Raw genomic sequence first — 45460 nt, 5'->3', positions numbered from 1 at the left:
GCCTGGGACATGGCGCCGTAGCGCTCCATCCCAGTAGCTGGAGCATGATGGGTTTGGCCGAGTTCTGATGGGCTGGACGGGATAAAGTCCGCGGGCTTGTCTGCATCCTTACTGGGTGCCTTGGCAGGAGGAGGAGCGACCTCATCGCCAAAGGCCAGTTTGGTGCGACGTGCAACCTCAGCAAAGCGTGCCTCGAGGGACTTATCGCTCCATGCCGGGTCAACCCGCAGCTTGTCATCGATAGCCAGGGCGAAATCAAAGCGGTCCTGGTCTTGATCACGCCACTCGGCCAGCTCGGGTACCGCCTGCAGCGCGGCCTGAACGGGGTTTGCCGTGGGTTGATCGTGTTGCGGTGCTGCCTGTGACTCCAGCTTGTGGAGCTTGCGAGCAACTGCCGTCAGGGCTTTACCGATCTCCGGGTAGTCCTGCGCCAGCAGATCCAGCTCGTCCGGGCTGATGTCATCAGGATCAACATCGGGATTGATCCCGTGTTTATCCAGCAACGCCTGCAACTTATCCCTTTCAGCCTGAACCTGCTGCGCACTGGCCAACTGCTCCCGCAGTTCCTTGGCCTCATGGCGTGCATGTTCAAGCACCTCGTAAGGGATGGTGTGTTGACCACCTTTCGCCAAGATCACCTTCTCAGGCTCCTTGGCTGCATCATCGCCCTCCTGTGCCGTACTCGTTACCGTGCTCTGGTCGGTGCCGGCTGCCCCCTCACCCGCCGACGGCGCGGGTTCTACGTCCGTTTGCTCGGTAGCAGTGCCATTGTTCAGCTCGACATCGGGCGCTTGCTCGATTTCGGCCAACATGGCTTCCAGTTCATCCAGGCTCTCAGTACCGGTCAGGTTTTCGATGCTCGTTTTCATGGTCGTCCTCGTAGGTTTTCGTGGGTGGTATCGCTGCCCAAGCGGGGGAACGCTCTCGCAAAAGCGCTCCCCGGCGAGGGCCGGATACAAAAAAGCCCGCACAAGGCGGGCAATAGAGCATGACACTACAGGCGGTAATTGGACTCACCTGAAATTATTCTGCGTTTGATATTTAGTAACAACTGTCACATGTGACAAACAAAAAAGCCCAATCTTGATAGACTGGGCCATGTTGGGGAAATGCTAACGCTGGGTGTTTATAAAAGCAACTATCAGAGCGCTATCGCATCAATCTGCTGCTGAATGGTTTCCAGTAGCTGAGCCTGCAGCACCGCCTGCTCGCTCTGAAGCGTATCCCGCTCGGCTGCCAGTCTTTCCATCTCCTGCAGGGTCTTCCCGGTCTGCGCCTGCTTGAGCGCATCCTCGAACCGGATGGAGTCGGTCAGCTTGGCAATGCGCTGAGCTTCCGCCTGCCACTTTGCGGCCTTGCCTTCCAGTTCTGCCAGCTTGGCCTGCATCTCGCGCATGGTCATTTCCTGCTGAATCTGGGCAACTTGGGCCTGCTGCTCTGCGGCGGCGCGCTCCTCGTCGCTCATCTCTTCTGGGTCTTTCTGGATGTTCAGGGCGTTGCGGATCCGCTCTACAAACTCCGCTTTACGCGGCACGTCCATCAGCTCCACGAGCAAGTCAAAGCATGCTGCAGCCGCTTCTGGCGGCAGCTGGGCCATCGCCTGAGTCATCCGTTCGGCCAGTTGCTGCTTGTAGGCCGCAGTCTGCTGGATTGGCGCCAGTGCGATATGCGCCCGCAACCGAGTCACATCGTTGGTCAGTTGGCCATCTTCCGCCTCGACGTTGAGCACTACCGCCTTACGCCGGCGTGGGTCATCCCGGTTGATAGTCACCTTGTAGTTTCGCTTGTTGGCCATGTCTTCCAGTAGATACGACAGGGCCAGCTGGCCTACGAGCTGGCAGCCCATGCGGTAGTTGTCGTTTATCTCAGATAGCGTGGTGGCCCCCTGCTCCACCAGGTTGCTTATCGCCACTCCGGATTGGCCTGTTGTGCCCTGCCCCAGGAATGCTGCATAGACGCCCATGGTGTCCTGGATGAGCTTGACCGAATCCTGCATCACCTCGAACTGCTGGGCTGCCACGTTGAAGTCCTGCTCAACCTTGAAGGCATCACTCACGCTGGTTTTGTTCTGGCGCTCCGGGTTGAGCTCGATGTAGCCATCAGGACGCTCAACCTCCTCCAGCACCTGGGCTCGGCTCATGTTGGTGGCGTCCTTATCCATGATGACGCGCTTGGCCTGCAACAAGAAGGTCAGCTTGATACGGCGCAGGTTCACTTCGTCCTGTGCCGGCATGGCCCGGGCAATCAAACCATAGGGCTCTCCGGTGCGATCCTTTCGGTATCCCCAGAACGGGACCAGGGGATACATGTTGTGCGGCGCTGAACAGGGACGGTCTACCAGGTGATGAGGGCCGACAAACCAGGACTCTCGGATTACGGCCACTGGGCGACGTTCAACCCTGGCTCTGCCCATAGCAACAGCGGCACGGTGCAGCTGGTTGCCCTTGTTGAACTCCAGTGCTCGACCCGAATCGAGCAACAGTACCTGGCGCGTGGTGTAAGTGCGGTAGTAAACCACCTGCAGCAGCACACGGTCCCGCTCTCTACTGCACCACTCTACCTCTTTGCTGCTGAACTGGCTCCACTCCTCATACGCACTGACTAGGTTGGGATCCATCCCTTCTATGGAGGTCAGGTTCACAATATCCGCCCAGTCATTGATGCTGCGCTCCAAGATGTCCGCTTTGCTCGGGAGCATGGTCTTGGCTTCATCGACATCAAACCAGCGCCGGCGCATCAGCCATCGGCAATCGCTCAAGTCAGGCTCGCGGCTATGCCAGTCCCAGAACACCTCATCCCGGTGGACGTTGCTGAACTTGTAGCGCGGACCAAACGGGTCATCACGGCGACAGACCTCAATCCACTCCAATCCCGCTTTGATTTGGCCAGCGTAGGCCCCTCCCCGGGCTCGGTCTAAGCCGCCAAGGCGGCACATATCGGCGTATTCCGCGTTCACAGCTTCGGCCAACAGCTCGATCTCTTCGTCGTGGTCATCGGCGATCACCATCAGCTCAGTCCGGCTCTTGGCCTCCATGCCCAGCACCCCATCAATGGTTGGGGCGATCAGGTTGTGCATGGTGATGGGTTGGCCACGCTCTTTGAGCACCTTGCTCACCTCGGGAGGCAGCTGATCACCGTCGTAGTAGGCACATGCGCGGTTCGCCATCGAGCGCCAGTCTGGCTGGCCGTTGATGTCGCTCATCAATTTGAGCAGGCGTGCGGTATCGAGGCCGCCTTTTTCAGGGGCCTTGGGCTGGGCATTGATCATCAGTTGGCCATCCAGTGCTTAGGTTTACGGGCGGATTCAGGTTTGACGATGCGAGCAGGCATTCTGGCGCGCATTTCTTGGGCAATCATGTAGCTCATCAGCTGGTCGTCGTAACAGCCTTCCTGAGCGTTCATGCTGCCGTTCTTGTCGTAGACAAAGGTGGTTGCTTCGGAAATGGTACCGATCCAGCGGATCCCCGATTGGCCGGCACGCAGCAGGGTCTTGAGGCCATCAACTAGGAGTGGCTTGGATTGCCTGGTAGTGAGCCAGCCCAAGCGTGGGGTCTCATCATCTCGGTCACGGTCGATGTGCTCTTGGGTGTAGATACGGCGGATGGGGTAAAGCTCTCGCAGCTTGAGTACCACAGCATGGCCATGGTTGTTGCGCTCTGGGCCGATGTAAGCTGGTCCATGCTCTGCACTGCCGTAGAACTTGCCAACGTGGGCCAGCAGTTGCGCAAAGAGCCCGGGATCCAGGTGCCCATACCAGTGCGCTACCTGGCGACCATCGCTTCTGGCCACCACATCTAATGATGACCGGTCACCGTGTTCAAGCCCCTCTGCCACGTCACCGCCGATGGCGTAATCCTCATCGGGATCGGGCAGCTCCCACACCAGCAGCATGTTCTCGAGCGACCGCTGGCCCTGCTCGTCCAGTCGCTCTGGCTTGCGTGCCTTATGGCGCGTGCCGGTAACGGGGTCGATGTCATAGACGATGAGTGGTGCAATGCAGTCACCTTCCGCCTCCATCGTCACTATCGGGTCAAACACCCGGCGACCAGAGGTCAGAAACGCCTCTAGCGGCGTGCTGGGAAACTCCTGCTTCATCTCAGTGCCCAGGGTCGCCTCTTTGAGCACATACCATTGGCGTTGTTCATCACTAATGGTGCAGCCCATCGCCTTCTCTACCGCAGCGAAGTATTCCAGCTGAGCTTTGCTGGCCACCACACCGGATGCCGGCACTTCGTCGCGATACTTGGGGTCTTGCCACCAGGCGAAGAAGTGAAACTTCCAGTCGAGCTGGCTGAGCTCGCCACCGGTTCTGCTGAGCTCCAGCGACTTCATGCTCATGGCGTGGAAATCACCGCCCACACCTTCAGCCGTTGATTCGATGAATGCCACGGCGCCCGGGTGGATAGCCTGCAGGGTACCGGTGCGAACCTCTTTGGCTTTCTCGGGGTACTTGGCGCAGATCTTCCCATGCTCAGAGACATGCAGGCGTTGAACAGTGCCCGATCGGAAGGACGTGGCCACCTGGATGCTTGAGCCATGCCGGAACAGGATGTGACCGCCGTTTGCCCCGCCACGCCGTGCGACCACTGGGAACTGCGCCTTGAGCCAGCCGGGCAGGTTATCGAAAGGGACTTCAATCTTGGTACGGTATATCTCGCCTGCTGCAGCCAAGTCCTGGGCGATGATCCCGCACTTGATGTTCTTGTTGAACAGCGCCTCATCGAGCAGATAGATATCGATGGCTGTAGAGAACCCTATTTGGCGTGCCTTCAATACAATGTTCAGCCACCACATGGTCTTGAACAGCAGCTCTTGCGCCGGGCGCAGCCGGAAGCGCACCAGCTGGCCCTGCTCGTTCTCGATCATGTAGAGGTTGTTCATCCGCCACCACTTATCACCGAGCTTCGAGCGGATGTAGGCCATCTGCTCCTGCTCAGTCATGGCGGAGATGTCGGGTTCGGTCATTGGCGGGTCTCAGGCAATAAAAAACCCGCCGAAGCGGGTTAGTGTACTGATATGAAGCTACTAGCGTTCTTGAGGTTCTACTGTCCAGGAGTCTACAACTGCCTGCGCCTCTAATCTAACTGCAGCGAGTTCTTGAATGTTATCCGCGAGCATCCTCAAGTGAAGGGGATCGGCAATTATTGCCCCCATCTCAACCAATATCTTGTTACGGTAAAGGCGATATGGCTCAAGGAGGATGCGCTCGCTCATTACAGAGCTGGGCTGTTTTGCACAGCGATTGCCAAGAGGCACTACGGGCTGCAGTTCTAGGTGAAAGCTATGTCCAGAATCTAACTCGGCATAGGCTGCTTTCGGGAGCGGGCAATCAGCAATATAAACAGCCTCACCTGCCTCATTTTTACCGTAAATTCTCATTACATCCCTCACCCAAAATACCGGCCAATATTATCACGACATCAGTCCACCGGTACCCATACCCTGTAGTTCAGATACCATCTCACTGACAGGAGTTGACTCACTGCCACCATCCTTCTCCAACCTATCAGCCTCTGCTGTCAGCTTGCGGGTAGCCGCCTCAATGCGCTTGGTGTCGGCCTCAATCTTTGGCCCAGTTACCTCATCAATCCGCATCGTGCTCAGGGTGCGTTCGATGGACTCAATGCGCTGGATGTTCCGGTCGAGGGCCTGCTCGGCTTTCAGGAGCTTTTCATAGAGGGCGAGCCTGTCGGCCATCTCGGTTGCCGCAGCGAGATCCTGCTGCAACGCCTTCAAGGTCTTGGTGACAGAGATAACGCGCGCCCGGGTAAATATCAGCTCATCCCTTAGCCTCAGTTCCTCGGCCTGGTCGAACAGTTCGGGCGCATCGAGGAACTGCGCGTAACCGCCGTGGGTCTTGGCAATCTGCATGCCTGGCTTGATGTTCGCCTGCGGATTCGGGTTGCCCTCATACTCGCCACGAACGAAGCGGCCAGCATCGTCACGCCCTTTGTTTTTCGTTTTTTGGCCTGAATCGGCCGAGGCGTGTGGAGGTGAAGATGACTTTCTCTCTCCTCCCTCTCCCCCTCTGGCCTTAGCCTCATTCCCCTTGGGTTGCGCATTCTTCTCAGAGTGCGCAATTGTGCGCACTTTGGACTGCGCACTTTGCGCATTGCGCACATCTGAATGCGCAGTTTGCGCAGTTCGAAACTTGATATGGCGCCGCGCAGATTGGTAGTTGAGGCCCTGTTTCTCGCACCACTCTTTCACACTGATGCCAGAGGCTGCGTGCTCAGCAGTGAACTCCTCTTGCATCGCAAGCCAGTCGATTCGGGCCATTTATACAGACAACTCACCTTCAACAACGGTGTCCCCGGGTACTGGCAGATGAGTCGCAGATACCTCCACAGCGACGCCAGTGTTCAAGAGCACCAGTGCTGTATCGCCATCGTGGGACAGGATACCGTGTACAACACCGGTCATTTTCCCAACATGCTCCAGATCTTCATTCCAGTTCATCCATTCCCCCACAAACAGAAATCTTGCCTATCGGCGGGGCTTTGTGGCAGACAGAGCATCGTAGGCCCGCTCACACGCTAGTCCTGCAGCTCGAGCTCGGTCATATGCTGCAGCCAACTCTCCCGCTCGAGCATCAGCCCGGCTGAGCAGGTCGGCGAGCACCAGGGCAGACTGGCCTGCTGCCGAGCCTCCTTGGGCAGTACCGGGATTACCGGCGCACTGACCTGCTCGGCTTGCCAAGCGACGGGCTTGTTCGCGCAAGCTACCAGCGACAGCATTAGCGGCAGCAGCATCAGCTTCGGCCCGGGCGATATCCTGTTCTGCATCTTGTCTCACCTTCTCAATTTCATTCTGGCGGCGCTGCTCTTCTTCACGCACCAATTCCAAGTTTCTGGCCTTGGCGTCAGCGAGTTCCGCTGCCTGTCGGCTCCATTTCGCTTGCCACACAAGCCGCTCAGCCTGTTCCCCGGCGCGATAGCCTTCGCTGTAGCGGTACTGATACAAGGCCAGGCCTGAGCCCAGTAAGATTGCAACGACCAGACCACCCGCGACGTAGGGGGCTGCCTTGGCATAGCTGCTTGGAGTCATGTTCCACCCTTGCACTGTGCATGCAGGCGCAGCCGGTCTGCCCAGAGGCCACCACACACTCGGTTACCAGGCACAGAGCAGTCCTGGCTGCCGGCACGACGAAACAGCAGGATCGCCTCGCAAGCACCGTCGTAGTCACCAGCATTGAGGCGCTTCACTATCGTAGAGCGACAGAACGCCCCTTGGCCGATGTTGTGCGACAGCTGGACGTAGGCGTCGTACTCATACTGGTAGAGCGGTACCTTGATGCAGCCTTTGAGGGCGCTCTCGAACACGCGAACCTCACGAAAGCTCCTGTTGATGGCCTGGAGCGGAGTGATCTTGTCTCCTCGCTTCACCCCCTCGGTACTACCGGCCCCAATGGTGGGCACCTGCCAGCCGTGAACCGGATCCGGGTATGCTTCCAGCTTGATGTTCTCTCGATTCAAGATCCCCACAAAGCCCGCGGCGGAGAGCGTGAGTGCGGCAACGGCGACGCGTACTTTGCTCATTCTCTCCCTCCCCGGTTAAGCCGAGGCCGGATGATGTTGCTCCAAATAAACCACCCCATCTGGACCACAATCCAGACCAGCGTGGCCGCAAGCACCCAGTCATTGAGCGAATAGCCCGCCAGAGTCATCGTTGAGACAATGACCGGCGGGCCGGATTTTACGGCAACCCCTGAGACCACTGCGGCCGTTGCCACCCCTTCCTCTTTGCTCATCCCTCCCCCCAGAAACGACAAAGCCCGCACGAGGCGGGCTAGAAACAAAAAGGCCAGGGTCGGTAAGACTCTGGCTATCATAGGGAGATGCTAACGCTGAGTTGATGAGTATTCAACCAGCAGATTCTGTAACCAACGTCGGTTGGTGGTTAACAATGAACTCTCGCCACTCAGGTTCTAGAGCTAAGGCCGATTGTTCGTCATGGCTCGACGAGCCCACTAGCAATTCATCCCCTTGGATGAAATGGAGACAGGATCATGCTCCACCACTTTTTGTGCTTGGTGCTTATGTTCAACTCACCATTATATTCGTCATCAAAAACAACGAAGCTATCAACATCGGAAGTAAACTCTTCCCCCGGGAATCGATATGGAACATCTCGCCATTCCCCATAGCATACAAAGGGGGATGATTGGCCTACATAAGCGCCCTTGGCATCATACAATTCAAAAAATATTGGCGACTCGGTAGTGAGCTGACAATATATGCCAATTGGATTTACTGGATATACTGCTTTTAAGAACACTGTGTACTTGCCATCTTTTGACACCACACTGACAGATGGAGTCTTGTCAAAGATGTCCCATGATACATGGGCTAGCAGCAACCAATATGCCACGAACATCACCGCCAAAAGCATAGCCAACTTCTTCATAAACAATCTGCTCATTGATGAAGCAACAGTGTAACCAAAGTTCATCCGGCAAAAACATCTCTAATATCAGCTCAATTACCCCGAAAAAAAGCCAAGGATCACTCCTTGGCTTTTCAACTTCCGAGCTGCTTAGATCAGGAAGCTCGCAAGCGCTGCGCCACCCTCTACCGCATGGGCAATCGCCTTGGGCATACGGCCCTGACCAGTCCAGGTTTTCTCTACACCATCTTCGGTGTATTTGTACTTGGCAGGACGAGGAGCCCGGACGCGCTTAGCAGCGGTATCCTTGGTGCCTTTACCTTCACCTGCACCCAGCAGTTCGCTAGGGTCAATACCGGCTTGCTCCAGCATTGCTTGGAATTCGGCCAATTTGGCCTGGCGCTCTTCCTGCTCTTGCATGACTTTGAGCTCAGCTTCCTCGCGCTCCTTGAAAAGCATATCCAGCTTTTCCTTTGCTTCGGTCAATTGCTCAAAGCTCAGTTCACGCAAAGCAGCACGCAGACTACGTTGATTCAAAAACACTTTGATAAATTCATTCATTTTTCTTTTCCTAATACAGAAGTGAACTCAGCAATTGGTTAGAACATCAGCGCATACGTCAATATGTGACACGATGAAAGGTTTTACCTCTCGTCAGCCCCTATCAAACAGACTCACATGGCCAGTTTATGCATATCATTGAATCTTTTTTTAGCTTCTGACAACTTTGCTGGGGATATAGCTTTCTCTATTGCTTGTTTATAGCTTGTTATAAGCTCTAGCTCATTGCTAGGCACTGCTGCCGCCATAGAAAAGTAAGCATAAGCCTCTACTAAGTCTACTGGACGTCCGTAACCAAATGCAAAGACAAAAGCATGCATAAAATTAGTCTCCGGATCATTTGGCTTCTGCTTGTTAAAACACGCATCAATAGACTGCGTGCTTTCCAAATCTACATCTTGACATCTTAAACCAACCCACAGCGGGATTCCCCTATCAGCATCCTCGTTTCTGCATAGTTCACCCAATGCCTTTAAGTCACCATTCTCATCTGCACCTCTTAAGCAGCGTAACGCATTGAATCTCCCTACGAGGTCCTGCGTACTATGAGCGTCCGCAAGCTTTAGATACTTTTCCGCTTTATCCAAATCGGGTTTCTGATCCAGTTCGCCATACAGGTACACTCGCCCCAACACCTCTTGGGATAATGGGTTACCTTGCTCTGCGGACTTCGTATACCACTTCAACGAAACTTTATTATCATGAATTGGTTCATATTCGCTGGCGTAAATGAGTCCTAAAGAATACTGGGCATCACTGTTGCCTAAGGCTGCAGACTTCTGATACCACTCAAACCCAGCTTCTCGATCGCCCTTTACCTCAATGATCCCCTCTTGTATGCCAGAATACATTCTTCCGAGTAGTAACTGGGCTTCAGCGTTACCTTGCTCAGCAGCAGCAGTGATCAGCGATAGGGCCTCCGGACCATTACGGGTATCATAACGTCCATCGGAATATAGCTTGCCGAGCTCAAGCTGAGATGCTGGATCACCACTTTTAACCCCTGCTTGAAGCAAGGAAACAGCCTCACGCAGTTGAACAATATTGTCCCTCTCCTTGCCTTCAGCTATCAATTGCCTAGCTCTTTCAAGGGCGTCATCTGCTTGGCAGATGCCCACCCATGACATCAATAAAACCCCAAGGCTTATCCCTATTCTCTTCTTCATCCTGGTACATCCCCCTGCAAATTGAGCTCCAATTGTGCCACAAACCTCCGTCATATTCCGATAATTAATTGCCCTTCAAGATAGGGAACCATGAAACGAAACGGACCTTGCTTTGCTTTCAGTGCCTTGACATCACCATACAAAGGTGACTCAATAGAGTCATGTCATTCAATAGTCACTTTTCTTATGAAATCAGAGCAACAGCATCATTTTGATATCTTTGAGCTACAACGTGACATTCAAGAAATATATAGGAAGACCGGAGCAAAGGAAGTCCTTACGAAATATGGGAAAGTGAAATATTTCTATCTTGCGTTAGGTACTTATGCCGTCATTGGCGCTTTTAATATTATATTTTCAACCATACCAATCTTCTTTCCTAACATTTTGTCCGGCCTTAATAAATATGTTGCTTTTACATCATTCACCATTACATTCATAGCAATCTTTATAACAAAGAAGATTGTTGACATCGCAATGATTAAAATCATTAAAAAGAAATCTCCAATCTTAATGGTTAATCATCATAACGTCCCAATTAGATATCTCCACTTCAAATATATCTTTATGCAAAACGAACGTCTATGCGATATAGAAATATATAAAATCATTCAGTGGCGAATGATAGACAATAATGAAAAAGAAAAGGAATCCTTACTTAAAACACCTTGGTTTATCCCAACGCTATCAGTGCTCATTGCACTAGTACCCTTCGAAACTCAAGCAAGAATTGACATCAGCATTATGTTAGCAAATATCCTAGTAATGGGAATTCTTGCATTCTATGTTTTCATTGGCATGGATGAAAACAAAAACATTGATAAATTCCTAGCATGGCTGCAACTTGAGCATGACACAGGGACCAATTTCACAAACGAACCAAGCTATTATTTTATACCTGCGAAGCCTCTGCCCCAGAAAAAAGCTGACTGCAATCAAGATGCTGCTCAAACTGATGACACAGAACCCCAGGATGAATGCCATTCAGTAAAGGCCCGATAGGGCCTTTACTTTACTGCTGCTCGGTACTGGATTGGAGACAGTGAATAGTGCTCCTCAACCTCACCGCGGAATGAATAAAACTCCCCCTTGTTCTCTTCCCGAGAATAGCTATGTACTCGATATAACCAGAACCGATCTTTCAGCTGCCTGGAAACATTCACCTCGTTCTCACTGATGTAGAACGGTGTGGAGGCAGGCCCCGCAGTGGTCTTAACCTCTATGAACTTCTCTGTGCCATCCTCTTCGAACGACAGAATGTCGTACCCCGCAGCAGAGTCGCTCAACGCGATATGCTCAACCCGGGCCGCCAGGTCTGAATGCCCGGCCTGAAGCAGCCTGTTTTGCTCGTATTCGATAACCAAGCGTTCCCCGGCTAACCCCAGCTCCCTGTTACGCTGCTCCCGGGCAGCCCAGTCAACAGTTCCACCCTTGGTGCCTTTCCCCTTCTTCGCACCACCGGCACTAACCTTGGGTGGCGCACTCTGACTCAAAGAGCCTGGTACATCATTCTCCACTAAGGGGTGATACAGCGGGGATAACGCCGGCCGTATGTGCTGAGCAAAATGGGTATGAACATCCGATGGCAATGGCCAGTTCAGGAGCTTCCAAGTGAAATGTACAGGGTTCTTGGATTGAGGATCCCAGTCATTGAAGGCCAATGGCCCCATGTAGGTGTACTCCTCTTTCTTAGAGGTCCTCAGGAAAAGCCTGACGTTATTACGGGTGTCATCATGCTCTACCAACAACTTGATCAGGGGACTGTCTGGCGTCTGCTGGTTCTGAGACTTCCAAATCATGTAGCCATCAGCAGTCAGGGCATCATCGTAGTCATTGCTCTCATACACACCCAGGGTCACGAAGAAGACAAAATCGCGCTCTCCTGGAGCATTGCTGATGATCCCTGATAGGCCCCACGACCCAGCCCCCGGGGTAAATGGCTTCCCTGGCGCAAAGATTGAAGCCACTTCTTCACGTGAATACAGGTGATGCGGTATCAGTCGGAGAGCAACGCTTTTAGGTACGATCGTGAAGCCCAGCTTCTCAAGGATGTTGAAGCACGGGCTATTCAAGCCACCACTGAACTTGGATGACGGAAACTCATGGCCAAGCAGATCTTGGGCTGCCAACCCCAGAATGGCTTTGGGCGGATAGCGCCGGCCTTCGATGAGCAAGTCATATGTGGTGGAATGCTTATAGGTGGGAACATCGCCCCCCATCTGTTCAAAGGTCTCTACGGCCCGCAGCACATGCTCTGCAGTAAGCTCACGAAGTTCTCTCGCAAGGTCTTTCTGCCTTGCTGTTTGTCCTTTTGCCACAGCCACTTAGCCCTCTTTAGACTCAATATTACGCCAATATACCACTAGGCAAGCTTCATTTGATCACGGTGATCTTCATCTGCTGCAAGGCTATACTGTATTTATATACAGCACAGTAGAGTCCTAACCATGTTTGCAGTACCTGAACTCGATTCGCCAGCACTTGAGATCCCCTTATATCTGTCCCCTGCGGCCTGTGGTTTTCCATCCCCCGCCCAGGACTATGTCGAACAGACGATCGACCTGAACCAACTATGCGTGGAGCACCCGGCTGCCACCTTCTATGTCCGAGCCAGCGGGCACAGCATGGTGCAGGCAGGTATCAATGATGGTGATCTGCTGATCGTCGATAGGGCGCTCAAAGCACGCCATGGCGCCATTGTACTGGCCTGTCTTGATGGCGAGTTCACAGTGAAACGGCTGCAGGAACGTCCTTATCCTGCGCTGATGCCTGCAAATCCAGACTTTGCTCCCATCTATCTACAAGAGGGACAAGAACTCGAGATATTCGGGGTCGTCACCTTCGTCCTGCACAAAACCAAGCTGGGGTAAGCCATGCCCCATGTGATTGCCCTGGTCGATGTGAACAACTTCTACGCCTCCTGTGAGCGGCTATTTCGACCCGATCTCAAGGGGGTGCCGATCGTCGTACTCTCCAACAACGACGGCTGTGTGGTATCCCGCAGCCCTGAAGCCAAAGCAATTGGCATCAAGATGGGAGTCCCCTACTTCCAGATCCGCCAGTTCTTTGAGGCGATGGGGGGAGTCTGGTTCTCCAGCAACTATGTCCTCTATGGCGACATGTCGAACCGAGTCATGACCGTGTTGGAGGGGATGGCGCCGACAGTTGAGGTCTACAGCATTGATGAGGCCTTCATTGAACTGAGCGAAAGCTGGGCTGGCGACCTGCTGGAATATGGCCGCCAAGTGCGGGCACGTGTGCAGCAATGGACCGGGCTCACCGTTGGTGTTGGCATTGGCCCCACCAAAACCCTGGCTAAGCTGGCCAACTACGCCGCCAAGAAATGGCCAGCCACCGGTGGAGTGGTCGATCTACGTGATGAGGCAAGGCGGGCCAGGTTGATGGCTATCACCCCGGTCGAGGAAGTCTGGGGCATAGGCCGGCGGCTGACAGCCAAGCTGGATGCTCAAGGCATCAAGACGGTCGCTGACCTCGTTGCTGCCGACCCCAAGAGTCTACGAAGCCGGTATGGCGTAGTCGTCGAGCGGACAGTGCAGGAGCTGCGGGGGATCCCCTGTGCAGACCTCGCGCAAGTAGCCCAGGCCAAACAGCAGATCATCTGTAGCAGGAGCTTCGGCGAACGCATCACCGCAATTGGCCCTATGCATCAGGCTCTCGCCGGCTACATGGAAAGAGCCGCGGAGAAGCTACGGGCAGAGGGCATGTGCTGCAGCCATATAACCTTGTTCGTTCGCACCAGTCCCTTCAATGAGAAAGAGCCCTACTACGGCAAGCACATCAGTACCAGGGTTGCCATCCCTACCTGCGATACCCGTGCCCTGCTGGCACTTATCCCTCCTCTCCTCTCACAAGTCTGGAGAAATGGTTACCGGTACCAGAAAGCCGGCGTCATGCTGGCTGATTTCACTCCGTCGGGAATCCAGCAAGGTGACCTGTTTGCAATGGAGCAGCAAGAGCCTCGCAGCGGAGCTCTGATGCAGGTGATCGACAAGATCAATCAGGAAGGCTTGGGGAAAGTCTTCTTTGGGGCTCGAGGCAAAGATAACAGAGAGTGGATGATGAAGCGGGAACACCTTAGTCCCTGCTATACCACTTGCATCAATGATTTGCCGATAACAAATAGACTAAAATAACTGTTCAATTCTCGCTCACAGAACCAAACTGTGAATACACCTTAGACTCGTAAAAAGCGCTGATATTTTATTCAAAACTAAATGCATAAATGAAAAATATTGACGAGTGAAATGTCTATATATATTATGCCGCCACCTCGACTTCCTGTTAGAGAAGTACGTTGTACGATGTTTATTTGGCAAGATTTGTACAAATGATGCCATATAGATATATGAACGATTTTACATCAGAGACTGATTTTCAATCGTTTTGTATAAATCGACAACAATGTTTCTTTAATAAGGAGTAAGTGCCCATGAAGATTGAGCTTAAGTTCGAGATAGACCCACACCTGATCATTTGTATTATGCGGATGTTCTTGTTTTAAGTCGGATGGTAAGGAGGTGTGGGCCTCCTTCTATTTCTCAACGTTTAATCTATAAATTCTCAGCACGCATCTCCCTCACCTGCCGGTCCATGATCCGCACCAAGTCCGATGCCTGGTGGATCACCTCGTCTACCAACCGCTCCATTGCTTCACTCATTGCCATTCCAAAGCGCTGTGACACAAGCTCAGCATCCGGAACCACTCGCCCGGTACCGTGACACTTCGGACACTCATCACCCAGTCGCAGACGCCTGCCGGTTCCCTTGCACTGCGGGCAGCGTCCAGTTTGTAAGATCTCATCTGCACAGCGATCCCGGGCCGCACTCAATATCCCGTTACGCTCTGCCAGCAGGCGGCGATACTCGTGGTCATTACCAGCCCGGTGAGCCCGCTTCGCTCTTTCCATCACCACAGATGCTCTGCGCCGCTCCTTGTCAAAGTAAGGGTGCGATGACACCAACCGATCTAACTGTTCAGGCAGTGGACGACGAAGCAATATGGCCAGGGCCATGCCTGCAGCCTCCTCACTCCCCAGCTCACTCTCGAAGAAGGTAAGCAGAGCAACGATAGACTGCGGGTCAACAAGGTGATCCGCCATCAGATATTGCAGCCCCTGTTCATTTGACTTGGCCGCAATCTGCAGGGCACCGATGAAGTCGTCACGGCCCAGGGCATTGAAGTTGCCGCTGATTGGCTCATGGAGTGCCCCCTTCGGTGAGAACAGCCGCAATGCCATTTCCAGTGAGTAGCTCATGAGTTGGTCCTCGTGTGGTCTTGGTCCTGATTAACAACAAATTGCTTATGCTGCGCCTTTGACGTTGATAAGCCCTCGCACAACCCAGCTGTGCAGCTGGCGGGTCAACGCGACATAGATCACCTCCTCTCGCTCCCCTGGCTCCCAGTCATAGGGAAGCCGGCCGTCGATAGCATCATGGCAGGCAGAGCATGCCTCAACCGCCACCAGGTCATCCCCCTTCAAAGCCATGCCATGCGGGGCACTCGGAAGGTGAGCCAGAACGGTGGTGCCGGTGCCACCAATACAGACACCGGGCAGCTGAAGCTTGCAGGCCTGGCCGCGGGCGCCATCACGAAGCACCTGAGAACGGATCGGGCTCGTCTCAAACCTCATCAGGCAAACCCCATTAGCTGAGTCACGGCCTCCTCGGCCTCAGCTTCAGAGCGGAACTGCAAGCTGAGGACATAGCGCCAGCAAACACCAAAGACTGCTCGATAGAGATCTGCAAATTCCTCCTGCCCCATCTTGGCAAAGCTAATGCTCTTGGCTTCCTTCCGTATGCCCCCATCCGGCAGTATCACGATCGTGTAGTAGCCGGCCTCGACAGTAAGCCATTTACGCATCACCTCGAATGACTTCTCGGCCTGGGGGCCATGGCGCTCGACGCGGAGGCAGGCTAGTTGGTCTATGAACTCTTCTTTGGCTTGGTCCAGGGTGTGGGAAGCACCGAAGCGTGAGAGGTAACGAACAAAGCGATCCAATATCCCCTGCTCTGCTGGTGAGACTAAGCCACCAGTTGGCTCCCAGTAGTCGAAGGTCAGGTTGAGCAAGGCAAAGAATCTGCGGTGGAAGGCGGGATTACGGCGTCCCCTACCCTGTGCCTGGATAGTGGTACCAATAGGCATCAACCGAATCACTTCTGCATCTGCTGGGGTGGATGGAACCAAAACCCCGCCAGACATCCTCAGCAAGGTCAGATCCACATCACCTCCGGTGACTTATAAACACGGGGGGCCTATTGAAAATGTAGGAATTTCCACAGGTGCAAACTGCGGATAGATCTCGGGTGTGTAGCTTGGTCATGGTCTGGGTCCTGTTGGTCATAAACAGCCGAGTGGTCTAGGTCCGGCCTGACCATGTTACGACCAAACTTTGAGCAATGTCACGCAGCAGTAATCCACAAAAATAGGAAACTATTGATGGGTTCCCGGGTTTTCTACCGCTATAGCTGCACATCATCCACGTAGTTCTTTCGAAGACCATGACTATTAACGCTCACCTATTGAATTCGTTAATGCAGATATACATTAATAACATGCTCTATCTCACACAATTTACTGACAGAAAAAACCAATAATTAGGTATCGGCGCCATGATTATCACTCAGTGCCATAACCACATGTGAGGTGCGACATAGCCATGAGATTGCCGGTCAAAAGCAGTGGTCTGTGGGTTGTATCTAAACACAACAATGGAATGGCTAGACTCAACTACACTATTGAAGATAATTCATTTTATAACAGATAGTTACGCCTTCACATGTCTATCAAGAGGATAGTTTTATGCCAAACAAGACGATATACAACTGCCATAATCATATTTTCACGCACGAAAATATTCCTGATGGCTACTTCCCATTCTTTTTGGTGAAGGCTGCGCGCATTCCTCCCCTCCAGTGGATGTTGAAGAACGCCATGAAGGCTATTGTTCCATTTACAGAAAATGATAAGGCTCATAGATATGCCGCATTTATAAACGCAACATATCGAAAATCACAGGAAGAAAACCTTCAGGTTCTAGTTAGTTACTATCCTCTTGGAACAAAATTTATCATCCTTCCGATGGACATGGGTTTCATGGGGGCGGGTAAGGTCATAGAAGATATTGATCAGCAACATGCTGAATTATCAAGACTATCAAAAAACGAGTTATATCGAGATATACTCATACCGTTTGCACACATTGAGCCAAGAAGACCAAATGTCTTGGGTAGATTAAAAAAACTTGTCGAAGAAGATGGATTCAGGGGAGTAAAAATTTATCCCACACTAGGGTATCGACCAGATCACGACGTTCTAATGAATGAAATATATCCCTACATGACCGAAAAAAACATTCCGTTGCTAGCACACTGCTCTCCAGGGTCTGTGAACTCTAAAGACATGCCGATAGAAGAAGCTCGCGCTCTTGCAGACCCATATCATTATAAGAGAGTGCTAAAGGCATTTCCAAAATTACGTATCTGCCTTGGTCATTTTGGTGGAGTCAGCGAATGGCGGCGTCATCTTAATGAAGGGCGAAATATAAACAATCCGACCTGGCTCACAAAAATTGTTGAGATGATGGAGAGCGGTGAATACGAAAACCTATATGCAGACATTTCATACACCATATTCAATTTCCAGGAAAATGTTCCGCTACTTAAAATACTACTTGAGAACCCAGCCATACAACAAAAAGTTCTTTTCGGGTCAGATTTCTACATGGTGGAGAGCGAGAAATACTCGGAAAAAAAACTATCTACCGAACTGCGATTCGCATTAGGTGAGCATCTATTTTGGAAAATAGCAAACGAAAATCCAATTGACTACTTGAGTGAGTAGTATTTTTCTAAGATACAATTGGCTAACATTTCGCTTCAGGGACACGACGTGAAAAACCACGCGCTGTCCCTTAGTATCTCATGAAAAAAAGAGTCGTAACCATAGAAATTTGGTTTATTAAGAGAGTTCTCGAGTTCTTTCTGTCATACACAGCCAAATGGTCTAGGTCCAGCAGGACCATGCCCAGGCTAAATAATGAGCAATGACACACTACAGCAAGCCTCCCCCCCGAATTGACCAAACTGAGGTCTAAACCGCAATCTATGTGGGTACAGCTAAACAGATTTTTGAAGTAGCAGCTTCAAAAAACACTCCACCTTTAGCACTCAGATGAGTATTATGTAATGCCATGTATTGTTACAAAATTACATTGTAACAACTCTGACATATGAAACAATGGAGCCTCAATGAGTGAAATAATGCTCAACCTACAAAGTCCTGCATGGTGGTTCACTGGCGTCTTCTTCGTCGTTCTATTTAAATTAGTGCCATTACTTGCTTCAAAGTTGAAAGATGGTACTAAAACCTTCTTCAAAGGCATGCGACTTAGAAGAGCAAAATACATCAAAGAAAACAGACATAACCTGGCTGCTGTGAACTATCAATCAATAAAGTCACAGGCATATTTTGTAGTTTACATTCTAATCTGTTCTCTGTATTTCATTTGGTTCATTACTGGTCAGCTGACTCAAATAATGAAGGCAAGCGAAGTTTTATTTATAGTTTGCCTAATACCATTGGTTACTTTTCAACTAATATGGATGAGTCAAAATGACAATGCAAAGCTCCTGGTAGCAGAATACAACAAAGTCAGAATTAAAAAATAATGATACTCCCAGTAATAAACCAGCATAAGAAGGATATATAGTGAGATTCTGGTGGGTAAACCATAAACGAACTTACAGTGCTGAAGTCGGGGGCGGCTATATCTGGTCGCCCAAAACGAACCGAAATGGATCGAAGAACCAGACCTATATCAACCTCACGCTGACCCGGCCAGGAGATGTTGTGATCTCCTATGCCGGCAGGCTTATCAAGGCAATTGGCCTGGTGACTGCCCCTTGCCTGGAGGCTAGGAAGCCCTCTGAATTCGGCAGCGCCGGCGATTCGTGGTCAGATACTGGCTGGGAGGTACCAATCGACTGGGAGTTATTGGATCAGCCAATTCGTCCCAAGGACTACTTGGAGTTGTTCGCTCCCCTCCTCCCTTCGAAGAATTCGCCCTTGCAAGCCAGTGGCAACGGTAACCAAGGTTGCTATCTGGCGAGCATAAGCGAAGCACTCGGCAACCTGGTGCTTTCATTAGCCAAGGGAATGAATCCATCTTTTGCTGATGACATAGAGCAGCATCAGGCCGAACTGGAAGGTGATGCAATCGAGGCGGACATCCAGGCCTCGGCCCTGGACGCAACAGAAAAGCAGCAGCTAGTCAAATCGCGCCGTGGCCAAGGTCTTTTCCGTGCAAACCTGGAGAAGGTTGAGCCAGCTTGTCGAGTTACCGGAGTCACCAATAAAGCCCTGCTGATTGCAAGCCACATCAAACCTTGGTGCGTGAGCGATAACACAGAACGCCTGGATGGAAACAACGGTCTACTGCTCTCCCCTCACATCGACAAACTATTCGACCAGGGTTGGATTACCTTCACTGACGCCGGCGACCTGTTGTGTGCCGAACCCAGCATCGAGCGGGCCCTGCAGCAGTGGGGCGTTGAGCTGCCAATAAACGTCGGCCCCTTCAAACCCAAACAGAGCGAGTATCTCGCTTATCACAGAAGCGAAGTATACCGGTCTGCACCAACCTCGGAGTAATGGGAAATAGTCCCTCACCGCGGCATGTTTGCTACCAGCTTCCTCAGCTTTTTGACCACAACTTCATCTTTAGGCTGAGGAATCACTACGACTTTGGGCTTGGGGAGCTTGGCAGGCTTCGGAGGCCCCATGGGCACCCTGGCGATCTTTATCACCCGAACCATCAGCATGGTCATGGCTTGCCCATCGCTGATAATGCACTTCTCACGCTTGAACTCTGAGGTAATCCGCGGGTGGGTAATTAGCTTGCGGAGAAGCCGTCCTGAAACTGGCATAGATACATTGAACTGGTCACACAACTGCAGGCTGGTGATGAACCGGTCTTGCTGCAGCGCCCAGGCGGCGACCTCTTCAAAGAGTTCTTCTGTTTGCATTGTGTCCCCCTTAGTCGCAGCAAAAGTGAGGCTCAATCATATCCATTACCACAAATTAAAATTGGCAACAAACGATATTTTTGGCAATTACAGGCACTTTTTCGCTCCTCAAAATCAACTCAGATGAGTATCATTCTCTATCTTCTCAATGCACCTAGAACTTCTTGAGTGTGTATTAGGATTAAAACAAAAGACATCATGGGGTTTTGGTATTAAAAAATGATTGGAATAATAAAAAGATACATTGATATCGCGTTATACTCTGTTATCTCATGGCTACTAATAAGCTATATAGGACAATCTGAGTTTGCGAAGAAAGCCATTGAAGGGTGGAGACAATTTAATGATTCACTGCCGTACCCTGTTGACTATGCAACATATTTTATTGCGGGGTTGCTGACGAAGCATATACTAGTAAACTGTGGTGATTACAACTTTCATCATGAACTGCACAATGAAAAGCGATTTGTAATAAAAGATGAAAAAGAACTATCTAAATTAGGATGGTTTACTATTAAGAATAAGCTATATCTTTTTATTGTGAACCCACCTTTAAGATGGTCTATAATTTTTTATTTTGGAATAATAATAACCACATCTTCCCCAGAGATAAATGGGAAATACATCACACCAATTCTTTTTTATATATTGGGTATTTTAATCCCACAAACAATTAGATCTTTTTTTTCCAGCACTCCAAAAATCATATCAATAAACGACGAAACACAAAAAACATATCCAGATAAATGGTACCAATATGAACGCCCTATAAGCGACATAAACGAGGATTGTTTAGGACGTGGAGCGCTTGTTAAACGGCTATACAATATCATTACCCGTGACGACATTACCGATGCTAGAGGAATTGCGATAGTTGGCGGCTATGGCATGGGAAAAACTTCACTTATTAACATGACTTTAAATCAAGTAATGTTGAACTCCTATAATTTTGTTACTTGTCATATTACCACATGGGGAAACTACACAAGCGAAGAGAACATTCAGAAAATCGTCATTGAACAAATTATATCTGACGTTACCAACATAACATCCACGACGAGTCTAAGCGGGTTGCCATCGAAGTATATTAATTCGCTGAAAGGTGCTCAAAGCTTATGGCTCGATGCCTTGCCATTACTCGACTGTCACTCATCAGCTAACTCACAGTTAGACAAACTCAATGAGCTGCTTTTGAGGATTAACTATAAAGTTATTCTAGTTATAGAAGATATTGATAGGAACGATGAAAAAAACAAGATATTAAATTCTATCGCCTCACTCATAGACAAGCTCAACAGTTACTCTAGTTTCAGACTAATATTGAGTATTGGAGAGGAGCTCTATCGACCAGAAGTAATAAACAGGGTATGTAGATATAAAGAAAACATAATCTTTGACGATACCTACAAAGCAGTCGCCATTAAAAACGGCATTAAAAGTCTGCTTTCAAAATCTAAGCTGACTTATAAGAGCTCCGAAATTTTATTTAACAGTAAAGAAGATCAAGCATTCGATAAATTTATTGAAGCTATACTTTCGTATATCACAAACATCCGTGACTTAAAAGCGGTTTTACGAGAATTAGAATATGATTGGGAGAAAATATTATGCGGTAGCTGTGATATAGTTGATCTACTTGCATTCACTATTTTAAAACATTTTGAACCATTACTAATAGAATACATTTCAGAAAACAAACGCAACTTATCTGCCGACTTTATAAGTAAAGCAATGTCACAAAATATAGCACTATACAATAAAGAAAGTGCAGAAGTCATTACTAACTATTTACTTTGCAATGAAGGAAGCAACAATAAATCACATCGTCTTCAATCTTGCATATTTTCACCATCTAAATATATACCACTACTTATTGAGAAAAGATCACTAGAAAAAAATGGCAAGGTCGTAGACCAAGAATTCTTTTCCTTTGTGAAGGATATTAATGAATTATGCAAATCAGCTTACAGCAAAGAAAACTCAGTTAAAATTATTAAACTACTATTTAAAGCTAGGAAGGTATCACCTCCAACTTATGTTGATAATACCTGGTGGTATCTTTTCAATAGTAATTCCTTGACCGTCATGCTATATCAACTTCAATATGGCTTGTTAGTCAAAGGGACCAAAAGAAAATCTTATAAAGAACCCATAGGACAGGCATCACGCATTAGGGAACAATTTAGTTTACCGACAAATAGCCCTGAACTCTGTAACCAAATAATAAAACACATCGCTCACCACCAGCTATCAGAAGAGTATTTAACTACTTTAAATGATATCTACATAAATATTTTAAACCCCTTAGATAAGGGTTCAATATATAGACCTGATACGAATGACATCATTGATTTTTATGAGCGAGAATATTATTCAAGAAATGAGACAACACCAAGCAAGAGCGTTGACGTTATAATAGATGCTATGTTTTCAATACAAAATATATGTATCGGGAACGTTGACAACAAGGATAGATATCCTAGCTTTATCGAGCCCTTTAAAAATAAGAAATCAACATTTATAGAAGAGTTTTTAGATACTATAAAAACTTGGTCTGAAGCTTATCGGAATGGCGCACTCACAGAAAATAATTATAAAACTGCAGATTGGTATCAAAGACGACTCGACGAGCATCAATAAGAGTCATATCTAAGACAAGAGGGGCTCAATGATTCATCACTGAGCTCCTCATGGCAATTAACCAAGTAACATAACAAATTGAAGTTATGTTACTAAAGGTGAATCGTCCTATCTATCTGCCCTACCCCGCCACTCGCTGACCATCTCGTCCGTTATCTCTTCCTTGTAGCAGATCGGCGCATAGCCACCGGCCCTGCTCCAAGCGCTGCGTTTGCCGCAGCGGCTGCCATTCCTGGCCAAGTTGTATGGGCACGGACAGTTCCCGGGGTAGCTCTCGATGGACTCTTGGATAATCTGCTGCTTCACCTGCTCATCGACAAGCCTGGCATCAGGCACTTGCTCCTTGGCGCTGGCGGCAAATCCGATGCTTAACAGAGCCAGTAACAGTATGCGTATCACAACCTACCCTATCTAGTTCTCTTATGGATACCACTGGTTCTACCACATCGATAATTAATAAATCACCCACCATTGATTAATTCCTGATTTGCATCAAAAACATGTCTGATATCACAGAGTTAGCTGATAAATCGCTCAACATTCCGAGATTCGATTGGTAAGCTATTCGACTGGTGCCCATGTCTCACACAGGGCCTTAAGATGGTGAACTTCAATACCGTCAGACAACTGGTCAAAAGCAGCAATCTGGGGGCTGTAACCTAGGGGCGGTAGCTAATGCAACGCTCAGGGAACCCTCCCCCACAACAACAGCATCAGATGGACTCGATGCAAACAACCGACAAGGAGAACCCAATGGGTGAATGGTCAGAGTATTTTGAGGATTTTCCGGAAGAGAACCCGGCTAACTGGGTAAACGGAGAGTTCAACCCCCGACTGGCTCAGGAAGTGCGTATTCAAGAGGATCGGCAGAGAGCGACAACCAACAAGGCTCGCTCAGAAATCAACACCGTCATCATGAAGGCTTGGTTAGATACTAAGGCCAAGTCTTTTCTTCTAACTGAAGAATGTCCTCAGTGTGGACTGCCTGAGCTGAACACCTACAAGATTAATGACACGTTCTACCTCTGTGAGTGCCAGGACTGTGGAATCCACGGCCGAGGCGAAACTCATGCTTTGGCACTAAAGAACACCTTCGACGCTATCGGAGATGGGCTTGACTGGAGAGATAACACGATTCGGTACGAATGACCAGCATATGGATGTCAATACTATTATTCGCACATATACTCACAATCCTTAATTAAGGAAGATGCGCATGATAAAACATCATAACTTTAAAAGTTTAATATAAGAAATTAGCATTTTGTGTTGTTCGAATGTTTCGCATATCTCTTAGAAGTTTTAGCTCTCTTCATAGTTTTAATAGGCAGGATGCAAATATGGACTCTGATGATAAAAAAGCGGCGACAGGTGCAGTGACTGTTGGCGCTGCAGCAGGTATTGCAAATGCAGGATTAGTTTTCAGCAGTGCTGTTGCCACAGCTAACGCTGCAGGTTTGAGTGGGGCTGCAGCGATTTCATCAGCTCTGGCAACGTTAGGTGGTGGAGCTATAGCCGCCGGCGGGGGCGGTATGGCAGCTGGAGTAACGGCGATAGCTAGTGCAGCGGCTTGGCCAGCAGCAATTATAGCAGTCACCGGTTTTGGTGGTTATCAACTTTATAAATACATTAAAAAGTGAACTACAATAAATTTATAGCGCAGTTACATGCAAATGAATTCACTAATAATTTGTAAGTTCATCTCTGACAAAAAAGCTTAATGGAGACTACATCGCGGGTTATAACAGATAAATCGCTGCTTACGCACCTTTACAGTTTAGCTAAAAATGTCCTCTGTGAGTGCCAGGACTGCATAATACATGGAGAATGTCAGACTCATACTTTGACGCTAAAGAACACATTCACGCTATTGGAGATGAGCTTGACTGGAGAGAAGGTAATGTAATCTACACTCTTAATCGAGCTTAAACACTAAACCATAAAATAAATTAGGATTGACATGGAACATATAATTAAACAATTTAAAGTTTTTGGCTTATATGATGAAAGAAATGTTTGCATAGATTTTGAATCAAACACAAAAATCATAGTTGCTGAAAATGGATATGGCAAAACCACGGTTTTAAACGCATTTTATGCTATTCTTGCTGGTGATTTAGAAAGACTAAGAAAAATCCCTTTCGAGAGCATTTCATTAACATTTGCAAGCGGCGAAGAGGTTAGTTTAAAGAAAGAGTCACTATCTTTTGACCTATCATTAGCCAGAAATTCAGGAATTTATCACCATCTTAAAAATTCATTACCTGAGCAAGTTGTGTACACTCTTCTTCAATCATTTATCGCGTTGCCTTTCTCAGACCTAAGAAGAACTCCAATATTCATTAATAGTCAAAAAAAACTAGATGTTGCCCCAACAACCCTTAAGCATTGGCTAGAAATGTTAGTTGATGAGCTAGGTAGCAACATTCCAAATATGGACGATGTTAAATTAATCACAAATTTGATAAAAGAAAAATTTCCTTTAGCTCTCTTATATCTCCCAACATATCGTAGAGTTGAAGAAGATCTACACTCATTAGGAATGAATGAGGATGTGGAAATAAAAACTGGACATCAAATAAATTTCGGTATGGCAGATGTAAGAAGTAGAATAAAAACAATAACAAATGAGATACTAAGCTCGTCTGTAAAATGGTTCTCAAAAGTGAATGGTGAAATGATTAGTCAACTTGTTTCAGGTTTCAGAGTTGATGATTCCATGTATAGAAGTGTAGCCGACCCAGAGGCAATAAAAATAGTATTGGATAGGATTGGAGAAAATATTTCATCTGATAACAAGCACCGGATCATGAATCTTGTAGAAACAGGAAAAATATTGGAAGACCATGATGACTTAGTCTACTTCCTTTCAAATTTAGTAAAGGTTTATGAGCAGCAAAAAGATAATGACTCTGCTATTCAAGAGTTCACTAGCGTTTGCAATGAGTATTTGGTGGATAAAAAATATGTTATAACGAAAGTAATGTCACCATATCTATAATAAGAGTTAAAAATAACAAAGAAGTTGACTGGGAAAATTTATCCTCAGGAGAGAAACAGATTGTTTCATTATTCGCGAGACTATATTTGGATAGAAGCGAGAATTTAGCTATATTTTTTGATGAGCCCGAGCTGTCTCTATCAATAGAATGGCAACGTAAGCTACTCCCCCATATTATGAAGTCAGGTAAGTGCCAATTCCTATTTTGTACTACACACTCTCCATTTATATTCGAAAATGAGTTAGACGCATTCGCATCAGATTTAGCGTTCTATGTTGAGGAACTATAAATTGGATCGAGCAGAACAGCTAAGAAATGCTAGAACATCAATTTCAGTTCAGTTTATGGACTTCATGAAAGCATTATCACGCAATAGAACAACTGTTGTATGTTTTTTTGAAGGGGAGGATGAAAAATATTACACAGTCAGAATCAACACTATTATACCAGATACTAAATGGACTGGAATTAACTGCGGTGGAAAAAGAAAAGTCATTGAGTTGAGAAATAAAATAAGAACACATGCCATATACAAAAACTCAAAAGCGGCATTTTTTATAGACAATGATTTTGGTGATGAAGAAATATATAATGTCGATGACTATTATATCACACCATGTTATTCTATTGAAAATTTATACTGCAATATAGACACTTTTAAAAGAATAATTTCCGCTGAGTTTGGCATGTCCGACTGCTGCAGTCAAAATAACGACTTCGAAATAGCGACATCAATATTTACTAGCAGGCTATCTGAGTTTTGCAGGATTATCAAGCCATTCAATGTATGGCTTAAAGCACATAGCGCTCTAGAGAAAGAAAATAAAGGAATCAAAAAAAACCTTTACTTAAACAACATAAAAATTGAAGATTTATCTTTAATCCAGCTAACTGGAGTGACTCCTACTTATGATTTTGAGAAAATTTCGGATATGTTTCCTAATTCATTTAATGTTACAGCTGAAAAATACAAGGAATCAGAAGAATACTTTACTGGCAATGACATTCACAAATTATTGAGGGGAAAGCAACAGCTTGAGTTCCTTAGGGTTTTCTTAACTAAGTTGAAAGAAGAAAGATCTAATAACGAAAATAATATTTTCTCTAAAAAAACCATGGTGAAATTACAACTTTCAAAATCAAATGTCATTTCTGAACTAAGTCAGTATGCAAACACTCCAAAGTGTCTTGTAACATACCTCAACAGTTTTTCATAAAATTTTCATATATGACACCGGCACTAAGCCGGTGTCATATTTCAACTTCCACTAACAGTACAAATCTAGTTATCACCGGACAGCAGCCTCAGATCTGTGTATTGATCTCCTGAGTTACTCCTAAATGTGATCACCAGGACTGGCGATCTTCTAAACCATCCTACTTCGTCCGCCACCTCCTCAGGCGTCATGTCGATCACTAACCAATGCCCTGCCCCGCACAGGCAATCCGTGTGCCCCAATGCCGAAAGCTCATCTGCCACCTCCAGCTGTACCCTCTCCCCACTCCAGCCCCTAACGGCCGGGTAGACCACAACTCTGCAGAACTTCGCGACTTTAACCGCGGCAATCACATCTTGGTTGAACATCCCTGAATCCCCCCTGTGATGGTGTAACCACGATCTCGGCGTTCGGTGATAATCCGCTCCATCTCAACCTTCACCGCCTCACAAGTAACTTCGCCGTCACGTTTTAGCACGACCACAGTCGCCTCCATCTCGCATGCCCCGATGGAGAACAGGAGCTGACGTGGCTCAGGAGGTAATCTGCGCAGTACCTCTGCCCTCACTTCCGCCGGGCGCGGTGCGAACTGGCGTTCTAAATCAGCAGCCATGTCCAGCACAACCTCCCTGATCTGGGCGGGAGTGAACCCACGCAACACGCCTCCCCAGGCAAGCACTACGCCGCGGGCATTGGCATCCAGGTAATTTGCGCTTGCTGGCCAGCTGCCGGCCATCATCGGCAACAGCTCCTCAGCCATAAATGCCGCCATACGGTCGCTGACCAATGGCCGTTCCTGCATCTCACGCAGGGCTGTCACGTTAGAGGGGCGTGTTGTCGTCATAGACCCCCCTCCCCGACTCTCTGAGTGCCTGTGCTGCGTTCTGGGCCGCCTGCAGGTTGGCCAATGGCTTGCGCTGTGCTGACGTCCTAAACGACCTGGCTGCACGACGCACCCAGTTTCGCCATGTTTTCTCCCAATCCAGCTTGGTTGCTTTGGCCCCGGGCAGTGACTGCCAGTAATCAGCGAACGTAGCTGCCTCTAGGAGGATCCGCTCTCGTGGCCATCCAGTTTCTTGGCTGGCCCACCTCCCCCATTCCGCTGGTAGGAACCAGTCATTCGGCAAACGAGTTCCTCGTCGTGGAGCTGAACTTTCGGCAGCGCGCTCCCCTTGGGGGGATATAGGGGGGATCTTTGGATCAATGACTGGATCTAAAGAGTGACTGATTCTATGTGCAGCTCCTGCACTATGAGTCTGTGCAACTCCTGCACATGCTATGTGCATCTCTTGCACATCTGGATGTGCAGGAGATTCACCATCAAGTGTCAGCATGTAGACATTTGACCTCTTCCCATTGGGGCCTCTTCTGGCCTCCTTAATCAAAAGGCCCGCCGTACAGAGCGCATCGATATGACTGATCACTGAGCGGCGCGAAATCTCACATTGGTCAGCGATATGTTGATGCGAAGGCCAGCACTCGCCGGTATCACTGGCGTTGTCTGCCAATTTGATAAGCACCAGTTTACGCAGCGGGTTACCCACTTTGATGTTCATCGCTTTGACCATCAGCAGCATGCTCATAGCTCAGCCCTCCGATGTATCAGATCTTTATGAAGGAGGGCCGGCCGCCCCCCCCTGCAGCAAACGAACACAAATTTAGGTAATAGTGAGCCCCCAAGGGCTTTGATTGACTTGGTCATGGTCGGGTCCTGATTTAAATAATGCCCAGTGGTCAGCTGGGCAACAGTTGAGAGTTATGCGCTACCTTGCTTCTCCGCACGTTCAACCTGGTAAGCCATTAGCTGGCGCGACAGGCGCAAAGCAGTCCTGTCTGTACCAGCAGCCTGCGCAATGGTGATCGACGAGTCATCCTCCAGAAATAGCGCCAATTCGTGCATGACAGATTTCAGGATGATGTTGTCACGCTCATCCACATGCTTCGGGGCCGGGCGTGTCAGTCTTGCTACGGTAGACATGGTCTTATCTCCCTAAAACAACATTGATTAGTCCAATCAGCTTCTGTACCGGCGTCTTGCGCCGCTCTTCTTCGTAAATGGCCTCATCTTCAGAGGTAAACGTGAGTAGGCCACGCTCAGGTAACCCCTCCCCCTTCAAGATCTCCTCAACTGTGACCGGCGGGTACCCCTGCTCGATAAGAGCCTGGTTCGCCCTTTTCACGGCCCTAGCCAGGATCTGCGGCTCATATTTAGATATGGAGTTGAGCAGGATCAGTAATGAAGTGCGGGCAAATGCAGTCTCTGTCATGCCGAACTCGGCACTAACTTCTCTCCACATATGGCGCTGGGCAGGTGTAGCACGTGTCCTTAAAGGCGATAGCGTGTCGAGCTTTTGGTGATCAGGAAGTGCTTCTCTTCCCATGCTGTATGCCCTCTCGTTGTGATGCGGCAGATAGATGGCCAAAAGGACACATCAATCCCGTTCACTCTGGGTGTAGTCACTAAAACCGAAATCAAGAGCTCCGCCGCTAGCTTCGACAAAGCGAGCTGCAGCTTTAGGAGATACGAGTCCACCGTTATTCCTCTTCCAATCATTGAAACAAACCCGGTTGTAACCAATGGCATTTGCCGCCTTTGCTGCACTGCCAAAGAACTTGATCGGCTCCTCAATTCGCATATCGATCCTCCTTTGTTCTTGGACATCTTAGTAAGAACAAACTAACCAATCAATGAAAACAAACCTAACCACCGGAGAGGCATAATGGAAAATGTTTGTTGAATCTAACGATACGGTGAAATTGATGTCTTCCTTTAACGAAAGACTCCAGCAACTTATGGATGAAAGAGGCCTCAAGCCTGCAGACTTAGCCAGAAAAACTGGTCTGTCAAAACCTACATTGAGCTCGATCATCCACGGCAATACCGCCGACCCGAGGATTAGCAGCATATTGGGGATCTCTAGAGTCTTGGGGTGTGACCCCATATGGCTTTATGTTGGTAAAAGCAGCTCCGAATACGCCACAAGCACCGCAATATCAAAGGTCCCCATATGGGAACTAAAAGATATGACAGGCCAATCAAGTGATGTGATTCCTTTGATTGATACTGGACGGCACCTCGTTGTTGAAGACGGAGGTCACCTCTGCGCCGTCGTTGCAGAGAACGATGATCTCGCAGGAAGCGGGATCCAAAAGGGTGATTTCATTGTTATTGATATGAGCCCACAACAACGTCAGCTTGAAAATGAAGACATTGCCTTGGTGCAGCATGGCGACAAGGTGCTACTGCTTAGGGCAAAGAACGCGATCGACGGCATGAATCTGGTGGTTGATGATCCACACTTTGGATTTCTCAAAGCTAGCGAGGCGATAGTCTTGGGTAAAATGATCGAGCTCAGGAGGGCTTAACGCCGCCCTCCGACACAAGAAACTAGCCTGCTAACCAGCGGGCTTTTTTGTGCCCTCTTTTTAAGAACCAATTCTGGATCACACTAAAAATTAAAAATTTCTAACAACCATATTGCATTGTTAGGTTTAACTGCCTAACATGCGTTTAGTAAGTTTAAGCTAACTAAATCAGGAAGCAGGAAGACCTACCGAACTCGTTGACCAGCAATCAGGACCCGCCCCTAACCAGGGCAGAAGTGAAGCGCCTGACCAGCGCGTAAGAACGACAAAGCCCGCGCAGGGCGGGCTTTGAAGGACTGAGGGGACCAACCCTCAATCGGAATGCCGGGGGACCAACCCCAGCAATCAGGACCCCGACCAGCCAAAGCTAGCGGGAATTAGCGAGGACCTACTCGCCAATGGGAGTAAATGTACCATGACCAAGCGCATTTTTTCCAGGGCCGCCAAACGAGCAGACCAGCTCATAACCCTCATTGCAGACCGCCTGAATGGCAATGCAACACGCCGCCGAGCCATCAAGCAACGCCTCCATTTGGCAATGCTTGCCTCAGAGCAACACCGCCTCGTTGCTGTTCGCGCAACCCAGCTGCGAACAGCCCATGTACCCAAACCCAACCTACTCCTCCACTGGCGAACTGATTACCGCCGTAACGCTGTATAGCCAGGGGTTGGAGCTTCCCTCATAGCGCCATAGCCAAAGCCTCTTTTCCAAGCACCGCAAGGATGCTTTGGCTTCGCTCACGCCAAATTCGGCCAAGCGGGCTCTTTAACAACCAGGTACCGGCTCACAACCACAAATCCTGATGCCGGTAGGGATGCACCGATAACCCGTCAAACCGGAAAGCGGTGTGTGAACGTGACAGCATCGCACACATGACTCTAATGTTAATTTTCAATCACTTACAACCATTAGACATAGATTCTTAACAGCACATGGGGTGAGCATGCCCCTACTGACTGATTAAACAAATGTTTCCATTTGGTTAATTTATGTAGCTTAGTTGCGCATTTGTATATACAAATGAGGATTCTCTAAGGAGCAGAGCTCATACCAAACCTCAAGGAGGATGCATGGAACAGGAAAATGTACGCGCCCTAACTGTATGTTCGGGGGCAGGCATAAAACTGCTGCTAACAAGCTTGATTGGGATCGCAGCTTTCTTCATTCCATTTGAATATGCAGGGCGCGAAACCATTTTGGTGGACCATCTCGCAGCGCAGTTGATCGCACAGCGCAACATATCGATGGGATTAATCATGCTACTGATTACCTATGGCGCAGTGGCGCCATTACTTGACGGCCGCTGGCGTGCTCGCCCCATTGACCGTCTACTTAGCTTGTTCAAGATCTTTGGGTTTATCCTTGGGGCGATATATGTTTCAGGGCTGGGACCAGCCTGGTTGATGAAACCTGACTTGCTTCCATTTCTGTTTGATAAACTCGCTACGTCCGTTGGCTTAATCGTCCCGATTGGCGCAATGGCGTTAACTTTTCTACTGGGGTTCGGTCTACTTGAGTTAATCGGGGTGCTAATGCAGCCGGTTATGCGTCCGTTGTGGCGCACACCTGGGCACTCTGCCATAGACGCGGTAGCGTCTTTCGTAGGCAGCTATTCCGTAGGATTACTCATCACCAACAGAGTCTTTCTCGCAGGAAAATACACTGTGCGAGAGGCTGCGATTATCGCAACTGGTTTTTCAACTGTGTCAGCAGCCTTCATGATCATTGTTGCCAAGACACTTAACCTAATGGAGCACTGGAACTTTTACTTCTGGTCTACATTGGTAATCACTTTTGTCATTACCGCAATTTTGGCTCGCCTCCCACCAATATCAACAATGGCCCATCATGGAGAAACAGACGAACCATTGCCAAGGGGAAAGACCCGGATACAAGCAGCTATTGACTCGGGACTAACACAGTCCAGCAGGGCTGATCCATTAATGCATCAACTGCTGGATAACCTCAAAGATGGCCTCAGCATGGCCGCCGCGGTAGTACCAACAATCCTATCCGTCGGCCTATTGGGCCTGTTGCTTGCACAGCACACACCAGTATTCGATGTCTTGGGTTGGCTACTATGGCCGTTGACCTGGCTATTGGATTTAGGTGAACCATTAGAAACAGCGAAAGCAATTTCTGCAGGTCTCGCGGAGATGTTCCTACCAGCTATCCTGCTAAAAGATGCAGACCTGCTAGTACGCTATGTTACCGCTGTAGTTTCCGTAAGCTCAGTTCTGTTCTTCTCGGCCTCAATCCCCTGCATCCTATCGACAAAAATACCGATAAGCGTGGGCCAATTGGTGGTGATTTGGTTCCAACGTACTTTGCTTGGGATCATACTCGCCACCCTTTGTGGCCGACTGGCTATGTCGATCGGTTTACTGGCATAACTTATCCCCCCGAGCCCTGAGCCACATCTCAGGGCTCAGCTATTTAAGCCATCAATAACTGAATAATGGCTACCTAACACACCTCGAAGCACAACCAACATGCCCCTTTCTTAGGGGTATTTTTTTGCCTATTAACCCACTACAGGACCTGACCATGACCAAACGTAACAAGAACCTCAACAACGTCATCCCTGAACTCAACAACGAATGCCGCAAACGCCTTCGAACCCTTCGTGAAAACATGGGCCTGAGCCGCCCCAAGTTCGCGGACTTGCTGGGGATCCCCCCCACCACACTGAAGAACTACGAGCTGAACTACCGGGAGATCGGTGGCGGTGCCCTGCTGTTGATCGCACAACACCCCGAACTCTCAACCCACTTCATCTGGCTGGTCACCGGCCAGGGGAATGAGCCCGTTAAATTGGAGGTATCGAAATGAAGGTTCTTGGCTCCAGCAGCCCTCATCAAATCGAGAACATCGCAGTCCAACGCAGAGTGGTATCCATCCACATGCAGAACGATTTGATTGGCGATCGCCGATTCGTTCCCGAAATAGCTCAAGCTCTTCGAGAGGTAGCCCAAGCCCTGGACGATGGCCTCATTGGTAACGAAGCCGCGGACTTTGTAAGGAGCTCCGGAGGGACGGAAATCACCATGCACGGCTATTGCCTCTTCATCGCTCCCACCACAGCTGAACAGAAAACCCTATCCGAAGAAAACCAACCTCTTCTGGTATTTCAAGTAAGGAGCCGGGACGGGAGAGTCATCAATATCTACAGCGATGGCTTCATCGATGGCGATGGCACCGCTGAATTTAACTTCGTCAGAAACTACTTCACCCCTCGCTTCGATGCGATCAGGGGATTACTCGCTCGAGTTAAAGGGCATGGGTTCCCCGATGACGAGATCAAGCGACTTTTCGGTGGCTTTTGATGAGCTTTCACATGGTTCAAAGCAAAGCTCGTGAAGCCTACATCACCAGGTAGCTACCACATGAGGACAAATCAACATGGAATGCATTCACGATATACCTGCCGCTGTTGAAGGCGTTATCACCCCCTTCGAACCGACAGAGCCGGGCATTTATAGAGGCATCCCCAGCGAGGCTTATCACGCGGGAACGGGGATCTCCAAAAGTGCCTTAGACCTGGCGTTACTCTCCGGCCAGCACTACCGCTACTACAAGATCGACGGCAATTCCCAGAAAGAGACCATCCCGTTCCGGGAAGGGAAGATCCTGCACAAAATCGTGCTCGAGTTTGCTGACTTTGAAAGCGAGTACGCCATCGAGCCGCAGTGGCCAGAGGATGCCTACTCTGGTGCTGAGCAGATGAAAGCCGCCATAGAAGCCTACAACGCATCCCTTGAGAAGCGCCCGGACCAACAAGAGCTGGTCGATGCTATCGAGGCATACAACCGGCAGCTAAGCCCTCCTGTTGAGCTGGGAACGAGCCTTGCGGATGCAGAAGTGGCTTACTGCCAACTGTCCGATGAGTTCCAAACTCTCGGGGAAGATGACAAGCGAACCGCGACTGCCCTGAGAGCATGTGTCAGGGCCTATAACGACAGCTTGCCTAAGCCACTCAAGACCAAAGGTAGTTACCAGGCAGTGCTGGAAAGCTACGCCCAGATTGGCCCCAAAGAGCTGGAGCGGGCCAAGCACATAAGTACCCTGCCAGACCCTCTTCCCTTGAGCGGTACCAAGGCGGAAATGGCAGAGCGGATCCGCAGTTTTAACCCGGCAGCCAAATTCCTGGATGAGATGAAGGAGCAGTTCCGTGAAGCAGCTGGTGAACGGACGATCATCACCCACAACGAGTACATCCATGCCCTGCGCTACCGTGAAGCGGTGCTTAATCACCCTGAAGCCGCGGTATTGCTCGACGAAGGTGAGGCGGAGACCAGCATCTACTGGCGCCACCCAGAGACGGGGGAACTGCTGAAGTGCCGGCCCGACTGGAAGCGGCCAGACCATGTGTTGGTTGACCTGAAATTCGTCCGCAGCGCCAGCTCCGCTGGATTTGCTCGCGACGCTTCAGCCCACAACTACCACATACAGGATGGCCACTACACCGACGGGTATGAAGCGGTAACCGGTCATCCGGCAAACCTCGTCTTCATCGCGGTTGAGAAAGATGGACCACTGGGCCAGGACGTCTACAAGCCCATCATGGTCGGCGTCTACTACTACGGCCAAGAGGACCGGCGCCGTGGCCTCGAACTGCGAGACATGGCCCTGCGCAACATCATCATCTGGCGAGAACGCGACTACTACCCGGGCCACGATGGCATGGGGGAAATCGCGGTACCGCCGTATCAAGCCGCTGCAGAGCGCCAACGCATCGACCTCGAAGAGCCCTTCATCCCCACTCTGGTTGAAGCCCAGGAACCGGCTGAAGAGCTTCCCGCAAACCTCTTTTAAGGAACCTCGATATGCAAAACACTGTATCGACTCAGACCAGCGCCCCGGTGCTGGCCAACGAACGGGGCCAGGCCAACATCTTAAACCTCATGATGAACGCCGACTTCATGGCGAGTGTCGACAAGCTGGCTGCACTGATGGCAAGCGGCAAAGCGACCATTCCCCAACACCTTCAGGGCAATCATGCGGACTGCTTCGCTATCTGCCTGCAAGCGCTGCAGTGGGGCATGAACCCCTTCCCGGTTGCCCAAAAGACCCACCTTGTAGGAGGTATCCTGGGATATGAAGCGCAACTGGTCAACGCCGTGGTCGTCAACTCAGGGGTGATCAAAGGGCGCTTTGACTATGAGTTCATTGGTCCGTGGGAGCAGGTCATTGGTAAGTTCAAAGAAGTGCCGAGCAAAGACCCTGCGAAAAAAGGCGCAACGTACCGTTCACCAGACTGGACCTTTGCCGACGAGAAAGGCTGTGGCGTGATAATCCGTGCAACCCTCACTACCGGTGAGGTTCGCACGCTCGAGTTACTCCTGCAGCAGGCAAGAACCCGCAACTCAACACTCTGGGCAGATGACCCGAAGCAACAATTGGCTTATCTGGGAGTGAAACGCTGGGCTCGCCTCCATACCCCGGACGTCATCATGGGCGTCTACTCGGTAGACGAGCTGGAGGAGCGTGAAATCAACCCAGACTTCACCCCTCAAGGCCCTGACGATGGCAATAAGTCGGCGACCGATAAGCTGGCAGAAAGAGCAGCGGCCATGCGCGCCAAGCAGCAGGAGCAAGCCAAAGCCGGCAGTGTTATCGAAGGAGAAGTGGAACAGATAATCCCCACAGAAGACCAAGTGGAGCCCCTTCCGGAAACAGCAGTGGTTGACCCGGAGATCGCCGATCAACTGGCGGAAGCCCTGTTCAAACTTGATATCTCCGAGTCGGCCAAAGAACTGCGGGCGGCCTTAGACGAGATATCTCTGCTTGGCGAGAAGCTCAACGAAGAGCAGAAGTCCCAAGCCAATGAGATCTACCGCAAAAACCTCGCCCGCCTGGGCCTCGATAAGAAACGAGCTGCCTAACCCCGATATCGAAAGTCGGGTTCAGCCTGGCTCTACAGTAGAGCCGCTAAGGGCTACAGCCTGATACCCCCAAACCATCCACTGCTGGTCCCACAGAAACGGTGGATAAGTCAGAGGTTATACATGAAGACATTCGAAAGCCCCTACTGCGGTGCAGTAGTCATGGGGCTGGGCGTAGTCATGCCTCACCCCAGGCTCCCCGGTAAGTTCGTCCTGCCCGGTGGAACCATCTGCGATCTGCAGCAGGCCGAAGCCGCGGCCAAAAAGCTCCACGAGCTGCAGGTAAAACCAACGCCTCTCAAGCCACGACAATGAGGAGCCAGTCAATGCATACAGACCCCAACAAACTGCTGGCTCTTGAGCGAGCACTCCATCAGATAGACCAACTGAAAGCCCGCCAGCCAGCCAGCGGGCTCATCGGTCACTTGCGTCGATCCGCGTCCAGCATTTCGTTGTAAAAGCATCGAGAAGGAGAACAGCCGGTATGTGTACCGAACCCAGTGCCCCTATGTCGGGATCCAGATCAGCATGAAGGATGTGAAATAACCATGAACCGTGACAGGCATAAGTTGGCTCAATAGCGGCTCTTCCATCACCCCAACCAGCGCCCCATCCTCCAGGCAGGAGGGCCACGCCATGCATCAACTACAACTGATCGACCAAGACAGCCGGCTGCTGGATGACCTGGTAAACACCGTTATCTCCCCTACTCTTTCCCGCTCAGCAAAGCTCGCAGAGATCGGCCGTATCCTGGCTCACTTCGATCTGCCTATCGAAGCGCCCACGATTAGCGGCCAACTCTGGAGTGCTACAGCGCTTGGCAAAGAACTGGGGGTGAGCGCCCAAGCCATCGGCAGGCTGGCCAACCAACACAATCTGAAGATCCCTGAACTTGGAGAATACCGCCTTGACCAAGCGGTTCACTCACGCAAACAAGTGCAGACCTTCTACTACAACAAACTCGGGCGTCACCGGCTTGAGCACTTTTTAAAAGCGAGGACCGACCATGCAAGCACAAGATCTGTTCAAAGAGTTAACGGAACACCTTCATAACGGGCGATTAATGGGCGATGAGCTCAAGCGACTCAGAAGTGAAGTGGAACAGCTGAGAGGTGAGCTATCGGAGATCAAACACAGCCGCGTCGATGAAGGCTGGATGGCCCTTAGACAAGCAGCCAACCGGGTTGGCCTCTCTACTGAAGCCTTGGCGCAACGATTCAGACGAGGGATCTATCCCGAAGGGGTGGTATGGCGCAAGGAAGGTAACCCTGACAACCCGAAATGCCGGTACCTTGTCCACCTTGCTGCATTGCGAAAACACATGAACACCAGGATGAACTAACAATGACCCTCTCAAGCAAACTGAAAAAAATGTTGGACGCCGCCCCTGGCGTCCATATTCATGGAGGCCGGCTACGTCTGGCCTTCAAATTACCCGGCAAACCCGTCTGTCGAAAATCTCTAGGTTTACTGCCTACCGAGACAAATATTCTCTACGCATCCAATAAGCTCGCGGCCATCAAGATTGATATCCAGTGCGGATTCTATAGCGCCAATCCGGATACCTTTTGGCTCAAGCACTTTCCTGAATCTGCCCCGCTGGCCAAACCCACCAAACGCTTTACCCTGAAGGACTACTTCGCAATTTACCAGGAGAGCCGCAAGTTCGACCTGTCCTACTCATCACTGCAGAAGATCCGTAGCGCAGAGCGATTTATCGCGGATTACCACATCCTGCACAGCGATATCACCGAAATCACGCACCGAGACTTGGAGCTGCTTAGGAACGATGCCCTCAAGACAAGGAGGGTGAGTACCGTACAGGAGTATTTCAGGGTCATCAGGACTGTCTTTGATGAGGCCCTAAAAGACGAGGTGATCGACATGTCCCCGTTCGCCCGCCTACGCCGGCTACTGCAAAGTGACGAGCTACCTCAACAGCGGGTTGAACCATTCTCCAGGGAAGAGTTGTCCCGACTATTGAATGCGACCAGTATCGAGAACCATCAGTTGATGATTGAGTTCTTGTTCTGGACGGGCATGAGACCAGGGGAAATGAAGGCGGTTGCTTGGGAGGACATCGATATGACGATGGGGCTGCTTAAAGTTCGCTACAACATCGATAGGCTCGGCCAACTCAAGCCGCCCAAAACCATTGCCGGTAACAGGACGATTGAGCTGCTCCCGGCAGCTATGAAGGTATTAAAACGACAGCGTGAGCTGACTTTTATGCTCCCGCCACGCTTGGAAACAGTGCATCTGCGTCATAACAAGCGGCGAGAGGAGATGAGGCGGAGGGTCTTTTTGGGGAGGGAAAATATGCCGTACATCAGACCCGAATTGTTTACGGCTCCGGGCTATTGGGCCAGTCTGCTAAGAAAAGCGCAGCTGACACATAGAGAACCGTATCAACTGCGCCATAGCTATGCCTCAATGCTTCTGATGGCGGGAGCTCATCCAGCCTATCTTGCCAAGCAACTTGGCCATAAAGATTGGGGGATGATCCGCACCATTTATGCTCAGTGGGTTAGCAATGACAATCCTAATTACAGGAATGAACTGGCTGAGAAGCTGGGCGTTGTTGACCCATATATGACCCACGAGCAACAGGCTAAAGCATAAGGCATTGAGTCTAAAAGACTTTATGCCTTAGAACGGCATCTTGAAGCCTGGCGGCAGTTGCATGCCACCGGTCAGTTCGCCCATCTTGGCCTTGTTCTGCTCTTCCACACGGCGCACGGCATCGTTGCAAGCGGCGGCGACCAGATCTTCCAGCAGCTCCTTGTCATCTTCCATCAGGGAGGGGTCGATCTCGATGCGACGGACGCTGTGGCTACCGGTCATGGTGACCTTGACCATGCCAGCACCGGCTTCACCGGTCACTTCCATCTGAGCCAGCTGCTCCTGCGCCTTCTGCATACGCTCTTGCATCTGTTGGGCCTGTTTCATCAGGTTCCCCATTCCACCTTTACCAAACATATGTCGTCTCTCGTCTTGAAATCCGGCATCCAGCGCCGGGCTGTGGGCTTGCCTGTCCTAGATGGGGACAGCCAAACTGCTTTTCAACCGGAAGCAAGCTCCCGGCCACGGAATTTAGCGGTTGAGGGGCTCGATGCTCTCGTGATGGAGCACGGCACCAAACCGCTGAACTAAAAACTGTACGTTGGGATCCTGCTCCAGATCCCGGGTCACCTGCTCGCGCACCCCGAGATAAAGGCGATGCTCGATCTCGAGGGGGGTCTCCTGGTCAGGCACCACACCAAGCGTCACCTCGACCTGCACCGGTTGCCCCAGCGCTGGCCCGATGATCTCGGCCAGATCGGCGCGCGCCTTGTCGCTCACCAGATGGCGCTGCTCGGGCTTGAGGGTTAGCAGTACCTTGTCCCCTTCCCGCGTCATCACCGAGTTGATGGCCAGCTGGCGCAGCCGCCCACCCACCTGAGTGTGAGCGATCAACTCGGCCCAAGGGTCGCCGCAACCATTGAGCAGCGAGGAGGGGATAAGGCGAGTCGCCTCTCCCTCTTGCGGCTCGCTGTCGCTCTCGAGCTCATCCCAGTCGATGGTCTCCATCACCGGCTGAGGGGGTTCATCCTGCGACACAGGGGCTGCAGCCACCGCCGTAGTGGCAACGGGCGGCTGGGTCGCAGGGGCTGGCGTCACCGCAGGCGCCGCAGCACTGCGTTCACCGGGTCGATAGCTCGGCTGCCAGTCGAGATCCCAGGGTGGCAGATCGGTTGGCTGGGCCGGTGCCGTGACAGGGGCGTGGCTCATCACCTGAGTCTGCTCGGCAAAGCCCTGACTGAGGTACTCCTCGTATTCCCCGTTGTCACCCAGCGGCTCGTAACCGTCGCCATAGAGATCCACTGGCGGCAGATCATCATAGTGACCCATCGTCGCCATCCCCTGCCCGGCCGATTGGCTGACCGGAGCAGGTTGTTGGGTGACGGCCGGTGCAGCAGCGGGCGCGACAGGACGAGCTGGCGCAACCGGTACTGCGCGCGGCGCGGGCGCCGCTGGGGCTTCCTGACCACGCTGGCGGCTGCGCAGCATGTTTCGCTTGCCAAGCAGGCTCTGCATGCTCGATACCGCTGAAACAGCTTCAGGAGCGGTAACCGGCGCGCCACGGGAATAGTCCGTATCGGCTGCGGCAGGCGCTCGATCATCAGCATCTGCGGGCTGTGCAGCTGAGTGCGCTGGCGCATCGGGCTGCGCATGGGTCAACGCGGGCTCGGGTTGATACCCCATGCCCGCAGCTTCACGCAGCAGCTCATCCTGCTGGCTGAACAGCTCGGCGGCTTGCGCCTCCTCCTCGCTGTCGGCGGGGTTGCCGATGTCATCCACCATCGAAGGCAGGGAGACATCAACCGCGGGCACTGCACTGGTAGCAACAGGCGTGCTGGCAACAGGGCTGGCTAGCGGTGCAGGCACGGCGCCGCTGATCGGTGCCACTGTGGCCGATTCAGCGGCCGGGCGCTTTCCCGGCAAAGAGGCAACCGAAGTAGCGCTGCTCGCCGCACTGCTCGTCATTGACGGTGGCAACGCGGTGAGGCTGGCCGGATGCAGGGCATCACGCCTTGGGGAGAAGGCGAGCATCCGCAGGCAGGTCATCTCCAGCGCGGTGCGGCCATCGGGGGCCCAGGGCAGATCTTTACGGCCACCCAGCACAATCTGGTAGCAGAGCTGCACCTCTTCCGGACTCATCGCCTTGGCCAGTTGCAGCAGGGAATCGGCATCCGCCCCCTGCTCCTGCACACTGGCAGGCAGCAGCTGCGCCATGGCGATGCGATGGAGCAAGCCTTCCAGCTCGGCGTGGAGCTGATCAAAATCGGGGCCCAGGGTGGCGATCTCGGTGATCTTGGCCATGGTCGCTGGCGCATCTTGCCGCAATATGGCTTCTAGCAGCTGGTGCAGATGGCGGTGATCGAGCGTGCCCAGCATCGCAAGCACGCTCTCGAGGCGCACACTGCCATTGCCGTGGGCCAGCGCCTGATCGGTCAGGCTCAGGGCATCGCGCATACTGCCGTCGGCGGCTTTGGCCAGTGCCAGCAGGGCGCGCGGCTCGAAGGGCTGCCCCTCCTGATCCAGCACCCATTCGAGCTGCTTGGCGATCTGGGTCTGATCCAGACTCTTCAGATGAAACTGCAGGCAGCGCGAGAGGATGGTAATGGGCAGCTTCTGCGGATCCGTGGTGGCCAGCAGAAACTTCACATAGGGGGGCGGCTCTTCCAGGGTTTTCAGCAGCGCGTTGAAGCTGTGGCGCGACAACATGTGCACTTCATCGATGAGGTAGACCTTGAAACGGCCGCGGGCTGGACGGTACTGCACGTTGTCGAGCAGCTCGCGGGTATCTTCCACCTTGGTTCGCGACGCCGCGTCAATCTCCAGCAGGTCGACAAAGTTGCCCTGATCGATCTCGCGGCAGGTATCGCAGACACCGCACGGGTGGCTGCTGATCCCCTGTTCGCAGTTGAGGCTCTTGGCCAGAATACGGGCGATGGTGGTCTTGCCGACCCCGCGGGTACCGCTCAGCAGATAGGCGTGATGCAGCCGTCCCTGATCCAGGGCGTTGGTCAAGGCGGTCAGCACATGTTGCTGGCCTACCACTTGTTCAAACGTATGGGGGCGCCATTTACGCGCCAGAACCTGATAGCTCATAAATCCATCATGCAGGGAAGACAGGGCATTGAGGCCGGATGCTAACACAAATGGCGGGCTGGCTGTATCGGCTATCGGTCAGAGCGGGAGGGATCGCTTGATTTTCAAACCGATGCCCGCAAGGGCACCGGTTCAACGCAGGCCCGATGCAGAGGATCGGGCCGAAGGGGCATTACTCGCCGGCCAGCTCGACCAGTGAGACCACCTTGATGCCAGCGGCAATCAGGCGGGCATCGCCACCCAGAGACGGCAGGGAGATGATGAAGGCCGCATCGGCCACTTCACCACCGGCGCGGCGGATCAGCTTGACGGTCGCATCGACGGTACCACCGGTCGCCAGCAGATCGTCCACGACCAGCACCTTGTCACCGGGCACGATGGCATCGGTGTGCAGTTGCAGGGTGTCAGTGCCGTACTCGAGGGCATAGGACTCCTCGATCACTTCGCGCGGCAGCTTGCCCGGCTTGCGGACCGGCACGAAGCCCAGCCCCATGGCATAGGCAACCGGTGCGCCAAAGATGAAGCCGCGGGCTTCGGTGCCAACAATCTTGGTGATCCCTTGATCACGATAATGATTGGCCAGCAGATCGATGGTGGCCTTGAAGGCCTCGGCGTTCTCAATCAGGCTGGTGATGTCACGAAACAGAATGCCCGGCTTCGGATAGTCGGGAATGGTCTTGATGCTTGCTTCGATAAATTTCAGGGTTTCCGGATTCATGTGTTGACCGCTTATTTTTTTGACCCAGGGGTGGCCATTTTTTCTCAATTCCCTTCTGCGGGAAATAAAAAAGCCTGTCACGCAAAAATGACAGGCCGACTCCATAGCATTATTGCTGCAATAGCTTAGGGACTTCACTTCACCATTGCAACTGGCTCCAGCACCGGCAGACGCATTAACCAGGTGAGCAGGATCACCATTATGACAACCAGCAACCCCTTGACCCACAGCAGTGGCACCACCGCCAGCGACACCGAAAAGGTGAGCAAAATGAAGATAATGGCGCGCCGTCTGGCCTGACGACGAATACCGCGATACTGCTGCCAATCCACGATGGGCGGGCCGAACCAGGGATGGGTCAACAGCCAGCGATGAAAACGGGGCGACGAGCGGGCAAACAGGGCGGCAGCCAGCAGCATGAAGGGGGTAGTCGGCAATAGCGGCAGCACAATGCCCAAAATACCGGTGGCAAATGCCAGCCACCCGAGCGCCATCAGACACCAACGCTTCATTCCTTCTCCTTGCGTGATTTATCTCCCTCTAGCCTAACAGAGTTTGAGCGGGTGCTGACAGCGGGCCGCAACCCCACTACAATCTGCGCTCTTTTTTCTTGCCACTCTCGTCGGAAAGCCGTTATGCGCGTTATTTTGGCCCCCATGCAGGGGGTACTGGATCACCTGATGCGGGAGGTACTCACCTCCGTCAATGATTACGATCTCTGCGTGAGCGAGTTTATCCGGGTCGTCGATCAGCTGCTGCCCGCCAAGGTATTCTACCGCCTCTGCCCTGAACTGCTGCAAGATGGCAAAACCCGCGCAGGCACCCCGGTGCGGGTACAACTGCTGGGGCAACACCCCGAGTGGCTGGCCGAGAACGCCGTGCGCGCCATCGAGCTGGGCTCCCCCGGCGTCGATCTCAACTTCGGCTGTCCCGCCCCTACGGTCAACAAGAGCAAGGGCGGTGCGGTGCTGCTCAAAGAGCCCGAGACCATCTACCGCATCGTCAAGGCGGTGCGCGAGGCAGTGCCCGCCCATCTGCCGGTGAGCGCCAAAATTCGCCTCGGTTACGACGACAAGGATCTCTATCTGGAGAACGCTCAGGCGGTCCTCCAGGGGGGCGCCAACGAGCTGGCCGTTCATGCCCGCACCAAGCGCGAAGGGTACAAGGCCCCCGCTCACTGGGAGTATGTGGACGCCATTCGCCGCGCCCTGCCCATCCCCGTCACCGCCAACGGCGAGATTTGGGATCATAAAGATGCCCTCGCCTGTGCCAGGGTCTCGGGTTGCGATACCCTGATGGTCGGGCGCGGCGCCATCTCCCTGCCCAATCTGGCCAACGTGATGAAAACCGGCTGCCCGCACATGAGCTGGGCCGAGGTGCTGCAGTTGATGGTGAGCTATACCGAGCAGGATCTGGCCAGCGAAAAAGCCGACTACTACCCCAGCCGCATCAAGCAGTGGTTCAGCTATCTCAAGCGGGAATATCCCGAAGCGGACCTGCTGTTTCAGGAGATCCGGGTGCTCAAAGAGACGGATCCCATCCGCGATGCCCTGCTGCAAGCAGCCAAAAGCCACGGCTAACCACGTTTAACTTGACGCATATCATCTTGATAGAGTTATCGGATCCCTATACTGCCCCGAATCTGTCGTCTGTCCTGTGGGGGATAATGTGTGTGAAATGACGCAAGCACAGTTGACTGTCTGGCGTAATCGCCTGCTGTCAGACTGGGCCCAAGTAAGAGAAACGCTGATCGGTCAGCTTAAAGCCTGCCGCCGTGACGAGTGGGCCGAACAGGTCGGTCACTGCGAGCAGGATCAACTGGTGGAACTGACCAGCCGGCTGGATCTGCCGAAGGTTGAGCAGAGCGTGGCCCGCCTCAAGCGGATCGATGCGGCACTCTGCCAGATGGATCTCGGCCTCTATGGCCTCTGCTCCGATTGTGAAGAGCCGCTTTCCATCGAACAGCTGGAACAGGATCCGACCCTGCAACGCTGCCCGCGCTGTGAAACCCGCTATCGCAAAGTGTTACAATCAAAAGCACACACATCCGAAGAGATCTACAGATTGTGGGCCGAGAAGAACGAACCAAAGATAAATCAATAGCTTACTCATACATCCGACTGAGTTCCAAGCAACAAATCAAAGGTGATGGAGCAAGACGGCAGATTGAAGCTGCCGAGCTGTATTGCAAGCAACATGGTCTAACACTCTCATCCAAGACATTCCGCGATCTGGGCATTTCTGCTTATAAAGAAGTGGATCGCCCTTCCCTTTCAGATCTTCATCAGTGTATTGCCAACGGCACGATTAAAGCTGGTGATGTTGTCATTCTTGAAAAGTTAGATCGTCTGAGTCGTCAAGGCATCGTCAAGACGCAGGCAATGCTTCAAGAGATATTGTCTCAAGGTGTTGTAGTAGTCAGCCTGATGGATGGGCTTGTGCTTGATCGTGATTCACTAAACGACCTGACATTAGTGATCCGAATCGCTGTAGCTAGTGACATTGCCTATAAAGAATCTCTGGCTAAATCTCAACGCATACAAGCGAACAAAGACGCGGCCAGAGAGAAAGCAAAACAGGGCGTTGCAATCCCTCGCAAGCTGCCATTTTGGCTGTCGTTAATTGATGGAAAGTATCAGTTCAATGATCGCCTCCCCGTGCTGAAAACGATCATCGATATGAAAGGTGATGGTGCGTCACTCGCTAAAATTGCGGGTCATCTGAACAGCTCTGGTATTCCCACTGCTAATCATAACGGTGTCTGGAACCCGAGCACTCTCCGCGATGTGATAGCAAATCCTTGTCTGTATGGGGCGCATC

The 45460-nt window shown here is 51.2% G+C and carries 52 protein-coding genes; 25 read left to right on the top strand and 27 right to left on the bottom strand.

The window, feature by feature from the left end; all coding sequences use genetic code 11:
• The 12 genes from AACT07_RS18885 to AACT07_RS18830 all read right to left on the bottom strand — a co-directional run.
• Positions 1 to 869 (bottom strand): hypothetical protein (locus AACT07_RS18885; RefSeq protein WP_069529512.1); only part of this gene is annotated, 869 nt, incomplete at its 3' end.
• A gap of 272 nt (positions 870 to 1141) precedes the next feature.
• Positions 1142 to 3268, bottom strand: coding sequence for a portal protein (locus AACT07_RS18880; protein ID WP_069529510.1), 2127 nt, complete (start codon positions 3266 to 3268; stop codon positions 1142 to 1144).
• Positions 3268 to 4965, bottom strand: coding sequence for a terminase (locus tag AACT07_RS18875; RefSeq protein WP_069529509.1), 1698 nt, complete (start codon positions 4963 to 4965; stop codon positions 3268 to 3270). Before AACT07_RS18875 ends, AACT07_RS18880 begins: the two co-directional genes overlap by 1 nt.
• 60 nt (positions 4966 to 5025) lie before the next feature.
• A complete protein-coding gene (locus AACT07_RS18870) occupies positions 5026 to 5379 on the bottom strand; it encodes a hypothetical protein (protein WP_069529507.1) in 354 nt (117 codons plus the stop codon).
• Between the two features lie 33 nt (positions 5380 to 5412).
• Positions 5413 to 6279: a terminase gene (locus tag AACT07_RS18865; RefSeq protein WP_069529505.1), complete on the bottom strand. Its 867-nt coding sequence runs from the start codon at positions 6277 to 6279 to the stop codon at positions 5413 to 5415.
• Complete coding sequence (locus tag AACT07_RS18860) at positions 6280 to 6459, bottom strand: hypothetical protein (RefSeq protein ID WP_069529520.1); 180 nt, start codon at positions 6457 to 6459, stop codon at positions 6280 to 6282. It abuts the gene before it with no gap.
• 27 nt (positions 6460 to 6486) lie between these two features.
• Positions 6487 to 7047 carry a DUF2514 family protein gene (locus AACT07_RS18855; RefSeq protein WP_083250014.1) on the bottom strand — a complete coding sequence of 187 codons (561 nt, stop codon included), beginning with the start codon at positions 7045 to 7047 and terminating at the stop codon, positions 6487 to 6489.
• Positions 7044 to 7538 (bottom strand): lysozyme, encoded by a 495-nt coding sequence (locus AACT07_RS18850; protein WP_069529500.1) that lies wholly within the window; start codon positions 7536 to 7538, stop codon positions 7044 to 7046. Before AACT07_RS18850 ends, AACT07_RS18855 begins: the two co-directional genes overlap by 4 nt.
• The gene (locus tag AACT07_RS18845) at positions 7535 to 7750 is read right to left on the bottom strand and encodes a hypothetical protein (RefSeq protein ID WP_069529518.1); all 216 of its coding nucleotides are present in this window, start codon (positions 7748 to 7750) and stop codon (positions 7535 to 7537) included. Before AACT07_RS18845 ends, AACT07_RS18850 begins: the two co-directional genes overlap by 4 nt.
• Positions 7751 to 7977: 227 nt before the next feature.
• On the bottom strand, positions 7978 to 8406 hold the full coding sequence (locus tag AACT07_RS18840; RefSeq protein ID WP_069529498.1) for a DUF6201 family protein: 429 nt from the start codon (positions 8404 to 8406) through the stop codon (positions 7978 to 7980).
• Positions 8407 to 8535: 129 nt separating this feature from the next.
• A complete protein-coding gene (locus AACT07_RS18835; RefSeq protein ID WP_069529497.1) occupies positions 8536 to 8946 on the bottom strand; it encodes an H-NS family histone-like protein in 411 nt (136 codons plus the stop codon).
• 113 nt (positions 8947 to 9059) lie between these two features.
• On the bottom strand, positions 9060 to 10112 hold the full coding sequence (locus AACT07_RS18830) for a tetratricopeptide repeat protein (RefSeq protein WP_069529495.1): 1053 nt from the start codon (positions 10110 to 10112) through the stop codon (positions 9060 to 9062).
• Between the two features lie 90 nt (positions 10113 to 10202).
• Between AACT07_RS18830 and AACT07_RS18825 the strand changes: the two genes are divergently transcribed.
• Positions 10203 to 11114 (top strand): hypothetical protein, encoded by a 912-nt coding sequence (locus AACT07_RS18825; protein ID WP_139123891.1) that lies wholly within the window; start codon positions 10203 to 10205, stop codon positions 11112 to 11114.
• A 5-nt stretch (positions 11115 to 11119) separates the two neighbouring features.
• On the opposite strand, the gene AACT07_RS18820 is transcribed toward AACT07_RS18825, so the two are convergent.
• Entirely contained in the window at positions 11120 to 12436 is a 1317-nt protein-coding gene (locus AACT07_RS18820; RefSeq protein WP_069529491.1) for a DUF3427 domain-containing protein, read from the bottom strand.
• Positions 12437 to 12559: 123 nt separating this feature from the next.
• Between AACT07_RS18820 and umuD the strand changes: the two genes are divergently transcribed.
• Positions 12560 to 12982, top strand: a complete 423-nt coding sequence (umuD, locus tag AACT07_RS18815) for a translesion error-prone DNA polymerase V autoproteolytic subunit (protein WP_069529490.1) — start codon at positions 12560 to 12562, stop codon at positions 12980 to 12982.
• Between the two features lie 3 nt (positions 12983 to 12985).
• Positions 12986 to 14266, top strand: coding sequence for a translesion error-prone DNA polymerase V subunit UmuC (umuC, locus tag AACT07_RS18810; RefSeq protein WP_069529488.1), 1281 nt, complete (start codon positions 12986 to 12988; stop codon positions 14264 to 14266).
• A gap of 417 nt (positions 14267 to 14683) precedes the next feature.
• Here umuC and AACT07_RS18805 read toward each other — a convergent pair whose 3' ends face one another.
• The 3 genes from AACT07_RS18805 to AACT07_RS18795 are packed head-to-tail and all read right to left on the bottom strand — an operon-like array spanning position 14684 to position 16353.
• Positions 14684 to 15388 (bottom strand): TIGR02642 family protein, encoded by a 705-nt coding sequence (locus tag AACT07_RS18805; RefSeq protein WP_069529486.1) that lies wholly within the window; start codon positions 15386 to 15388, stop codon positions 14684 to 14686.
• 45 nt (positions 15389 to 15433) lie between these two features.
• The gene (locus AACT07_RS18800) at positions 15434 to 15763 is read right to left on the bottom strand and encodes a nuclease domain-containing protein (RefSeq protein ID WP_069529484.1); all 330 of its coding nucleotides are present in this window, start codon (positions 15761 to 15763) and stop codon (positions 15434 to 15436) included.
• Positions 15763 to 16353 (bottom strand): DUF1367 family protein, encoded by a 591-nt coding sequence (locus AACT07_RS18795; protein WP_069529483.1) that lies wholly within the window; start codon positions 16351 to 16353, stop codon positions 15763 to 15765. The genes AACT07_RS18800 and AACT07_RS18795 overlap by 1 nt, the downstream gene beginning before the upstream one ends.
• A gap of 579 nt (positions 16354 to 16932) precedes the next feature.
• On the opposite strand from AACT07_RS18795, the gene AACT07_RS18790 reads away from it, so the two are divergent.
• From AACT07_RS18790 to AACT07_RS18780, 3 genes are all read left to right on the top strand, one after another.
• Positions 16933 to 17973, top strand: coding sequence for an amidohydrolase family protein (locus tag AACT07_RS18790; RefSeq protein WP_069529481.1), 1041 nt, complete (start codon positions 16933 to 16935; stop codon positions 17971 to 17973).
• A 407-nt stretch (positions 17974 to 18380) separates the two neighbouring features.
• Positions 18381 to 18800, top strand: a complete 420-nt coding sequence (locus tag AACT07_RS18785; protein ID WP_069529480.1) for a hypothetical protein — start codon at positions 18381 to 18383, stop codon at positions 18798 to 18800.
• Positions 18801 to 18840: 40 nt separating this feature from the next.
• Entirely contained in the window at positions 18841 to 19782 is a 942-nt protein-coding gene (locus AACT07_RS18780) for an HNH endonuclease (RefSeq protein ID WP_069529478.1), read from the top strand.
• A gap of 14 nt (positions 19783 to 19796) precedes the next feature.
• On the opposite strand, the gene AACT07_RS18775 is transcribed toward AACT07_RS18780, so the two are convergent.
• Positions 19797 to 20156 carry a hypothetical protein gene (locus AACT07_RS18775; protein WP_139123892.1) on the bottom strand — a complete coding sequence of 120 codons (360 nt, stop codon included), beginning with the start codon at positions 20154 to 20156 and terminating at the stop codon, positions 19797 to 19799.
• Between the two features lie 219 nt (positions 20157 to 20375).
• Between AACT07_RS18775 and AACT07_RS18770 the strand changes: the two genes are divergently transcribed.
• The 6 genes from AACT07_RS18770 (at position 20376) to AACT07_RS18750 (ending at position 27015) form a co-directional block, all read left to right on the top strand.
• Complete coding sequence (locus AACT07_RS18770; protein ID WP_069529476.1) at positions 20376 to 22796, top strand: P-loop NTPase fold protein; 2421 nt, start codon at positions 20376 to 20378, stop codon at positions 22794 to 22796.
• Between the two features lie 753 nt (positions 22797 to 23549).
• Positions 23550 to 23945 carry a hypothetical protein gene (locus AACT07_RS18765; protein WP_069529473.1) on the top strand — a complete coding sequence of 132 codons (396 nt, stop codon included), beginning with the start codon at positions 23550 to 23552 and terminating at the stop codon, positions 23943 to 23945.
• Positions 23946 to 24136: 191 nt separating this feature from the next.
• Positions 24137 to 24436, top strand: coding sequence for a hypothetical protein (locus AACT07_RS18760; protein WP_139123893.1), 300 nt, complete (start codon positions 24137 to 24139; stop codon positions 24434 to 24436).
• 320 nt (positions 24437 to 24756) lie between these two features.
• Positions 24757 to 25797 carry an AAA family ATPase gene (locus AACT07_RS18755; protein WP_216093292.1) on the top strand — a complete coding sequence of 347 codons (1041 nt, stop codon included), beginning with the start codon at positions 24757 to 24759 and terminating at the stop codon, positions 25795 to 25797.
• Entirely contained in the window at positions 25761 to 26087 is a 327-nt protein-coding gene (locus AACT07_RS22400) for an AAA family ATPase (RefSeq protein ID WP_216093293.1), read from the top strand. Before AACT07_RS18755 ends, AACT07_RS22400 begins: the two co-directional genes overlap by 37 nt.
• Position 26088: 1 nt before the next feature.
• Positions 26089 to 27015: a DUF4435 domain-containing protein gene (locus AACT07_RS18750; protein WP_171902783.1), complete on the top strand. Its 927-nt coding sequence runs from the start codon at positions 26089 to 26091 to the stop codon at positions 27013 to 27015.
• 65 nt (positions 27016 to 27080) lie between these two features.
• Here AACT07_RS18750 and AACT07_RS18745 read toward each other — a convergent pair whose 3' ends face one another.
• The 6 genes from AACT07_RS18745 to AACT07_RS18720 all read right to left on the bottom strand — a co-directional run bounded on the left by AACT07_RS18745 (position 27081) and on the right by AACT07_RS18720 (position 29651).
• Positions 27081 to 27383: a hypothetical protein gene (locus AACT07_RS18745; RefSeq protein ID WP_069529469.1), complete on the bottom strand. Its 303-nt coding sequence runs from the start codon at positions 27381 to 27383 to the stop codon at positions 27081 to 27083.
• Complete coding sequence (locus tag AACT07_RS18740; protein WP_069529468.1) at positions 27365 to 27859, bottom strand: hypothetical protein; 495 nt, start codon at positions 27857 to 27859, stop codon at positions 27365 to 27367. The genes AACT07_RS18745 and AACT07_RS18740 overlap by 19 nt, the downstream gene beginning before the upstream one ends.
• Positions 27837 to 28571, bottom strand: coding sequence for a helix-turn-helix domain-containing protein (locus AACT07_RS18735; RefSeq protein ID WP_253182281.1), 735 nt, complete (start codon positions 28569 to 28571; stop codon positions 27837 to 27839). The genes AACT07_RS18740 and AACT07_RS18735 overlap by 23 nt, the downstream gene beginning before the upstream one ends.
• Before the next feature lie 200 nt (positions 28572 to 28771).
• Positions 28772 to 28993 (bottom strand): hypothetical protein, encoded by a 222-nt coding sequence (locus AACT07_RS18730; RefSeq protein WP_069529464.1) that lies wholly within the window; start codon positions 28991 to 28993, stop codon positions 28772 to 28774.
• 4 nt (positions 28994 to 28997) lie between these two features.
• Positions 28998 to 29438, bottom strand: coding sequence for a hypothetical protein (locus AACT07_RS18725; protein WP_253182280.1), 441 nt, complete (start codon positions 29436 to 29438; stop codon positions 28998 to 29000).
• 9 nt (positions 29439 to 29447) lie between these two features.
• Positions 29448 to 29651: a hypothetical protein gene (locus tag AACT07_RS18720; RefSeq protein WP_069529463.1), complete on the bottom strand. Its 204-nt coding sequence runs from the start codon at positions 29649 to 29651 to the stop codon at positions 29448 to 29450.
• A 124-nt stretch (positions 29652 to 29775) separates the two neighbouring features.
• Here AACT07_RS18720 and AACT07_RS18715 point away from each other — a divergent pair, with 124 nt between their 5' ends.
• The 10 genes from AACT07_RS18715 to AACT07_RS18670 all read left to right on the top strand — a co-directional run bounded on the left by AACT07_RS18715 (position 29776) and on the right by AACT07_RS18670 (position 38889).
• Positions 29776 to 30381: a helix-turn-helix domain-containing protein gene (locus AACT07_RS18715; protein WP_139123894.1), complete on the top strand. Its 606-nt coding sequence runs from the start codon at positions 29776 to 29778 to the stop codon at positions 30379 to 30381.
• 1071 nt (positions 30382 to 31452) lie between these two features.
• Positions 31453 to 32775: a YjiH family protein gene (locus AACT07_RS18710; protein ID WP_069529461.1), complete on the top strand. Its 1323-nt coding sequence runs from the start codon at positions 31453 to 31455 to the stop codon at positions 32773 to 32775.
• A gap of 154 nt (positions 32776 to 32929) precedes the next feature.
• On the top strand, positions 32930 to 33214 hold the full coding sequence (locus tag AACT07_RS18705; protein ID WP_069529459.1) for a helix-turn-helix domain-containing protein: 285 nt from the start codon (positions 32930 to 32932) through the stop codon (positions 33212 to 33214).
• Positions 33211 to 33708: a hypothetical protein gene (locus AACT07_RS18700; protein WP_069529458.1), complete on the top strand. Its 498-nt coding sequence runs from the start codon at positions 33211 to 33213 to the stop codon at positions 33706 to 33708. The genes AACT07_RS18705 and AACT07_RS18700 overlap by 4 nt, the downstream gene beginning before the upstream one ends.
• A gap of 76 nt (positions 33709 to 33784) precedes the next feature.
• Positions 33785 to 35197 carry a PD-(D/E)XK nuclease-like domain-containing protein gene (locus AACT07_RS18695; RefSeq protein WP_069529456.1) on the top strand — a complete coding sequence of 471 codons (1413 nt, stop codon included), beginning with the start codon at positions 33785 to 33787 and terminating at the stop codon, positions 35195 to 35197.
• Positions 35198 to 35208: 11 nt separating this feature from the next.
• Positions 35209 to 36267: a RecT family recombinase gene (locus AACT07_RS18690; protein WP_069529454.1), complete on the top strand. Its 1059-nt coding sequence runs from the start codon at positions 35209 to 35211 to the stop codon at positions 36265 to 36267.
• A 123-nt stretch (positions 36268 to 36390) separates the two neighbouring features.
• A complete protein-coding gene (locus AACT07_RS18685; protein WP_069529452.1) occupies positions 36391 to 36582 on the top strand; it encodes a hypothetical protein in 192 nt (63 codons plus the stop codon).
• A gap of 321 nt (positions 36583 to 36903) precedes the next feature.
• Positions 36904 to 37320 carry a hypothetical protein gene (locus AACT07_RS18680; protein WP_069529451.1) on the top strand — a complete coding sequence of 139 codons (417 nt, stop codon included), beginning with the start codon at positions 36904 to 36906 and terminating at the stop codon, positions 37318 to 37320.
• Entirely contained in the window at positions 37274 to 37609 is a 336-nt protein-coding gene (locus tag AACT07_RS18675) for a hypothetical protein (RefSeq protein ID WP_166740682.1), read from the top strand. The genes AACT07_RS18680 and AACT07_RS18675 overlap by 47 nt, the downstream gene beginning before the upstream one ends.
• Before the next feature lie 2 nt (positions 37610 to 37611).
• Positions 37612 to 38889, top strand: a complete 1278-nt coding sequence (locus AACT07_RS18670; RefSeq protein ID WP_069529447.1) for a tyrosine-type recombinase/integrase — start codon at positions 37612 to 37614, stop codon at positions 38887 to 38889.
• 27 nt (positions 38890 to 38916) lie between these two features.
• On the opposite strand, the gene AACT07_RS18665 is transcribed toward AACT07_RS18670, so the two are convergent.
• The 4 genes from AACT07_RS18665 to AACT07_RS18650 form a co-directional block, all read right to left on the bottom strand.
• Positions 38917 to 39246 carry a YbaB/EbfC family nucleoid-associated protein gene (locus tag AACT07_RS18665; RefSeq protein WP_005333445.1) on the bottom strand — a complete coding sequence of 110 codons (330 nt, stop codon included), beginning with the start codon at positions 39244 to 39246 and terminating at the stop codon, positions 38917 to 38919.
• Between the two features lie 114 nt (positions 39247 to 39360).
• A complete protein-coding gene (gene dnaX, locus AACT07_RS18660) occupies positions 39361 to 41922 on the bottom strand; it encodes a DNA polymerase III subunit gamma/tau (protein WP_069529445.1) in 2562 nt (853 codons plus the stop codon).
• Positions 41923 to 42094: 172 nt separating this feature from the next.
• Positions 42095 to 42640: an adenine phosphoribosyltransferase gene (gene apt, locus AACT07_RS18655; protein WP_069529443.1), complete on the bottom strand. Its 546-nt coding sequence runs from the start codon at positions 42638 to 42640 to the stop codon at positions 42095 to 42097.
• A gap of 134 nt (positions 42641 to 42774) precedes the next feature.
• On the bottom strand, positions 42775 to 43152 hold the full coding sequence (locus AACT07_RS18650; RefSeq protein ID WP_069529441.1) for a YbaN family protein: 378 nt from the start codon (positions 43150 to 43152) through the stop codon (positions 42775 to 42777).
• A 123-nt stretch (positions 43153 to 43275) separates the two neighbouring features.
• Here AACT07_RS18650 and dusC point away from each other — a divergent pair, with 123 nt between their 5' ends.
• The 3 genes from dusC to AACT07_RS18635 all read left to right on the top strand — a co-directional run.
• Positions 43276 to 44220, top strand: a complete 945-nt coding sequence (gene dusC / locus AACT07_RS18645) for a tRNA dihydrouridine(16) synthase DusC (RefSeq protein WP_069529440.1) — start codon at positions 43276 to 43278, stop codon at positions 44218 to 44220.
• A gap of 97 nt (positions 44221 to 44317) precedes the next feature.
• Positions 44318 to 44743, top strand: coding sequence for a TraR/DksA family transcriptional regulator (locus tag AACT07_RS18640; RefSeq protein ID WP_374759793.1), 426 nt, complete (start codon positions 44318 to 44320; stop codon positions 44741 to 44743).
• A partial coding sequence (locus AACT07_RS18635) for a recombinase family protein (RefSeq protein WP_171902784.1) occupies positions 44707 to 45460 on the top strand: 754 nt, incomplete at its 3' end. The genes AACT07_RS18640 and AACT07_RS18635, both read left to right, overlap by 37 nt.

Origin of the sequence: Aeromonas sp. ANP5 (assembly GCF_963870295.1) — a bacterium.
Classification (GTDB): Bacteria; Pseudomonadota; Gammaproteobacteria; order Enterobacterales; family Aeromonadaceae; genus Aeromonas; species Aeromonas veronii.
The sequence above is the reverse complement of the archived record's forward strand: the minus strand, read 5'-3'. Positions and strand labels throughout refer to the sequence as shown.

What these genes read in the sequence shown, in the direction of transcription:
- AACT07_RS18880 (WP_069529510.1), bottom strand. Translation starts at nt 3,268, where the DNA reads ATGATCAATGCCCAGCCCAAGGCCCCTGAAAAAGGCGGCCTCGATACC.
- AACT07_RS18875 (WP_069529509.1), bottom strand. Translation starts at nt 4,965, where the DNA reads ATGACCGAACCCGACATCTCCGCCATGACTGAGCAGGAGCAGATGGCC.
- AACT07_RS18870 (WP_069529507.1), bottom strand. Translation starts at nt 5,379, where the DNA reads ATGAGAATTTACGGTAAAAATGAGGCAGGTGAGGCTGTTTATATTGCT.
- AACT07_RS18865 (WP_069529505.1), bottom strand. Translation starts at nt 6,279, where the DNA reads ATGGCCCGAATCGACTGGCTTGCGATGCAAGAGGAGTTCACTGCTGAG.
- AACT07_RS18860 (WP_069529520.1), bottom strand. Translation starts at nt 6,459, where the DNA reads ATGAACTGGAATGAAGATCTGGAGCATGTTGGGAAAATGACCGGTGTT.
- AACT07_RS18855 (WP_083250014.1), bottom strand. Translation starts at nt 7,047, where the DNA reads ATGACTCCAAGCAGCTATGCCAAGGCAGCCCCCTACGTCGCGGGTGGT.
- AACT07_RS18850 (WP_069529500.1), bottom strand. Translation starts at nt 7,538, where the DNA reads ATGAGCAAAGTACGCGTCGCCGTTGCCGCACTCACGCTCTCCGCCGCG.
- AACT07_RS18845 (WP_069529518.1), bottom strand. Translation starts at nt 7,750, where the DNA reads ATGAGCAAAGAGGAAGGGGTGGCAACGGCCGCAGTGGTCTCAGGGGTT.
- AACT07_RS18840 (WP_069529498.1), bottom strand. Translation starts at nt 8,406, where the DNA reads ATGAAGAAGTTGGCTATGCTTTTGGCGGTGATGTTCGTGGCATATTGG.
- AACT07_RS18835 (WP_069529497.1), bottom strand. Translation starts at nt 8,946, where the DNA reads ATGAATGAATTTATCAAAGTGTTTTTGAATCAACGTAGTCTGCGTGCT.
- AACT07_RS18830 (WP_069529495.1), bottom strand. Translation starts at nt 10,112, where the DNA reads ATGAAGAAGAGAATAGGGATAAGCCTTGGGGTTTTATTGATGTCATGG.
- AACT07_RS18825 (WP_139123891.1), top strand. Translation starts at nt 10,203, where the DNA reads ATGAAACGAAACGGACCTTGCTTTGCTTTCAGTGCCTTGACATCACCA.
- umuD (WP_069529490.1), top strand. Translation starts at nt 12,560, where the DNA reads ATGTTTGCAGTACCTGAACTCGATTCGCCAGCACTTGAGATCCCCTTA.
- umuC (WP_069529488.1), top strand. Translation starts at nt 12,986, where the DNA reads ATGCCCCATGTGATTGCCCTGGTCGATGTGAACAACTTCTACGCCTCC.
- AACT07_RS18805 (WP_069529486.1), bottom strand. Translation starts at nt 15,388, where the DNA reads ATGAGCTACTCACTGGAAATGGCATTGCGGCTGTTCTCACCGAAGGGG.
- AACT07_RS18800 (WP_069529484.1), bottom strand. Translation starts at nt 15,763, where the DNA reads ATGAGGTTTGAGACGAGCCCGATCCGTTCTCAGGTGCTTCGTGATGGC.
- AACT07_RS18790 (WP_069529481.1), top strand. Translation starts at nt 16,933, where the DNA reads ATGCCAAACAAGACGATATACAACTGCCATAATCATATTTTCACGCAC.
- AACT07_RS18785 (WP_069529480.1), top strand. Translation starts at nt 18,381, where the DNA reads ATGAGTGAAATAATGCTCAACCTACAAAGTCCTGCATGGTGGTTCACT.
- AACT07_RS18775 (WP_139123892.1), bottom strand. Translation starts at nt 20,156, where the DNA reads ATGCAAACAGAAGAACTCTTTGAAGAGGTCGCCGCCTGGGCGCTGCAG.
- AACT07_RS18770 (WP_069529476.1), top strand. Translation starts at nt 20,376, where the DNA reads ATGATTGGAATAATAAAAAGATACATTGATATCGCGTTATACTCTGTT.
- AACT07_RS18765 (WP_069529473.1), top strand. Translation starts at nt 23,550, where the DNA reads ATGGGTGAATGGTCAGAGTATTTTGAGGATTTTCCGGAAGAGAACCCG.
- AACT07_RS18760 (WP_139123893.1), top strand. Translation starts at nt 24,137, where the DNA reads ATGGACTCTGATGATAAAAAAGCGGCGACAGGTGCAGTGACTGTTGGC.
- AACT07_RS18755 (WP_216093292.1), top strand. Translation starts at nt 24,757, where the DNA reads ATGGAACATATAATTAAACAATTTAAAGTTTTTGGCTTATATGATGAA.
- AACT07_RS18745 (WP_069529469.1), bottom strand. Translation starts at nt 27,383, where the DNA reads ATGTTCAACCAAGATGTGATTGCCGCGGTTAAAGTCGCGAAGTTCTGC.
- AACT07_RS18740 (WP_069529468.1), bottom strand. Translation starts at nt 27,859, where the DNA reads ATGACGACAACACGCCCCTCTAACGTGACAGCCCTGCGTGAGATGCAG.
- AACT07_RS18735 (WP_253182281.1), bottom strand. Translation starts at nt 28,571, where the DNA reads ATGAACATCAAAGTGGGTAACCCGCTGCGTAAACTGGTGCTTATCAAA.
- AACT07_RS18730 (WP_069529464.1), bottom strand. Translation starts at nt 28,993, where the DNA reads ATGTCTACCGTAGCAAGACTGACACGCCCGGCCCCGAAGCATGTGGAT.
- AACT07_RS18720 (WP_069529463.1), bottom strand. Translation starts at nt 29,651, where the DNA reads ATGCGAATTGAGGAGCCGATCAAGTTCTTTGGCAGTGCAGCAAAGGCG.
- AACT07_RS18715 (WP_139123894.1), top strand. Translation starts at nt 29,776, where the DNA reads ATGTCTTCCTTTAACGAAAGACTCCAGCAACTTATGGATGAAAGAGGC.
- AACT07_RS18710 (WP_069529461.1), top strand. Translation starts at nt 31,453, where the DNA reads ATGGAACAGGAAAATGTACGCGCCCTAACTGTATGTTCGGGGGCAGGC.
- AACT07_RS18705 (WP_069529459.1), top strand. Translation starts at nt 32,930, where the DNA reads ATGACCAAACGTAACAAGAACCTCAACAACGTCATCCCTGAACTCAAC.
- AACT07_RS18700 (WP_069529458.1), top strand. Translation starts at nt 33,211, where the DNA reads ATGAAGGTTCTTGGCTCCAGCAGCCCTCATCAAATCGAGAACATCGCA.
- AACT07_RS18695 (WP_069529456.1), top strand. Translation starts at nt 33,785, where the DNA reads ATGGAATGCATTCACGATATACCTGCCGCTGTTGAAGGCGTTATCACC.
- AACT07_RS18690 (WP_069529454.1), top strand. Translation starts at nt 35,209, where the DNA reads ATGCAAAACACTGTATCGACTCAGACCAGCGCCCCGGTGCTGGCCAAC.
- AACT07_RS18685 (WP_069529452.1), top strand. Translation starts at nt 36,391, where the DNA reads ATGAAGACATTCGAAAGCCCCTACTGCGGTGCAGTAGTCATGGGGCTG.
- AACT07_RS18680 (WP_069529451.1), top strand. Translation starts at nt 36,904, where the DNA reads ATGCATCAACTACAACTGATCGACCAAGACAGCCGGCTGCTGGATGAC.
- AACT07_RS18675 (WP_166740682.1), top strand. Translation starts at nt 37,274, where the DNA reads ATGCAAGCACAAGATCTGTTCAAAGAGTTAACGGAACACCTTCATAAC.
- AACT07_RS18670 (WP_069529447.1), top strand. Translation starts at nt 37,612, where the DNA reads ATGACCCTCTCAAGCAAACTGAAAAAAATGTTGGACGCCGCCCCTGGC.
- AACT07_RS18665 (WP_005333445.1), bottom strand. Translation starts at nt 39,246, where the DNA reads ATGTTTGGTAAAGGTGGAATGGGGAACCTGATGAAACAGGCCCAACAG.
- dnaX (WP_069529445.1), bottom strand. Translation starts at nt 41,922, where the DNA reads ATGAGCTATCAGGTTCTGGCGCGTAAATGGCGCCCCCATACGTTTGAA.
- apt (WP_069529443.1), bottom strand. Translation starts at nt 42,640, where the DNA reads ATGAATCCGGAAACCCTGAAATTTATCGAAGCAAGCATCAAGACCATT.
- AACT07_RS18650 (WP_069529441.1), bottom strand. Translation starts at nt 43,152, where the DNA reads ATGAAGCGTTGGTGTCTGATGGCGCTCGGGTGGCTGGCATTTGCCACC.
- dusC (WP_069529440.1), top strand. Translation starts at nt 43,276, where the DNA reads ATGCGCGTTATTTTGGCCCCCATGCAGGGGGTACTGGATCACCTGATG.
- AACT07_RS18640 (WP_374759793.1), top strand. Translation starts at nt 44,318, where the DNA reads ATGACGCAAGCACAGTTGACTGTCTGGCGTAATCGCCTGCTGTCAGAC.